Raw genomic sequence first — 54,934 nt, 5'->3', positions numbered from 1 at the left:
CGCATGTACGGTTTCGACAAGTCGGCGCCCGAACGCCTGTGGATCATGATCAAGAACTACGCCCGCCTGGACTTCGGCGAGAGCTTCTTCCGCGATGCCAAGGTCATCGATCTGATCGCCGAGAAGATGCCCGTGTCTATCTCCTTGGGGCTGTGGAGCACGCTGATCATGTACCTGGTGTCGATCCCGCTCGGGATCGCCAAGGCCGTGCGCCATGGCAGCCACTTCGATGTCTGGACCAGTTCGGCAATCATCGTCGGCTACGCCATCCCCGCCTTCCTGTTCGCCATCCTGCTGATCGTGCTGTTCGCCGGCGGCAGCTACTTCGACTGGTTCCCCCTGCGCGGACTGACCTCTAACAACTTCGACGAGCTCTCCACCAGCGGCAAGATCCTCGATTACTTCTGGCACCTGGTGCTACCGATCACCGCGCTGGTCATCGGCAACTTCGCCACCATGACCCTGCTGACCAAGAACAGCTTCCTCGACGAGATCAACAAGCAATACGTGGTCACCGCCAAGGCCAAGGGCCTGAGCCGCTCGCGGGTGCTGTACGGTCATGTGTTCCGCAACGCCATGCTGCTGGTGATCGCCGGCTTCCCCTCGGCGTTCATCGGCATCTTCTTCACAGGTTCTCTGCTCATCGAGGTGATCTTCTCCCTCGACGGCCTGGGCCTGATGAGCTTCGAGGCAGCGATCAACCGCGACTACCCGGTGGTCTTCGGCACCCTGTTCATCTTCACCCTGCTGGGGCTGGTGGTGAAACTGATCGGCGACCTGACCTACACCCTGGTCGACCCCCGCATCGACTTCGCCAGCCGGGAGCATTGACATGGCACTCTCCCCTCTCAATCGCCGGCGCTTCGAGCGCTTCAAGGCCAACCGCCGCGGCTGGTGGTCGCTGTGGATCTTCATCGTGCTGTTCGGCCTGAGCCTGGGCGCCGAACTGATCGCCAACGACAAACCCATCGCCGTACGCTACGAAGGCCAGTGGTACTTCCCCGCCTTCAAGCGTTACCCGGAGACCACCTTCGGCGGCGAATTCCCCCTGGAGGCGAACTACAAGAGCCCCTACATTCGCGAACTGCTCGCGGCCAAGGACAGCTGGGTGCTGTGGGCGCCCATCCCGTTCAGCTACCAGAGCATCAACTACGACCTCAAGGTCCCGGCCCCGGCACCGCCCTCGGCGGACAACTGGCTGGGCACCGACGATCAGGGCCGCGACGTTATGGCCCGGGTCATCTACGGCTTCCGCGTCTCGGTGCTGTTCGCCCTGACGCTGACCGTGCTCAGCTCCATCGTCGGCGTCATCGCCGGCGCCCTGCAGGGTTTCTATGGCGGCTGGGTGGACCTGGCCGGCCAGCGTTTCCTGGAGATCTGGTCGGGCTTGCCGGTGCTGTACCTGTTGATCATCCTCGCCAGCTTCGTACAGCCCAACTTCTGGTGGCTGCTGGGCATCATGCTGCTGTTCTCGTGGATGAGCCTGGTGGACGTGGTGCGCGCCGAGTTCCTACGCGGGCGCAACTTGGAATACGTGCGCGCCGCCCGTGCCCTGGGGATGCGCGACGGCCCGATCATGTTCCGGCACATCCTGCCCAACGCCATGATCTCCACCATGACCTTCATGCCGTTCATCCTCACAGGTGCCATCGGCACCCTCACTGCCCTGGACTTCCTCGGCTTCGGCCTGCCACCGGGCGCCCCCTCGCTCGGCGAGCTGGTGGCCCAAGGCAAGTCCAACCTGCAGGCACCGTGGCTTGGCATCAGCGCCTTCGCCGTGCTGGCGATCATGCTGAGCCTTCTGGTGTTCATCGGCGAATCCGCCCGCGATGCCTTCGACCCGAGGAAATGACATGAGCGAACACAACCTGATCGAAGTGCGCGACCTCTCGGTGGAGTTCGTCACCGGTGAACACGTGCATCGCGTGGTCGATGGCATCAGTTTCGACATCCGCAAGGGCGAGACCCTGGCCCTGGTCGGCGAAAGCGGCTCGGGCAAGTCCGTCACCGCGCATTCCATCCTGCGCCTGTTGCCCTACCCCCTGGCGCGCCACCCCAGCGGCAGCATCCGCTACAACGACCAGGACCTGCTGCAGCTCGGTGAAAAGCCCATGCGCCGCATCCGCGGGGACCGCATCGCGATGATCTTCCAAGAGCCGATGACCTCGCTGAATCCGCTGCACACCATCGAAAAGCAGGTCAACGAAATCCTCCTGCTGCACAAAGGCCTCACCGGCAAGCAGGCCACTGCCCGCACCCTGGAGCTGCTGGAGATGGTCGGCATCCCCGACCCGCACAAGCGCCTCAAGGCCCTGCCCCACGAGCTGTCCGGCGGCCAGCGCCAACGCGTGATGATCGCCATGGCCCTGGCCAACGAGCCCGAGCTGCTGATTGCCGACGAGCCCACCACCGCGCTCGACGTCACCGTGCAATTGAAGATCCTCGACCTGCTCAAGGAGCTGCAGGCCCGCCTGGGCATGGCCCTGCTGCTGATCAGTCACGACCTGAACCTCGTGCGACGCATCGCCCACCGCGTGTGCGTGATGCAGTGTGGCAAGATCGTCGAACAGGCCGACTGCACCACCCTATTCAAAGCCCCGCAGCACCCCTACACCCAAATGCTGATCAACGCCGAACCCAGCGGCGCCCCCGCCCACAACCCCGTGGGCGACCCCTTGCTGGAAGTCGAAGACCTGCGCGTGTGGTTTCCCATCAAGAAAGGCCTGCTGCGCCGCACCGTCGACCACGTCAAAGCCGTGGACGGCATAGACTTCAGCCTGCCTCAGGGCCAGACCCTCGGCATCGTGGGTGAAAGCGGCTCCGGCAAATCCACCCTGGGCCTGGCCATCTTGAGGTTGATCGCCAGCCGCGGCGGCATCCGCTTCCACGGCCAGAACCTCGAAGGCCTCAGCCAGAAAGACGTGCGCCCCCTGCGACGGGAAATGCAGGTCGTGTTCCAAGACCCCTTCGGCAGCCTCAGCCCCCGCATGTGCGTGGCCGACATCGTCGGCGAAGGCCTGCGCATTCACCGCATCGGCTCCCCTGCAGAACAGGAAGCGGCGATCATTGCCGCGCTGGAGGAAGTCGGCCTGGACCCCCGCACCCGACACCGCTACCCACACGAATTCTCCGGCGGCCAACGCCAACGCATCGCCATCGCCCGCGCGCTGGTGTTGAAGCCTGCGTTGATTCTGCTGGATGAACCCACCTCCGCGCTGGACCGCACGGTACAGCGGCAGGTGGTGGAGTTGCTGAGGAATCTGCAGCACAAGTACAACCTGACGTACCTGTTCATCAGTCATGACCTGGCGGTGGTGAAGGCGTTGAGTCATCAGTTGATGGTGATCAAACATGGGCATGTGGTTGAACAGGGGGATGCGCAGACGATTTTTCATGCGCCGCAGCATGCGTATACGAAGCAGTTGCTGGAGGCGGCGTTTTTGGAGGTTTAGGGGCCAGGACGGACCTGTTACGCGCGTTTTAATGGCTAAGTGCAGGAGAGGTCTCGCCTGCACCTGGCTTTTGAAAGAGCCCCACGCGCAAAACGTACGTAAACCTCACCAGCATCCGTCAGGCGCACCGTCCTGAACGGCATCTCTATATCCTATCGAGCCAGATAACGTTGTATAAGCGCTTGTAAATCAAGCATATTTTATTTTTCTTTGAAACTGCTGTAGCGAGGGTATTGACCATGGAGAACGATCGTTCTACCATTGCCGACATGAACAGCGAAAGTAGTAACGACACCAAAGAGCGGCTATTGAAGATCGGGGAAGACTTGATCTATCGCGGCGGAATTGCTGCAACCGGAATGGATCTTTTAGTAAAGACATCTGGTGTCGCTCGCAAGAGTATCTACCGCTATTTCGGCACTAAGGAAGCGCTCGTAATAGAAATTTTAAAGCGCCGCGACAGAAACTGGATGCGATGGTTCGAGTCGGAAGTAAATAAAGCCGATTCAGCAGCAGACAAGCTGCTACGCATGTTTGATGTGCTTTGCGACTGGTTCGCCTCTGAAAATTTCAGAGGATGCGCATTCATTAATACCGCCGGTGAAACAGGCGACCCAGAAGATCCAGTACGACGTGTGGATAAAGAGCACAAAGAAAACGTAAAAGCGTTTGTGCTCTCTCTCTGTAAAGAATATGGCTTCGATGATCCAGAGGCGCGTGCGCGCCAATTTCTGATTCTGATCGACGGCGCCATCACCGTTGCCCATTTACTTGGTGACAGCCGATCAGCAGTTGATGCAAAAGCCATTGCACAGCAACTGCTGAATCGTTAATGGCTCTTCGCATTTAAGGGTGTAGAAAAAATCTGACCGGCTGGAAAAGGAGTCGAGGATCTTAGAAAATGTAAGCTCTCACACCAACAAAAACTAAGCCCCCGACGTGAACAATCTTACCTTTTCTAGCCCTGATCTTTCCAGCTTTTGCCAACTGAATAACCTCGGCCTGACTGCCACTGGACAACATCTTTGTGCAGAGCGCGCCGTCATCGAATGTCGTTTAACCAAAGCACCCGAGCCATGCCCCAAGTGCGGGGCTGCTGGTGTTTCACGCGGTACTGTCGATAGGCATCTTGCTCACACACCTTACGGACAACGACCAACCAGATTGCTGCTGCGTATCCGTCGCTGGCGTTGTGCTTGCGGCTGTTTCTGGCATGAAGATACAAACAGTGCAGCACCTCCACGTTCAAAGCTTTCATATGGGGCGATACGCTGGGCATTAGCTGCCATCGTGCTGGATCATCTGTCGGTATCTCGTGTTGCGAGCCAGCTTGATGTTGCATGGCACACCGCTAATAATGCCATTATCAACGAAGGACGGCGCCTGCTTTTTAATGACTCGACACGTTTTGACGGTGTGACCGTGCTGGGCGTGGATGAGCATGTTTGGCGACATACACGCTGTGGTGACAAGTACGTCACCATCGTGGTTGACCTTACGCCCGTGCGTAACAAAAACGGGCCGGCCCGCTTGCTCGATGTGCTGGAAGGCCGCTCCAAACAAGCCTTTAAGCAATGGCTACAGAGTCGCCCCAAATCGTGGCGTGACCAGATCGAAAGCATTGCCATGGACGGTTTTACGGGGTTTAAATCTGCAGCGCAAGAAGCCCTGCCTCAAGCCCAAACCGTGCTGGATCCTTTCCATGTCGTGCGCTGGGCAAGCAACATGCTGGATGAATGCCGCCGGCGTGTGCAACACGACATCCTGGGCCGCAGAGGGCGTAAAAATGACCCGCTCTACAAAAGCCGTCGAACGCTACTGACTCGGATCAGCTACCTGTCTGACGCCAACAAAAAGCAACTGTTCCAGCTGTTTGCAGATGAGCACCACCTCGAAGTGGATTGCACCTGGAGCATGTACCAACGGGTGGTCAGCGCCTACAACGAGCCGGATCGAAAACGTGGTAAAAAACTCATGGAAGAGGTCATAAATATCATTACAGCCAGCGACTTGCCCAAAGCGCTCATCGAGGTGAAAGGCTTGGGGGAAACGCTGAAAAAATACGCTGAGAGCATCCTTGCCTACTTCGACCGGCCAGGAACCAGCAACGGTCCAACAGAAGCTATCAACGGGCGACTTGAGCACTTACGAGGTACCGCCTTGGGCTTTAGAAATTTAACCAATTACATAGCCAGGTGCTTGCTGAAGTCAGGAGGGTTTAGAAATCAGCTACACCCTTAAATGCGAAGAGCCTCGTTAATCGCCAGTAGGCGGGCGATACCAGCCCAGTAAGCGAGGAATTAAAATGTCCGCTCATAACGAAGTACGCCCGCCCGTACCGCCATTCACACGTGAAACCGCCATTCTCAAAGTACGTCTGGCCGAAGATGGTTGGAATAGCCGCGACCCAGAAAAAGTCTCTCTGGCTTACTCCCTTGATACCCAATGGCGTAACCGCGCTGAATTTGCATTTAACCGTGAGCAAGCAAAGAATTTCCTGACTCGTAAATGGGCCAAAGAACATGAGTACCGTTTGATCAAGGAGCTGTGGGCATTCACCGAGAACCGCCTGGCCGTTCGCTATGCTTATGAATGGCACGACGATTCTGGTAACTGGTTCCGCTCGTACGGTAACGAAAACTGGGAGTTCGGTGATGACGGTCTGATGATCAACCGCTATGCCTGCATCAATGACATGCCCATTAAGGAATCCGAGCGCAAGTTCCATTGGCCTCAGGGCCGTCGTCCAGACGATCACCCAAGCTTGTCCGATCTGGGCTTGTAAACGTTTCCCGTGTACACGGAAGTTCACCCTATTTTCTCTATGTTCTCTCACTCTGTAATTGGCGTGGCGCCCGATGGGTTCCCAGAGGGTAAGCCACGCCTTTAAATGCTTTTGAAGCATGGCGCTGATACGCCGCTCTCCTTCCCTTCTGCTGCATGCTCGCTAGCGCGCTCTGCGTGGCTGACAGGCGGCCCTCGGTACTGACCACCAACGCCATCCGGCGGTCATTTCTGCCTGACTGCGGGACGCTTTCACACCGTGGGTTGGGTGATGCGATTGTTCAATGAGAACAATAGCGCAAATATATTTTGCGCGCTAACTATTCAGGCGCAAAATAAACCCACGCAGCAAGCAGTCGCTGATCCCAATATCCACGCTCACGGAGAATCATCATGACTTTTAGCAAAGCACTCGCCATCGCCACCCTGACCTTTGGCACCAGCGTCGGCGCCTTTGCCCAGAGCGCCACCCCCTACCACTACGGCATGAACTTGGACATCGCTCGAGTGATCGCTGTAGACGCGCCGGCCAACACCGCCAGCTACGCCAGCACCGCCACCCTCACCTACCGCGACAGCCACGGCAAGCTGCAGAAAATCAGTTACCTGCGCCCCACCACCTCCGCCAACCAGAACTAATGACTCCAGCGTCCCAGGAACTTGACCATGAAAATGTCCCGCACCCTCACCGCCGGCCTGCTCGCCCTCGCCGTCAATAGCGCCTTCGCCGCTGGTAGCCCCGGTGTTGAAACCACCACTCAAGGCTTCCTGCAGGCCCTAGCCGCGGGTGGCGGTAAACCGTTGGAAACCCTGTCCCCGAAAGATGCCCGCGGCGTGCTCACTGGCGCCCAGGCCAGCGTGAAAGTGGATGTCTCCGGTGTCCAAATCGAGCGCCGCAGCATTCAGGTCGACAGCCAGGCGCTGGAGATCCGCGTGATACGGCCACAAGGCGCGAAAGGCGAACTGCCTGTGTTCATGTTCTTCCACGGAGGTGGCTGGGTGTTGGGTGACTACCCGACGCACGAGCGCCTGATCCGCGACCTGGTGGTCGGCTCCGGTGCAGCAGCGGTCTATGTCGACTACACCCCGTCGCCGGAAGCCCAATTCCCCACGGCCATTAACCAGGCTTACGCCGCCACCCGCTGGGTTGCCGAGAATGGCAAACATATTGGTGTCGATGGCAGCCGCCTGGCGGTGGTAGGCAACAGTGTCGGTGGCAACATGGCGGCGGTGGTCGCGATCAAAGCCAAGGAGGCCGGCACGCCCAAGCTGCGGTTCCAAGCCTTGTTGTGGCCGGTGACTGACGCCAACTTCAACAACGGCTCGTATAACCAGTTCGCTGAAGGTCACTTCCTGACCCGCAATATGATGCAGTGGTTCTGGGACAGCTATACCACCGATCCGAGGCAGCGTAACGACATCCATGCATCGCCACTGCGCGCCAGCCTGGATCAGTTGAAAGGCTTACCGCCAGCATTGGTGCAGACCGCCGAGATGGACGTGCTGCGCGACGAAGGCGAAGCCTATGCCCGCAAGCTGGAGGCTGCCGGTGTACCGGTGACCGCCGTGCGTTACAACGGCATGATCCACGACTTCGGCCTGCTCAACGTACTCAGCCAGGTGCCTGGAACCCGCAGTGCATTGGACCAGGCTGCCCAGGCGATCAAGCAACACCTGAAGTAATCGAGAGGGACCGAACCGGGGCGGCAACGCCCCGGTCGTGCTTGTAGGCTCATCGGCACCTTGTGCCGGCCAGCCCACCGATCGGCATACCGTTCCCTGCGCGAAACGGTGCAAAGCCTTGAGCAGCCTCGGCTCTATTCGTTCACCAACTGGATTATCGTCTTGCCCTTGCCACGCCCTTGCGCGACTTGGCGAAATGCGTCGTTGACAGTGTCCAATCCAAAGCGTTGCTGATCCACCCGGACCGTCAGTTGCCCAGCATCAGCCAGGGCAGCTGCCTGGCGCAGGATGGCCCCGTGGTGTTCGCGGCCCATGCCGGTAAGTAAGGGTGTCAGGGTGAACACGCCCGAATACGTGGCGCTTCTGAACGACAGCGGCGCGAGGCTATGCTGCCCCCAGCCGAGGCAACTCAGAACGTGCCCTGTGTAAGGCTTCACGGCCTTGAATGATGCATCCAGCGTGCTGCCACCAACGGTGTCGTAGACGATGTCGAAACCTGCTCCGGCGGTATGTTCCTCGACATAGGCCTCCACACTTTGCGCCTGGTAGTCGATCGCTATCGCCCCCAGTGAGCGTATGAAGTCGAGGCTCGCCGCCGAACCTGTGGCGTAAACTTTGGCTCCACTGGCCTTGGCCAGCTGGACAGCCGCTTGGCCAACGCCACCTGCGCCACCATGAATCAACACCTGCTGCCCACTGCGGACGTTGGCGCGATCCACCAAGCCTTCCCAAGCGGTGATGAATGCCAGGGGCAAAGCAGCTGCCTCGCCCATGCCTAGCGCGTGCGGCTTCGGGGCAATAAGCCGGGCGTCAACAGCGATGTATTCGGCCATGGCGCCCTGAGCGCCACCGACTCCGCCGGCCATACCGAAGACCTCCTGGCCAAGTGTGAAGCCCTCGACCGCCTCACCCAGCTCGACGACCGTACCGGCCAAGTCCAGACCGAGCACCGCCGGTAGCGCCTGCCGGGCGTGTGCTGCTGCGCCAGTTGCGATCTTAGTGTCGAGTGGGTTGACCCCTGCGGCGTGAACGCTGACAAGGACCTCTCCCTTACCGGGAACCGGGCGAGCGATACGCCGCACAGCCAAGGGTGCCTGAGCGGATTCAGCGATGGCGGCAAGCATGGTCTGATTCATGATGGAAACCTCTGATTAAGTGTGACGAGTGACAGGTTGCTCCTCCTCTTTCATTCCGATAAGAGTCTAAAGTTGCATATCATTTATTCCCTAAAGAGGGCTAATGGCGGTGGACCTATTTCACACCATGCACATCTTCGTACGCGTCGTGGAGCGTGGGTCCTTCTCGGCAGTCGCTCGCGAGCTGAACATGGGACAGCCGGCGGTAAGCAAGCAGATCCGCGCACTGGAGCAGCATCTGGGCGGCCCCGTGTTCACTCGCAGCACCCGGCACCTGGCATTGACCGACCAGGGACAACGCTTCTACAGCCATTGCCAGGAAATTCTCGGACACCTCGAAACCGCTAAGCGCAGCTTTGCCAGCGGCCAGGAACAGGTTGCCGGGCCGCTGCGCGTTGCCGCGCCGGTCAGCTACGGAAGGTTGTGCATTGCACCAGTTATCGGCCGTTTTCTGCAGCGCTACCCGGATGTGCAGATCGACTTGCGGCTAAACGATCACAATGAAGACTTGCTCATGGAAAACATCGACCTGGCGATCAGGATCGGCGTGGTGGAGAGCGAGGGCCTGGTAGCCGTGCCCCTTGGCAGCAGTACCCGGCGAGTGTACGCCTCACACGCCTACCTGCAACGCCACGGCCTGCCACTGGAGCCGAGTGATCTGGCGAGTCACAACTGCATCGGCTTCACCTTGCTCACGCATTACGACCGTTGGCGCTTCATCCGTGACGGTGAGCCGCTCGATATCGTCATCAGAGGCAACGTCACCAGCAACAGCAGCGAGGCCATTCGTGAGATGGTCCTCAGTGGCTTGGGTATTTCCCTCTCGCCCGAATGGCTGTTCGCAGAAGAGGTCAAACAAGGCTTCGTGCGTACGTTGCTCGATGATTATCCGACCACTGCCCTGCCTGTGAGCGCCGTATTCAGCCATGAACGACGACGTTCAGCACGGACAAAGGCGTTCATCGATTTTATGCGAGAGCACTTGCGCACTGCCCCACACGGAGCGTAAACCGCGCTGGACTGCCACAACCGATACGGCACGCGACCACGTATCATGCCGTGGTCTGCTGCAACCACTGCTTCGGACTTGCCCCCACCTTGCGGCGAAAAGTACGGGCCAACGCTGACGGGCTTTCATAGCCGACCTCATCGGCAATCAGGGCAATGGGGCGGCCTTCCCGGAGACGTTTTTGCGTCAGACTGATTCGCCAGTTCGTCAGGTAATCCGCCGGGGTGACACCCACGGTCTGGCGAAAGTGCGCAGCAAAGCTTGCGCGCGACATCCCTGAGCGATCAGCCAGCTGCGCCACGGACCAATTGCGCTGTGGCTCGTTGTGGATACCCACGAGTGCACGGGACAGCTGAGCGTTGGCCAATCCGGCCATCATTCCCGAGGCGATGCTGCGGCTGGCGATGAGATGGCGAAGTAGCTGAATCACCATCAGCTCGAACAACCGATTGAGGATGACATCCCGTCCGCATTCATCGCCGACGGCTTCTTCGAATAACCAGTCGAGGGTGCCATCAAGGCCCTGCAATTCGCGCAACGGCTTGATGATGAAATCCGGCAAAGCCAGGGTCAGCGGATTATTGGCACCGCCATCGAACTGCAAGGTGGCGCAAACCAACTCTGCGTTATCTGCTTCGCTGGCCAGCAGCTGATGCGTCTGCGGGCGCACCGCCAGAATCAGGCTGGGCTCCGTCAGTTCGGCGGGCTGGCCGCGTTTGTCCTTGAAGGCCAGGCGTCCTGATCGCAGCAAATGCACATGCCCGAACCTTTGCTGCCCATCGAAATGGGTCACTCCACAAAACCCACCCTGGTGAAAGGTGGACGCATGCAGGTTGAAGTGCTTGAGCAGTGTCGATAATCGGTCCATGGCGCACTCCAGATTTAGACGATCTGTTGCATAGATTTGACGATCAGAAGCCAAGAAGATAGCCCACGTCTCTAGGATTGATTCCAAGCTTGATCGACAAGCTCGTTAATCAACCTACTGGAGAACCACCATGACTCGTATCGCTGCTCTCTCGCTGGACCAAGCTCCTGCTGGCTCGCGCACTGCCCTCGAAGGCATTCAAAAAGGTCTCGGCTTCATTCCCAACGCCTTCAAGACCCTGGCTCACTCCCCGGCCGCGCTCAATGGCTATCTGGGCCTCGCCCAAGCCTTGGGCAAGAGTTCGCTGAACGCCGCCGAGCGTGAAGTCGTTGCGCTTGCCACGTCGCAAATCAACGGTTGCGACTATTGTCTCGCCGCGCACGCCTTCTTCGGTGCCAAGGCTGGCCTGAGCGATGAGGCCATCGGCCAGGCCCGCAATGGCACACTCAACGCGGTCGCCACGCTGGCGCGTCAGATTACCGAAAGCCGCGGGCAATTGAGCGATGGTCAAATCGCAGCAGCACGTGAAGCAGGCCTCACCGATGGCAAGATCGTGGAAGTGGTGGCTCAGGTCACGCTGTTGACCCTGACCAACTACCTGAACAATGTCGCCACGACCGATATCGACTTTCCACCATCGGCGCACTAAGGGGTAACTACCATGAGCCATGTGACGATCTACACCACTCAGCACTGCCCTTACTGCATTAGTGCCAAGCGGCTGTTGGCACAAAAAGGGGTCAGTGCCGTGGAAATCGACATCGAAGCATCGCCGAACCATCTGGCGCAAATGCTGCAGCGATCCCAGCGCAGGACCGTGCCGCAGATCTTTGTGGGTGAAGTTCATGTGGGAGGCTTTGATGACCTCAAACGCCTCGATCACAAAGGCGATCTCGACGCGTTGCTCCGTGCCTGAGGCACAACAGTGCTCCGGATGGCGCCGCCTCAAAGTGGACATCCATCCAGAGCACTTGGCCATTTTCGGACGATGCTATGGGTCGAAAGAAGGTCTCATCTGGCCGCTTTCGATCTATAGCGGCTATGCAGGCGCGGCGGCTCTGGACTCAACGAGCGTCATCAGAATGGCGTTAGCCAAGGCAAGCCGCGCTCACCCGAGCGATCGAAGCTTTGCGATATCTCGGCTCGGTGGAGCACCAAACAGTCGGCTGTACTCACGGCTGAACTGTGACGGGCTTTCATAGCCCACCTTGAACCCAGCCGTAGAAACATCAAGCCCCTCTGAGATCATCAACCTGCGTGCGTGTTGCAGGCGAAGTTGTTTCTGATACTGCAAAGGACTCATGGCGGTGACAGCCTTGAATCGATGATGAAGCGTGGAGTTACTTAAATTGACGTAACTTGCGAGCTCATCGATGTGCAACGGCTGCGCATAGTTGTTGTTCAGCCATTCAATGGCCCGAGTGACGCGGTGGGTCTGGCAATCGGTGATGGCGATCTCATGTAAACGCTGGCCCTGCTGGCCTTTGAGCAGCCGGTAGAATATTTCCCTCAGCGCTAGCGGTGCCAATGCCGGGATGTCAGATGGCGCATCCAACAGGCGTACCAGTCGCAACATCGCATCCAGCAGCGAGCTATCGACCTTGTCCAGGTACAGCCCGCGGTGGGGCTGTTGGCTCGGCACGCCGATAGGGCTGACGTCTGCTATCAGCTGAGCGATGACTGCGGGATCGATATCCAGGCGGATGCAGAAATAGGGCTGTTCTGGGGATGCCTCGGTCACTTGACCCGCTAGAGGCAGCGTGACGGAGACGACCAGGTAGTTCAGTGGATCGTAGGTATAGCTCTCGTCCCACAACTGCACTTGTTTCCGGCCCTGCACAATGATGCATAGCCCAGGTTTATGCACGGTATGCATCACATCGGTTGGGGTGTCGCTGCGTATGAAATGCAGCGGATCAATCGCCGTCTGATACACGCCGTATGTCGGAGCGAAACGTTGCATGGTAGATGCCAGTTCGGCCCTTAGGCGTTTCAGGTCTTCGTCCCGATCACTCACCACCCTTACCTCCCGTTAGGCTGTACCGATTGCAGAGGATAGGTGGGTCAGTCACCTTTTGGGTAGATGCTAGATCGACATATTTCATATGCAAAAGCCCGGCGGGCCGGGCTCTTGGTTGGGTGGATATGGGCGTCAGGCATAGAAGGCACGCTGCGCATCGTTTTTAGCCACCCGACGGCTATTGAGTCGGTCCGCGCCGCCCTCAGCCACACGATGGGTATTGAGCCGGTCCGCGCCGTCCTCAACCACGCGGCGGTCATTGAGTCGGTCCGCGCCGTCCTCGGCCACGCGGCGGTCGTTGAGTCGGTCCGCACCGCCCTCAGCCACACGACGGGTATTGAGTCGGTCCGCGCCGTCCTCAACCACGCGGCGGTCATTGAGTCGGTCCGCACCGCCCTCAGCCACACGACGGGTATTGAGCCGGTCCGCGCCGTCCTCGGCCACGCGGCGGTCATTGAGTCGGTCCGCACCGCCCTCAGCCACAAGTGGAACCATCACTTCTTTACAGGGCTGATTACTCCAAATGCCGATTTCTTTGGCTGGCAGCGCCATAGAACCTGCGCTGACAACAGACAAGGCGATTCCGATCATCATTTTGTTAACAGTTTTCATGACAGCGACTCCGTAATTAGCAATGGATTCGTTGCCGGTTGTCAGTGCAGAGCGTGACGTTGACTCCTGTTTACTGCAGGCTCGGTCGCTCTGATGGCCGGCGGCAGAAGCGGTCTCGCTTTCTGCTTGGGCTCAGATTAAGGCGGCGCTGATTTGGCCGTTATTGGGTTCCTGCGAGGCTTTTGCACATTCCTGCGCCGGGCCGCCTTACAAAGATTCACTCGCGCGCAGGGCCGGTAGAGAAATTTTGTCGGCGGATTGGATGCGCTGATCGGCAAGACCATTGCCGCATAGTGTTCATGCAGGATCGTGCATGTCGTGCGTAGGAATCGCATAACCCTGCCCACCCCTGCCCTCTTACGCTTGCTTCACCACCTGCCTATCGGCGGGTGCCTCTTAAGCAATAGACAGGAGTGGGAAAATGCACGGCATCGAACAAAAAGTCATCGTGATCACTGGCGCCAGCAGTGGTATCGGCGAAGCAACAGCCCGCCTGCTTGCCAGCAAAGGCGCTCGCGTGGTTCTAGGTGCCCGCCGCACCGATCGCTTGGAAGCACTCGCCAAGGAGATTCGTTCGACAGGCGGTATAGCTGATGTGCTTGCGCTGGACGTCACCCGCCTGGACGACATGCAATCCTTTATCGACTTCGCTATCGAATTGCATGGACGTGTCGACGTTCTCATCAACAACGCCGGCGTCATGCCGCTTTCGAAGCTCGAAGCGCTCAAGGTCGACGAGTGGAACCGGATGATTGATGTCAACATTCGCGGCGTCCTGCACGGCATTGCCGCAACGCTGCCGCTCATGCAACAACAGCGCGCCGGCCAAATCATCAATATTGCCTCCATTGGAGCCTACGCTGTGAGCCCGACAGCTGCGGTGTACTGCGCCACCAAATATGCCGTACGGGCCATTTCAAAGGGTTTGCGCCAAGAGGTGGGTGGTGATATCCGGGTCACGGTCATTGCACCAGGCGTTACCGAATCCGAACTGGCCGAAAGCATTTCCGATGAAGGCGGACGGACGGCGATGCGCGAGTTCCGCAAGATCGCCATTCCTGCCTCGGCCATTGCCCGGGCAATTGCCTATGCGGTAGAGCAGCCTGCGGATGTGGATGTCAGCGAACTGATCGTGCGTCCAACTGCAAGTCCATTCTGAGTGACCTGACGAGAGCGAGGAAGAAAATGGGCAAGCCATATGGAGACCAAGACAAATACGTTGGCATGTGGGTGACGGCCGACGGCCGCATTCGCCATGAACTCCTGCCTGGCGGCCGCTATGACGAAGCCCGCGCAGGGCAACAAAGCGCGTACCAAGGTCGGTACTGGCTGGAGGGTGATCACATCGAGTATGTGGATGACACAGGGTTCACTGCTGACGGAGAGTTTCGCGGCAACGTGTTGTATCACGCTGGGATGATTCTCTATCCCGAACGTTGAAGCGCAGGCCGGAATGGAGACATTCCGGCTTTTTTTCGACCATTCCTCTTCAGGCCCCACACCCAGCGCGAGGTTTCTGAATTATCCCTCCGGGAACGCTAACGAGCTTTACTGGCCCAATCTCTTGGGCTTGAAATGCGAGCCCACCCTGTGAGACCAATGCCCGAAATGGCTCGTTCGAGCCGGCTTACTGAATGAGGCGACAATTCCCATGGATGTTATAGAGCGGACTTCAGCCCATGGTTTGGAGGCGTATATCCGCGGTGAGCGGCTTGCCGCTTCAGACGTTCTAGCCGATCGAGACATGTTGGTGCAGATCTTTAACCGAGCGCGTGAAGAAGAAAGCTTCATCGTCCCTGCGGTAGCCGAGCCTTTACTGGTGTGGATCATTTCAGGGAATGCCGCCGTGCAGGAGCGTGAGCTTGACGGCGATTGGCAATGCAGCCACGTCGCTAAAGGTGATTTCTTTTTAACGACCTCGGCACAGCCGTACGAGATGCGTTGGAAAGTGGACGGCGCAGAACCCTTCGAGGTGATGCACATCTACCTTGGCATTCCGCTGTTGGATAAAGCCATTCATGAGGTTTTGGGCGGCTGCGTCGAAGCGGTTCGCCTACGTGAAGTGTCGGGCGGGCGTGACGATGGGTTGTCCGTTCTACTGGAACAGGTTCGGCTGGAGCTGACAGGACACAGGGCTAGCCCTCTTTATCTGCAAGGGCTGGCCCAGTGCATCGCCATTCACCTTGCCCGCAGCTACCTGGACAGCTCAGCGAACGATATCGTACGCCGCAACGCGTTGCCCGCTTACAAGTTGCGCCGCGTGCTGTCGGCAATGGAGGCGAATCTGGCCGGGGAATTTCATCTCGGGCACTTGGCCGAAATAGCAGGGATGAGCGAATACCACTTCAGCCGGCTGTTCAAGAAGGCCGCTGGTTACTCGCCGTCACAGTTCTTCATCAGGCTAAGGATGGCAAGAGCCCGGCAGCTCCTGGTCGAAACGGATCAGAGCGTGATTGATATAGGCTTGGAGGTCGGGTACAGCAGCCCAAGCCATTTTTCTCAGGTGTTCAAACGTGAGGTTGGCGTTACGCCCACTCAATACCGCAAATAGCGAGTGGGCACGCCATTCAGAGATTCTGGGGACGGAATCGCCGGTGAAAGTCCAGGGCTTCCCCCGCCACCATGAATTGACCGCGCCCTCTGTAGTGCAGCGTTCTCGGCTGCTTCACTGATCGGTCGACATGCGCTTTAACGACTTCCCAGACAAACAGACCGTATTCGCCAATGAGCTTCGAGTCGTACAACTGGCATTCGAAACTGGCATAACACTCTGCAATCAGGAGCGCTTCAACCCGAGTCGCCGGCGTCGCGGTGAGACCGAATTGGCCAAACTTTTCCACGTCACTGCCCGTACTACTGCCCACCGCGACCACTTGGTCAGCCAGCTCCAAGGTGGGGCACATTGATCACGCATTGCTGGCTATTGCGGATCAGCTCATAGCTGTGGTTTCCCGACCAGATGTAGCAGCCGAAAAGAGCAGGGTCGAATTGCATCATCATGTGCCAGCCCATGGTCATGATGTTGGTTTCGCCGTTCCAGGCTGAGGTCACGAGCACGATGGGCCCGGTTTCCAGATGCTGGCGAACGTCGATGAGAGGGAAGTCGGATTTTCGAAGTGCGGTCATGACGCCTCCGTTGAGTGGGGTCTGGTAGCAAGAGAACGCGTTGTGCCGGCCGTGCAGCACAACGCGTTCGAAGGCCAAGGATCAACCCACAGGGACACTCATGCCGCCATCGGCCATGACCACCGAGCCGACGATGAAACTGGCGCGTTCGGAAGCCAGGAAGGAGACGATCTCGGCGATCTCTTGCGGTGCTGCAGCTCGGCCGATCGGCGCGGATTTGCCATGCTCCTGCAGGAACCCGCGACCGTCCTCCATGAAGTGGTTCAAGAGGTTGGTAACGACATCTCCTACGCCGATGGCATTGACCCGAATGCCATGCTCGATCGCTTCGAGCGCCTGAGTACGCGTCAATTGCGCCAGCGCCCCCTTGGACGCGGTATAGGCCGCGATACCGGGGAAGGCGAAGTAGGACGCGTAGGAAGCGATGTTCACGATCGCGCCGCTCTTGTTCTTCATCATTTCCTTCATTGCCTCTCGGGAGTGAAGAAACGCACCCGTCACGTTGGTTTGCATCTGCCATTCCCAATCTTCGCGGGTCATCTCGATCAGGGGTTTGTACAGAATGCGACCGGCGTTGTTGACCAAGACGTCCAGTTTGCCGAACTGCTCGACAGCCAGCGCCACTGCCTGCTCGGCAGAGCCATCGACAGTGATGTCTGCGACAAAGGGAACCAGGCCAGGACGCTCAAGCGCGTTGACTGCAGGGTCGATGTCCTCGGCGATGATTTTCGCACCGCGAGCGTGAAGAAGCTCGGCGATGGCCTTACCGATGCCGCTAGCCGCCCCGGTCACCAGCACTACTTTGCCTGCCACTTCGTTTGGGGTTGGGGTGAAGTCAGTCATGTCATGCCTCCAAGTCAGGAATTGGTTGTCGCTTTCGACGGTGCCAATTTCTCCCTTTTCGACATTCCACTCCTTGGTGGCCTTGCTCTGCCTATCGGAGTTTTGCTTCTTTCGTTTCAACGTCCGCCAGGCGTGCTAGGGCATGTACGAGATGTGGTTGCACAAAGCGTACGTCCTTGCTCTTCAAAGAAGGTCAATCACCAAGCCGCCACTCAAGGATCGGAAGACTTCGGGCCTCGCCATCGATCGGGCGCGATACATCGCCCACATGCCGGGCCCCGAGCCGCTCGTAAAAGGCCCTGGCGGAAGGATCCGACTCAACCGCAAGAATGGTTACGCCCAACCCGCGTGCTACAGCCAGGGCGTGGTCTACCAGGCGCCGTCCGTGCCCTCTTCCCATGGCCGAGGGATCAACCCAGCAATGCTCCAGTTGCCAGCCATCCTCGCCGTGCTCCAGCCCATAGAAGCCCAACAATGCACCATCCGCTGCGGTCAGCACCGCATAATGGCCGTTCAGTTGCGTAGAGTGGATGGTCAGCGCGCCCTCCCACGCATTCATCCAAGCTTCGGGATAACCCCAATGAGCCTTGCTGCGCCGGGCCAAGGCGCTCAGAGCCTGCGCATCCGCCTCACGTGCCGGACGCAGCGTTGGGGTGTCGTCCATCAGCATCGCTAGCGCCGCCGGGTCGGTAGCCAGCAGACTGAACTGGTGCAGGCTGAGGAAGCGCCCGCCCTTGTACTCCACATCTCGCAACGTTCCCTCCAGCACAAAGCCGAGGCGCTCCAGCAAGCGAGTACTGGCGGAGTTTTCAGGCTCGACATCTGCATGGATGCGGTGCACGCCGAGGGTATCGAAGGCGAAGCGGAGGATGGCGAGCAGGCAATCCTGCATCAGCCCCTGGCCCCAGTTTTCAGGCATCAGCCAATAGCCGATATCCACGCTGCGATCGGCTTTAGACCAATCATTGAAGCCACAAGCACCTATCAGTTCGTCTTGACCCGGTAAGGCGATACCCCACCAGATGCCTCGATCCTCCTCCAGCAGCGCGTCGTACCAATGCATTTGCTCGTGGGTCGCCTCGATGCTATCGAAAGACACACCATAGTGAGCAATAACTTGCGGGTGGGAAAGTCCGGTAAAAATCGCCGCTACATCGCCGCAATGTATCCGGCGCAGTGTGCAACGCGGGAGCAAGAATTCGGGAAACTCGACAGAAAAGTCCATCATTATCAAATTCACAGGCCTGGATCACCGGAAAATCTTCTCAACAAAGGACGCGGGTCTACAAGGACTGTCAGGAGAGGGATGGCAGAACAGAAAAATAGGGCGATTGCGTGGTGTCGCCATCAAGCGGTTTGGGACGGCAGTTGCTGAAAGCGACTGGCAGGTATGGGTCGAAAGCAGCCGGTCACGACTGACCGTTATCGACCCAAAGCTGACGTTCAGGTAGGTGAACCTAAGTCATCTCGTGGATGGCATCTCCAAGGACTTTGCGATTCGGTCTAGAATGGCCATGCACTTTTCAGAAACAACAAGCGGTGGTTCGTCAATCATGTAAAGCAGATGCTCGAACGCTAACCCAGCCTCGTGGTGATTGACATAGTCAAGAACGATTTCACCCCCGTTCTCCAAGCCTGCTTGAGCTAATGCATGGTCTTGCGGTACTGGGCCAAGCTGTTCGTATGCCATGGACATCAGCGTCGAGATCTCCTTAAGTGCTTCAACGAAATCGGCCTTCAAGTCGTTGCCAAGGTGGCTCATCACAAATATTCCTTCGATCAAGGTGATCTGGGTTCCGTTCTTGCCTGGTCGACGGTGCCCAAAACCAAGTCTTTGTGCAGGCACTTGGAGAGCTAAGTTCGACTGCCTGCTCTTGGGTTACGCTCCTCGTACGAGGCATCGACGAACGTGATGTGTTCGCCCAAAGCAGACGCGACAAAAAGAGGCGGTCTCATCCATCCGCCAATTCACATCTCAGACGCAGCTTTGACAGCGCGTGCATACGGGGCTGAGCTGAAGCTAAATGGGCCAAGATCAGGGATCACGCGAGGCTCTTCATATCCATTTTCGTACGCAAATGCCTCCCAAATAATCTCGGTACTCAGCCTGCGAATCTGCACTGAGTAGGCTCCGCACCCGATGTCGCCGCACTCTGGGCAGATGTAAATGAGCACTCGATAAGGTTCCACTTCAGGCTGCTCGCATCGGAGCAGGCTATTGGCGAACCGGAGATTCTGTTCTGAAAAACCCGATACGAAACCGCTCATGAAGTCAGAGTGCCCCCCACCAGCGGTCGCCAAAATTTCCAGTAAGGAACGCCCGTCGATTCGAAAATCGGAAAAGCAGCGCTCAACGGTGGTACAGCCGTTTGACGAGGTTCCGGGGCGAACAGTGTTCTGAAAGGTCAGTGTGCTGCGATGCATGCTGTGCTCTTTGCGTAAAAACGATCACGATTACACACATCGGGCGTGAATCAGGCAAGCCTGCAGCTTCCAGCGATTGTCCGCTTCTGGCCGTTTGCTGCTTTGCACGAACGTCCGCTATGGGTCGAGAGCGGCCACTCGTGATTGGAGATTTCGTCCCAAAGCGGACGCTAAATCTTGCTGCTTTGTAGCAGCCTATCGCCGGCAAGCGCGTCTCAAGGTTTACAATCGAATGCCGTATTCAGGAAAAGCCGATGCTATACACCATCGCCCCAGAGGAGTGCCAGAGCTTTGTACGAAAGCTGGCACGGAAAATCGACATTACAAGTGACCTTCCGGCGCATATTTTCCTTGATCAGAACCTTTGTTATTGGTTCTTTGAGCGGTCACTTCTTTCTGACTTGGACCTGCTTGAAAGTCTGTTGATCGAAAGCCATCGGCAATTCTCAAGCGGGATGGGAGTGCTGTTTTCATGGGGCACCCGCGATTGCGTGGGCAGGTTCTTCGATGGCCGAAATACAGAGGAGAGTGTGCTTGAGCTTCAGCGCCAATCATTCCTATCAGACACGCCGCTGGAAATGCCGCACTTAGTATTCAGCCCGACCTATGAATGGCTTGCCTATGAAAGTGCTTTCGAAGAGTGGGGCGTGTTGGCAATGGACCGCTCCCTGATAAACACTGATTTTGCAGGGTATCTTAATCGTGAATTCATCAGCATCGGGGAAGCGTGGAGGCTCAGCAAGCTGGAGGACTTCAATGGCATGTTGGCTAGGGCTTTCCTCCACAATTACGCCTGCGTTTGAGGATTGATCAGTAATCTACCGGCATTATTCGCTGGGAAACTAACGCCGTGTATTGCCCACTTCCAAGGGCTGCTCTGGGTCGATAGCTGCCGGTCGTGGATGACCGCTATCAACCCATTGCAGCCATTCGAGATAGGGCTATTCATTCCCGCCAGAAGTGGACGCTCGATCCACACCCGTTTTCAGCCAAAAAGAAAAGCTGGATCTCTCCGCAGGCCTGCACTGCTAAAGTTTCCGGCTCACCAGCCGACAGTTGTTTATCCCATTTCACGGATGATTTGAATGTTCCGCTCTCTTTTCGCCGGCGTTGCTTTGCTCGCCTCCGGCGCAGCCTGCGCTACTCCCGTGCAGGCCGTCACCACGCCCGATCAACTGTTGACTGAATTCTCTCGTTGCGATGCGCATTTCTTCGAGCGGCTGCGCGATGCGCGTCTGCCAGCAGGAACCTTGCGTCTGAGTGATTACGGCTCGGTCAAGGCTCCGACCATTTTGAATCCGTTACAGGAAGGGGGCACTTACCAACACTTCGAAACGCCTCTAATGGTCAATGGCGTGGCTCTTATTGGCTATTACAACCACGCCGAAACTATAAAGAACGTCGGCAATTTCCTGTTCTGGGGTTTCGTAGCCGACGGTTCGCCTAAAGAGGTGGCAGCGAAACTCAAGCCGCTGATCGTTGACAACGCACGCTTTGTCGGGCAAGGCAAAGCCATTGCTCGCGCTGAAATCCGCCGCGTCGGAGACCCGATCGGCCAATGGCGAACCGAAGGACTAACCGGTCCTGGCGTCGCCACGCCGTTTGGTTTCGTAGACCGCGTGCTGATCGTCGACACTGGCGACACGGTACCGCCGCTGGCGGGCCACACCACTGTGTTCTGCTCGCTTCAAGGCACTGTGACCGCGCCGCTCCTGCAGGTCTATCGCCCTGATCTCAATGCACATCTGCTCGACTGACAAGGATGCCTAACGTGAATGCTCGCTGGCCCATTATCATCGCCTGCACCGTCATCCTCACAGGTTGTGCTGGGATGCAAAACCCGAAAAACCCCAACCTGATCCACTGCACTAATCAGTTCAAAGCGCACAAAGTCGCAAACTACCCTCTGGCGTTGCAGGAGGGTGATCTATGCCTGCAAAAGAATACGCTGTCCGCTTCGCTGCAAAGTTTGGTTTACGCGGTGCAGGCGGATGCGTATAGCAACCTCAAGCGCTTCCCCGAAGCCGTGGTCGCCAAGGAAAAATCCATGCAGCTCGACGGTAAGCCTAGCCCACGCGACAACCTGGATTTGAGCGCCATGTATCGTGACGCTGGCAATCCGAAAAAGGCGCTCGAACTCGTCCAGTACAACCTTGATAACGGAATCGGAGAGGCAGGCAAAGGCACCGGCTTTCACATGCCGACCTATTATCATTTGGGCCTCGCTCTGACAGATCTTGGGCAATACCGGGAGGCCGCCGAAGCCTTCAGCACGGGCCTTCAGCGCCAGCCAGACTACGCATGGGCCTATTATGCGCGTGGAATAGCGTACGACCATTTGGAGAGTCAAGATGATGCCAAAGCCGACTTCATGAAGTTCTCGCAGATGGTCAACAAGAGTTACGTGAAAAATGAGCACAAGGCCAAGCTCGCAGAGTACGGGATTTCGCTGCCCTGATAGGTCAGTGAGTCGCGAGGGACTGTTATCGACCCATAGTGGCCGTGGCTCTTCGAAGTTGCAGGGGCGCCACGGCGCCCCTGTCTAGGATCACGTAGACATCCGTCGCATGATCAACTCACCATCAATGACTTCACCGGTCTCGACGAAGCCTTCGGATGCATAGAGACGTCGCGCGCCGACGTTTTCGGGGTCAACACCAAGGGCGACGCTTGGTCCCCCAGGCAAGGAGTGGAGATGAGCCATGAGCGCTCGCAGGGCCGCACGCCCGTAACCACGGCCTTGGTGGTTGCGATCAATCATCAGGCGGTAGATCCACCGGCTGTTCTCATCCGGATCGAGGGCGTGCATTAGGAAACCTACTAGCTCACCAGTCTGCACGGCCTTTTCCAAATGCTCCGAAACCGTAGAAAAAATCAGATTCCCCCTCTTCCTCGTAGTTCATTTCCCAAACACACTCCCGCCACCTTTTTTCCGTTGCGGGTGCTCTGGCAGGGCTCTAGTCTCGGCGAGCCGTTGCACGTCAACGACGCGGCTTTGACAGGCCGCAACGGAACGCAGGGGCATAGCTTGGCCTTCAATGGCGGCTGTGTGTGGGGCACGTTCGCGTGCGCCGGTCTTCCTGTATTCCACCGGTCTGTCAACCCATACGCAGCTGCCACCCACCTGTTTGACAGCAGGTCGTGTGCAGCACTATCGGGAATACAGGAGTTGCCATGCTGAAAAACGATCTTCGATCCATCTCGCTATCCCTTTCTCAAAGCACGATCCCCAGCCTCAACGCAAATTCAATCCATTCGGATCGTAGCTCACCATCCAATCCCGCTACTCCCACTTTCGATTCAGGTTTTGGGCTTGCGTGTCCAACCCTAAGACGCTGCATTTAAGCCTTTAACCATGTGCTATCTGCGCCGGCCCATTCGCGAGTGAATCCGCACCCACAGAGGTTTTGCGTTGTCGTTGGGGCAGCGGTGTGCCTGCGGGGCGGCGCTGATCATTTCAGGGAGATCGAACAATGACCACGAAGGACATCGAGCCGAGGACGGTGGGCAGGACGAAGTTCTACCAGGGCGAGGGCATGACCGCGCCGCTGTTTTGCATCGAGCCTGGTATCTCGTGCCAGCACGCACGCGAGCAGGCTTCGGAGTTGATGGGGTATGTGCGGGACATGACCCTAACAGGCGTGATGGACGACAAGCCGCAGTTGGTATGGGCGTCGCACTATCTGGCGGCGTTAGCGAAGGCGCTGATGGATGATGCGGAGTTGGGGATGATGGGCTGAGGTCAAGGTGCTTGCTTTGCAGCCCTTGCGCCGCGTTGGGGCGCGAAGCGGCACCGGTCAGGGCCCCGGGGCAACCAGGCGATAGCCTACGCCGGCTTCGGTGATGATGAACCGCGGCGCAGTCGGATCATCCCCCAACTTCTGCCGCACGTGGGCGACGACGATGCGCAGGTAATGGGTGTCATCGACATGCGTCGGCCCCCAGATGTCCTTGAGCAGTTGCTGCTGGGTGATGACGCGGCCGGGGTGGCCGGCGAGCTGGGCGAGCAATGCGTACTCTTTGCGGGTCAGGGCTACTTCCGCACCGTCGAGGGTCACCTTGCGAAACGCAAAGTCCACCACCAAGGGGCCGAAGCTTACGCTCGACTGGACAGCGTCGGCCTGGGACGTCTGGCGCAGCAAGGCGCGGATGCGGGCAAGGAATTCCTGGATGCCGAACGGTTTGGTCACGTAGTCGTTGGCGCCGCCATCGAGTGCGTCGACTTTCTGTACTTCACTCGCGCGCACCGAGAGCACCAGCACTGGCACGGTGCTCCATTCACGCAGCTCGCGCAGCACCTGTTGGCCGTCCATGTCGGGTAGGCCAAGGTCGAGCACCACCATGTCCGGCTTGCTCAGCGCGGCCTGGGCGAGGCCTTCGGCGCCGGTGGCGGCTTCGATGACTTTGTAGCCTTGTGAGGCGAGGCTGATGCGCAGGAACTTGCGGATCTGCGGTTCATCGTCGATGACCAGCAGGGTGGCGGACTGACTCATGGGGCTTCGCTTTCAGGCTCAGGTTGTGGAGGTAACGGCAAGCATAGAGTGATGCAGGTGCCCTGACCATCGATGCCGTCGCCGACGAGGATCTGCCCGCCGTGGGCGCCGATCATGCCTTGGCAGATGGCAAGGCCAAGGCCGGTGCCCTGCCCTCCCCGGTCGCCGCGGGCTGCGGTGTAGAACATGTCGAAAATCTTCTCGCGCTCACTCACCGGAATGCCCGGGCCTTGGTCGCTGACGGCGAAGTGCAGTTGCTCGTTCTGCTCAGAGACTTGCAACGCCAGGCGCCCGTTGACCGGCGAGAAACGGGCCGCGTTTTCCAGCACGTTGACCAGCGCCTGTTCGATCAGCGCCGCATGCACGAACAGCAGCGGCAGCTCGGGCGGCACATCGGTGTGCACACGCAGCGGAGCCAGGACCACGCGCAGGCGGTTGAGGGCGCTGCCGACGATGTCGGCCGGGGCGACCCAGTCGCGGGCGAGCTTGAGGCCGCCGTGGCCGAGACGAGTCATGTCCAAGAGGTTCTGGATATAGCGGTCCAGGCGTTCGGCTTCGTTGCGGGTGCCTTCGAGCAGCTCTTGGCGATCGGCCGGGGGGATGGCGTCGCCCAGGGCCAGCAGGCTGTCGATACTGCCGCGCATGGCGGTCAGGGGGGTGCGCAGGTCGTGGGAAACAGAGGCCAGCAGTGCACTGCGCAGTTGTTCGGTCTCGCCATGCAGGCGCGCGGCCTCCAGTTGCTCGCCCAGGCGGGCGCGAGCCAGGGCCTGGGCCAGGGGTTGGCCGAGAGACATCAACAGGCGTCGGCGTTGGGGGCTTAAGGTCTCCCCTGTGCGTGGGCGCACGCCAAGCAGGGCCAGGGGTTGATCGTCCACCGCGAGCGGCCACCACCACCAACGCCCATCAGGCAGGGTGTCGCTGCCGTGCCCGGCGGCCTGGCCGTGCTGCCAGGCCCATTCGGCGGCAGCGCGTTCGTTGTCGGTCAGTTGCGGTTCGTGGCTGCTGGTGGCTTGCAATAGGCCCTCAGCATTGCGCTCGAGCAGGCAGGCCTGCATGTCCTGCCAGGCGCCCAGGTGCTGGCCGGCGGCGTTGAACACAGCCTGGCGGTCCGTGGCCACGGTGAGACGACGTGAGAGGTCCAGCAGTTGCGTGGTCTCGGCCTGGGTTTCGCGCAGGGCCTGCAACTGACGGCGCTGGCGGGCGGCGAGGTTGCCGGTGAGGCCCGCCATGAGCAGGAAGAACACCAGGGTGAGCACGTCTTCTTCGCGCTGGATGGCGAAGGAGAAGTTCGGCGGGATGAACAGAAAGTCATAGGTGAGAAACGACAGCGCCGCGCAGGCCAGCGCCGGCCCCAGACTGCTGCGCACCGCCACCAGCAGCACGGCAGCGAGGAACACCAAGGAAATATTGGGCAGCGCCAGCACACTGGATACCGCCCACGACAACCCTGCTGCCAGCACGGTGGCCACCAATGCCAGCAGGTAATGGCGCCAGACCCACACGCGCTGCACCGCCGAGGGTGCTGTGCGGGGTTGGGTGTCGCGGTCGAGGACGTTGATTTCCAGGCCGTGGCTTTCTCGCAGCAGGCGCGCGGCCACGCCTGCGCCGAACAAGCGACGGCGCAGCCGATCGCGGGACTGGCCTACCAGTACCAGGCTGGCCCGGCGTTCGCTGGCGTGCTGGATCAGGGTGCGGGCCACTTCGCCGGCACGCAGCACGACCACTTCGCCGCCCAGACGCTCGGCCAGTTGCTGGGCGGCCTGCAGGCGCTGGCGGGCGGTCTCGTCGCGCAGGCGGCCGTTGTCCACGTGCACCAGGCTCCAAGGCAAGTGGCGGCGCTGGGCAACGCGACTGGCATGGCGCACCAGGCGTTCGGCCTGCTCGTCACCGTCCACGCCCACCAGCAGGCGCCCGCGCAGGGCCGGGGCCTCCTGACCGCGCTGGCGGTAGCCGTGGGCGAGGTCGGCATCGACCTGAGCGGCGGCGGTCTGCATGGCCAGCTCGCGAAGGGCGGTGAGGTTGGTCTGGGAGAAGTAGGCGTCGATGGCCGCCCTCGCCTGCTCCGGCACATAGACCTTGCCCTCGCGCAGGCGCATCAGCAGCTCACGCGGTGGGAGGTCGATCAGCACCAGCTCGAAGGCTTCCTGCAGGACCCAGTCCGGCAGGGTCTCGCGGACCTGAACGCCGGTGATGTCGCGGACTTTGTCGTTGAGGCTTTCCAGGTGCTGGACGTTGACGGTGGTGTAGACATCGATGCCGGCAGCGAGCAGTTCCTGCACGTCCTGCCAGCGCTTGGTGTGGCGGCTGCCGGGGGCATTGGTGTGGGCCAGTTCGTCCACCAGGGCCAAGGTGGGGGCGGCCTTGAGCAAGCCGTCGAGGTCCATCTCCTCGAGGGTCACGCCGCGGTAGTCGGTACGCAACAAGGGCTGCTGGGCCAGGCCGCCGAGCAGCGCCTCGGTTTCGGCGCGGCCGTGGGTTTCGACGATCCCGGCCAGCACTTGCACGCCCAGACGTTGCTGGGCGTGGGCGGCCTGGAGCATGGCGTAGGTCTTGCCCACGCCGGGGGCGGCGCCGAGAAATACCTTGAGCTTGCCACGACCTTCGCGCGGCAGGCCCGCCAGGAGCGCATCGGCGCGGGCGGAGTCACTCATGTTTCATCCTTCGATTTCAGAGAGCCTGGAGCCTGCTGTGCAGGCCGCAGGCTTCGCCAGCTCCGATAAGGCTCAGGAGCCGGAGGGCATCGGGGCCAGGCGCTCCAGCGCCTGGTTCAGCGCCAGCACGTTGACCACAGGCGGGCCGATCAATGGGTGGAGGGTGGACGCTTCCACCAACGCTTGCAAGCGCTGCACCGGCACTTGCCGCGCCGACGCCACACGGGGCAGTTGATAGGCCACGGCATCGGGCGGCAGGTGCGGGTCCAGGCCGCTGCCGGAGGTGGTCAGCAAGGCCAGGGGTACAGGGCCTTGCTGGGGTTGATAGAGCGCAGAGGCCTCGGCCTTGACCCGCTCGGCCAGGACCGGATTGCTCGGCGAGAGGTTGCTGGCGCTGCTGGCGACGGTGGCGTAGGCGCCGGCCGACGGGCGCGAGTGGAACCAGGCATCGCCAGTGAAGTCCTGGGCGATCAAGGCCGAGCCGCGCACCCGCCCCTGCTCGTCACGTACCAAGCTGCCATTGGCCTGCTCGGGGAAGGCGACCTGGGCGATGCCGGTCACCGCCAGGGGATACAGCGCGCCGGTGACCAGGGTCATCAGCAGGGCCAGGCTCAGGGCCGGGCGCAGGTAAGTGGTCATGTCCATCTCCTTCAAACCAGGTGCAAAGCGTTGAGCAAGAGGTCGATCGCCTTGATCCCGGCAAACGGCACGATGATGCCGCCCACACCGTAGATCAGCAGGTTGCGTCGCAGCAGGTGGGCCGCGCTCGCCGCCTGGACGCGCACGCCGCGCAGTGCGAGCGGGATCAGCACGACGATGATCAGCGCGTTGAACACGATGGCCGAGAGGATCGCGCTCTGCGGGCTCTGCAGTTGCATGAGGTTGAGCACGCCCAACTGCGGGTAGATCGCGGCGAACAGCGCCGGCAGGATGGCAAAGTACTTCGCCACGTCGTTGGCGATGGAGAACGTGGTCAGCGCACCGCGGGTGACCAGCAGCTCCTTGCCCACCTGGACCACGTCCAGCAACTTGGTCGGGTCGCTGTCCAGATCGACCATGTTGGCCGCCTCGCGCGCGGCCTGGGTGCCATCGTTCATGGCCATGCCGACATCGGCCTGGGCCAGGGCGGGGGCATCGTTGGCGCCGTCCCCGCACATGGCCACCAGACGGCCGTCGTTCTGTTCCTGGCGGATGCGCGCCAGCTTCTTCTCCGGCGTGGCCTCGGCCAGCACATCGTCGACCCCCGCTTCGGCGGCAATGGCAGCGGCGGTCAGCGGGTTGTCGCCCGTCACCATCACCGTACGGATCCCCAGCTTGCGCAGCTCGGCGAAACGCTCGCGAATGCCGGGCTTGACCACATCCTTGAGGTGGATCACTCCCAGCAAACGTTTGTCGATGCACACCAGCAGCGGTGTGCCACCGCTCTGGGCGATACGCTCGACTTCACGGGCCAGCGGCGTGGGCATCTCCAGGCGTTGCAGGCCGACGAAGGCCAACACCGCATCGACCGCGCCCTTGCGATAGCGGCGTTGCTGGAAGTCGATACCCGAGAGCCGCGTCTCGGCACTGAAGGCAATGGCTTCGAACTGGTTGGCCGAAGGTTCGATGAACGCCTGTTGCTGACGTAGGTATTCGACAATCGATTTGCCCTCGGCAGTGTCGTCGGCAAGCGAGGCGAACAACGCGCCCTCCCCCAGTTCCCGCGCGGTGATGCCGGGCGCGGCATGCAGTGCACTGCAACGACGGTTGCCGAAGGTGATGGTGCCGGTCTTGTCGAGCATCAGCGTGTGCACGTCACCCGCCGCCTCCACCGCACGGCCGGAGCGGGCGATGACGTTAAGGCGCACCAGGCGGTCCATGCCGGCGATGCCGATGGCCGAGAGCAGGCCACCGATGGTGGTGGGGATGAGCGTGACCAACAGCGCAGCAAGGAAGATCAGCGGCAGGCTGCCACCCGAGAAATGGGCGAACGGCTGTAACGTCACCACCACGATCAGGAAGATCAACGTCAGGCCGATCAGCAGGATATCCAGGGCGATTTCGTTGGGGGTCTTCTGGCGTTTGGCGCCTTCGACCAAGGCGATCATGCGATCCAGGGTCGACTCGCCGGGGTTGCTGGTGATGCGGATCAACAGCCAGTCCGAAACCAGGCGGGTGTTGCCGGTCACCGCCGAGCGGTCGCCGCCGGACTCACGGATCACAGGGGCCGACTCGCCGGTGATGGCCGCCTCGTTGACCGCAGCGATGCCTTCGAGCACCTCGCCGTCACCGGGAATCAACTCGCCGGCAACGACCTTGACCACATCGTCCTTGCGCAGCTGGGTGGCGGGCACGGTCTCGAAGCGGCCATCGACGGTGCGACGCTGGGCGGTCAGGCCCTGACTGCCGGCCTTGAGGCTGTCGGCACGGGCCTTGCCACGGCCTTCGGCCAAGGCTTCGGCGAAGTTGGCGAACAGCACGGTGAACCACAGCCACAGGGCGATCTGCAGGGCTACGCCGGTCCCCACGCCACTGCCGGGGACGAAGCACAGCAGCGTGGTCAGCAGCGCGGTCAGGGCGACCACCAACATCACCGGAGAGCGTTTGAGTTGGCGGGGGTCGAGCTTGACGAAAGCCTGGACCAGGGCCGGACGCCAGAGCGCGGCGAAGCGGGTCTGGTCCACGGCGGTGCGGTTGGCTTTGACATTAGGAATAGGCATGTTCATGGGAGGTCCTCAGAAGCCCAGGCTCAGGTGTTCGGCAATCGGCCCGAGGGCCAAGGTCGGCAGGAAAGTCAGGCCACCGACCAGCACAATGGTCACCAGCAGCAGGACCACGAACAGCGGGCCATGGGTGGGGAAGCTGTTCAGCCCCTGGGGCGCGCTCTTCTTCGCTGCCAGGCTGCCAGCCAGGGCGAGCACCGGCAGGATGTAGCCGAAGCGGCCGATAAGCATGGCCAGGCCGATCATCAGGTTGTGGTACGGCGTGTTGGCACCGAAACCGGCGAACGCCGAACCGTTGTTGGCGGTGCCGGAGGTATAGGCATAAAGCAGTTGGCTGAAGCCGTGGGCACCGGGATTGGTCACGGCACTGGCAGGCCCGGGGAGGCTCGCGGTGATGGCGCCGAGCACCAGCACACCCACCGGCATCACCAGCAAGGTCGCCACCAGCAGTTGCACCTCCCGCGCCTGGAGCTTCTTGCCCAAGTACTCTGGCGTGCGACCGATCATCAGGCCCGCCAGGAACACGGCGATCAGCACGAACAGCAACATGCCGTAAAGGCCTGCGCCGACGCCGCCGAAGATCACCTCGCCGACCATCATATTGACCATGGCCACCATGCCCGTGAGCGGGTTGAGGCTGTCATGCATGGCATTGACCGAACCGTTCGAGGCGGCGGTGGTGGTCACGCTCCATAGCACCGAGGCGGTGGTGCCGAAGCGGCTTTCCTTGCCTTCGAGCGGCGCGGTCTGTTGTACCTGGGCGCTTTCCAAGGCAGGGTTGGGCTGTTGCTCGGACCATAGCGCCGTAGCGCCGCCGATCAGGAACAGGCCCAGCATGCAGGCGAGGATCGCCCGGCTCTGGCGCAAGTCTTTGACGTAATGGCCGAAGGTGAACACCAGCGCTGCCGGAATGAGGATGATCGATGCCACCTCGAACAGATTGCTCCAGGCTGTGGGGTTCTCGAACGGGTGCGCCGAGTTGACGCCGAAAAAGCCGCCGCCGTTGGTGCCCAGTTGCTTGATGGCGATCTGGCTGGCGGCCGGGCCAAGGGGAAGTGCCTGGTCGCTGCCTTGCAAGGTCAGTGCGTGGGCGTAGTCGGCGAAGGTTTGCGGCACGCCCTGCCACACCAGCAGTAGTGCCAGCACCAGGCACAGTGGCAGCAGCACGTAGAGGGTGGCGCGGGTCAAGTCGACCCAGAAATTGCCTAACGTGGTGGTGGAGCGACGGGCAATCCCTCGGCACAGGGCGACCAGCACGGCAAGACCGGTGGCGGCGCTCACGAAGTTCTGCACAGTCAGGCCGATCATCTGGCTCAGGTAGCTGACCGACGCTTCACCGCTGTAGGCCTGCCAGTTGGTGTTGGTCATGAAACTGACTGCAGTGTTGAACGCCAGCGTCCATTCCTGCCCCGGCAGCTGCTGCGGGTTCAGCGGCAGATACCCCTGGAGCAGGAGCACGGTGAACAGCAATACGAAGCCGACCAGGTTGAAGGCCAGCAAGGCCAGGGTGTATTGCTTCCAGTTCTGCTCCTGCTCGGCGCGTACACCGGCCAGGCGGTAGCAACCGTGCTCCAGCGGGCCGAGCACCGGTGTCAGCCAGGTGCGCTGCCCTTCCATCACCTTGAAGCAAAAGCGCCCGAGCCAAGGTGCTGGCAGCAGCACGATGGCGAAGAACGCCAACAGCAATAGGTAGTCGTAACTGTGCATGGCCGCCCCTTAACTGCGATCGGCGCGCAGCAGCGCCACCAGCAGGTACATCGCCAACGCCACTGCCAGCAGCAGTGACACCCCGTCCAGCATGTTCATGTGCGCATCTCCCTTGGTACGGCGCATGGGCCGCTTTAGGGAAATTGTCCGAGGGAGGGGCGTAAAGGGACGAGATGGGGGGTGGGGTCAGGGCATAAAGAGTGCGTAAAGATCAGCCTTTTCGGCAGCCGCCATCGTCGCGGGTACCCCGCAAGGATGGCGGCATGGAGAGCCTTGGCCTGACTACCGCTGGGGTGTCTGCTGCCCCGCGTTACGGCTCCAGTCCAGCAGCAGGCTATAGCCCACCGCCAGCAAGGTCGGCCCGATGAACAGGCCGATGAAGCCAAAGGCGATCAGCCCGCCGAACACCCCGAGCAGCACGATCACCAACGGCAGGTTGCCACCGCGGCTGATCAAGTACGGCTTGAGGACGTTGTCGACGCCGCTGATGATGAAGGTGCCCCACAGGCCGAGGAACACCGCCATGCCGTACTCACCCTTCCACACCAGCCAGCCGGTGGCAGGTATCCAGGCCAGCGGCGGCCCCATGGGAATCAGGCTGAGCATGAAGGTCACCAGCCCCAGCACGATGGCGCCCGGCACACCGGCGATCAGGAAGCCGATCAAAGCCAGCAAGCCTTGGGCCGCGGCAGTGCCGATCACGCCGTTGACCACGCGCTGCACGGTGCCAGCCACCAGGTCCAGGTAATACTCGGCGCGTTCCCCCATCAACCGCTGCAACAGGCGCAGCACGAAGGCCGCCAGGCGCGGCCCGTCACGGTAGAAGAAGAACACGAACACCAGGCTCAGGGTCAGCTCCAACGCGCCGCTGCCAATCTGCGCACTGCGCGCCAGAAGCCAGTTGCCGACCTGCCCCAGGTGCGGCTTGACCGAGGCCAGCAAGGCCGCGCCCTGTTGATCCATGGAATCCCACCAGCGCACCAGTCGCTCCCCCACCAGGGGGATGCTGCCCAGCCAGTCGGGGGCGTCGGGCAAGCCGTCGACCTGCACGTCCCGGATGAACGCGGTGGCATCACGGATGTGGTCGGCCAGATTGAAGCCGAGCCACACCAGCGGCAAGGCCACCACCAGGATCCACACGGCGGTCAGTAGGCTCGCGGCGAGCGTTTCGCGCCCGCCCAGCACGCGGGTGAGCAAGCGCATCAGCGGCCAACTGGCGAAGGCCAGGATGGCGCCCCAGAGCAATGCCGAAATGAAAGGCGCCATCACCCACAACCCGGCCCCGAGCAGGGCCAGCAGCAGGATCTGGATCAGCAGGCGGTCATTGTTGGGCATGGAGGGACTCATTCAACGGATCAGCTCAAGGTGCAGGCCATCGGTGGGTGCCGTCCCGACTTCCAGGCGGGTACTGCGCACGCCGGCGTTTACCAGTTGCTCGCGCCAGGCTTCGGCCTGGGCGCCGCTGAGGCTGGCGCGCAGGGTGCTGTCCAGGTTCAGGCTGCGCCCGAGCAAGGCCACCCAGGTGGGCTGCGGTGCGGCAAGGTCAGGGTAGTCCAGCTTGCCGGTGTCGCGCAGTTCGCGCAGCACCGTGGCTGGTGTCGGCAACAGCTCGCCCAGAGGCTGGTCGGCCACGAACTCCTCGACATGCAGGTAGGCGCGGCGATTGCCACGGGTGACGCTGTAGAGCGAGACCAAGGTGTCGGCCTCTTCGGCGGAGCGGCGCAGGAGGATGAACGCCTGTTGCTCGTCACCACCATTGAGGCGGGCATTGGCGAATACTTCGTTGGCCCACAGGCTGGCTTCGCCGCAATCGCGGCCCTGGCACCAGAACAGCGGATAGCCCCCCTCGCGCTGCAAGGCCTCGCGGGCACTGGTGAAGGCCTCGCGGGCAGTCCGTTCGACAGGGAGCTCATAGGTGACGGAACTGACCTGACCGCGGCTTTCGACTTTTTCGTCCACCCTCAGGCGGCCGCTGATCTTGCGTAAAGGGCCCATGGGATAGACCCGCTCCTGCTCCACGGCCGGACGCTGGTCGACCACTTTGGCATCCACCGGCACGGGCAGGCTGCCGGCCCACGACAAGGGGCTGGCCAAGCCCAGGCAAACGGCGATCAGTGTGCGCGTGATCATCGGCCACCTGTCACGCACAGGGCGCCGATGGGGTAATCCAGGATGTCTGGCATGTGCATGGTTGTCTCCGTGTTCAACCCGCCAAGCCTCGACACTTGTCCTGTGCAAGTCAAGAAAAGCCGAAGAAGCGATTGAAACAGTCTGCAACAAGGGTTGCGCCCGGTTCGTCATTCAAATGCAGGTGATGGCCACCGGGCAGCGTGACCTGCTCAAAGGGTAGCTGCTCCAGCAAGGCTGTGTGCTGCGCGAGCATGCCATCGGCCGCCACCACCAGGCAGGCCGGGCACGCGACCCGATGCACGAAGGCCATGGCCTGCGCCTCGTTCAGGCGTATCGGTGATGGCAAGGTCAGGCGGCTGTCGCTGCGCCAGCTGTAGCCGCCCGGCACCGGCATCAGGCCACGCTGGGCCAGCAGCTCGGCGGCTTCGCGGCTGACCGCGACCATGCCTTTCATGCGCGCCTGCACGCCATCTTCAAGGGTCGCGTACACCGACTTGTGCTTGCCATCCAAGCGCAGTTGCGCCTGCAGCGCCATGCCCAGGCGTTCGGCGGCGTCCTGCTCGCGGGCCGTGGGCGGGATCACGCCGTCGATCAACGCCAGGTGGCTGATGCGATCGGGCAAGGCTCCCGCCAGCTGCACGCTGATGATTGCGCCCAACGAGTGTCCGAGCAGACCAAAGCGCTTCCAGCCCAGTTGCTCGGCCACCCGCAGCACATCGTGGGCGTAGTCGGCCAAAGCGTAGCCGGCGCCGACAGGGCGATGCTCGGAATAGCCATGCCCGGCCAGGTCCAGGGCGACTACGCGCAGCCCGTCGAGGCGCGGCGCCAGGCGGGCGAAGCTGTTGGCGTTGTCTAGCCAGCCATGCAAGGCGATCACCGGCAGACCGTCATCCGGCCCGAACAGGTGCGCCGCCAGCTCGATATGGCCGAGGCTCAGACGGATCTCTTCGACATGCGTGCTCATGCTCGACTCCAGCGATCGAACAGGCCCTTGATCAAGTGCGCTGTATCCCCCGGCCGCTCCAGCGGGAACATGTGCCCACCGGGCAGGCTGTGGTATTCGCCCCGGGGAATGCCGCGCACCGCCAGGGCATGGTGGCGGCGGATCACCCGGCTCTGGTCGCCACGCACCACCGCCAGCGGTACCTGCAGCTGGCGCGCTGGCGCCGGGCTGACGTGGGGGATACTGCGGTAGATGTCGATCTCGGTCGTGGGGTCGAAGCGCAGGCGCAAGCCCTCCTGGGTGGCTTGCAGGCCGTGCTCCAGATACGCCTCCAGGCAATCGGGGTCGAAGTGGCGGAACAACGTCTTGCCGGCGAAGTAGGCCCGTGCGCTGTCACGGTCGGGGAATGCCTCGCGACGCCCCAGGGTTCGCCCGGCCGGGGTGATGCGGTCGATGAAGCCCAGGCGCTTGGCCGCGCGGATCATCCACTGGTCGGCGCGGGTCAGCACAGGCGAATCGAGCATTACCACGCCTCGGTAGTACTGCGGGCAACGTAGCGCGGCATGCAGGTGCAGAAGGCCACCCAGGGAATGGCCGACGCCCCAGACCGGCTGCCCCTGCTGGGCCAGGTGGTGAAGCAACTCATCGACCAGGTTCTGCCAGTTGTCGTTGACCGGGAATCGCGGGTCGTGGGCATGTTGCGCCAGGTGCTGGACCTGGTAGTCCGGCGCCAGGGCGGCGAACAACTTGCCGTAGGTGGCCGAAGGGAAGCCATTGGCGTGGGCGAAGAAGATCTGCTGCGACATGGCGGCCTGGTCTGAATGGGAAGTGATGGCCCATTGTCGGCATGGCGTGCTGGGGCGGCAACGTTCGGAAAGGTCATCGCTGAGGGCGATCCGGACATGCCTGGCATGTGTGTCGCCTTCTTCGCGCGTGAACCCGCGAAGAAGGCACCGTCAACAGCCAGGGTCAGCCGGCGTGATACAGCCCCTGCAAGGTCATCAACCCAGCCAGCGGCCAGTCCCCTTCCAGCTCAGCCAGGCTCGCTGTGCTCAGCGGCGCCGGTTGTTGGCCATGGCCGTGTTCGAGCATGCCTACCAAGGTGCCGACCAAGGGTTGGTGACTCACCAGCAGCACGTGCTCCAGGCCCAGTTGGTCCAGCTCGCCGATCACCTGCCCGACATCGCTGTCGGGGGTGAGCCAAGGCACGGTACGCACCGGCTCATCCAAGCCCAAGGCGTCGTGCACCAGAGCGGCTGTCTGCTGGGCTCGAACGTACGGGCTGGCGATGATCGCCTGCAGCGGTTGGCCCAACAGGCGCGCGGCACTACGCAGCACCTGCTCGCGACCATGGTTGGTCAGGCGCCGCTCGGCGTCGGTGTTGGCGCGTGGCTCGGCCTCGCCGTGGCGCAGCACCCAGACCTTCACAGCTTGGGCTCCTGATCACGCACCGGATGAGGCGCCGAGGCAACTTCGTGAGGCACTTCGCCTTCAGGGGCGCGAGGGGTCGGCCAGTCGGCGAACGGCCAGGGCTTCTGGTCGCTGTGGAAGGTGCCAAAGCGGCCGATCTGCGCCAGGAACTGGCTCAGGCTGTCGCCGAAATTCATCAGGCTACCGCTGGGCGCGCCATAGACCAGGCGGTAGATCAGCTGGACCAGCACCAGGCCACCCAGCAACAGTTGCGCCATGTGCCAGACCAAGAGGAACACCAGCATCCACAGTACCCGCAGGATGATCGATTCGCGCTGGGCGCGGTTGGCTGTGTCGTTCATGCATGTGCTCCGGGATCAATTGAAACCGCTGATGGAAATGAAATCGACGTCGGTCTTGGGCTCGGCGCGCATCAGGTGCTCGATCACCTGGTTCAGCGTACGCCCCTCGAAGAGGATCGCGTGCAGGCCAGCCACCAGCGGCATGTACACCTGTACCTCCTGGGCCTTGGCCTTGAGTACCTTGAGGGTGTTGACCCCTTCGGCCACCTCGCCCAGGCGACTCACCGCCTGCTCCAGGCTCAGACCCTGGCCCAGGGCATGGCCGACCTGATAGTTGCGGCTCTTGGGCGAGGAGCAGGTGACGATCAAGTCGCCAACCCCGGCCAGGCCCAGGAAAGTCATGGGGTTGGCGCCCTGGCTCACGGCGAAGCGGGTCATCTCGGCCAGCGCGCGGGTGATCAGCATGCTCTTGGTGTTCTCGCCCATGCCCAGGGCGACGGCCATGCCGGCAATGATGGCGTAGACGTTCTTCAACGCGCCGCCGAGTTCGACGCCGAAGCGGTCGGCGCTGGCGTAGACGCGGAAGGTGCGGCCATGCAACACCGCCTGCACACGTTGGCAGAGGGCTTCGTCCTCACTGGCGACCACGGTGGCGGTCAGGGCGTGTTCGGCGATCTCGCGGGCCAGGTTCGGCCCCGACAGCACGCCGATGCGGGCCTCGGGCGCGATCTCTTCGAGGATCTGGCTCATCAGCTTGAAACTTTGCGCCTCGATGCCCTTGGTCAGGCTGACCAGACCCTTGCCGCGCAACAGTTCGGCATGGGGCGCCAGCACGCTGCGCAAGGCGCTGGAAGGTAGCGCGACGAAGATCAGGTCGCAGGCCTGCAACGTGGCCAGCAGGTCGTTGACAGGTTCCACCCCGTCCTGCAGGCGAATGCCTTTGAGGTAGCGAGGATTCTCGCGATTGACGCGCATGGCCTCGGCCTGCTCGGGGTCACGCATCCATTGCCGGACCGGCACGCCGTTTTCGGCCAGCAAGTTCGCCACGGCGGTGCCGAAGCTGCCGCCCCCAAGAACTGCAACAGGTTGCTGTTCAGTCATATCCAATCCGTTAAAGCCAATAAGTTAAGTTGGCGACCGGGGCATTATACGGCGCGCATGCGACAGAGCCAGTGGCAGTGCCCAGCCCTGCGTATGGATATCAAATCGCACTGGCAAAACCCAAGCGGTCAGTTAACATGCCTGTTTCATCTCTGAAACAAGGCCGTACCGTGTTCCCTGGCACGCCACCTTACCCTCGCCTGCTGTTGCTGACTGCCCTCTTGGGCGGCCCGGCCCTGGCCGATGACATGTTCCTCGACAACCAGGACCTGCCGCAGGTTCTGACCGCGACACGCCTGAAACAATCCCCGGCCGCCGTACCTGGCAGCATGACGGTGCTCGACAGCGAACTGATCCGCGCCAGCGGCGCACGCGACATTCCCGAGCTGATGCGCCTGGTACCCGGCATGATGGTGGGCTACGTCGCCGGCAACCAGCCGACCGTCAACTACCATGGCAGCAACGTCAACGACGCGCGGCGCATGCAAGTGCTGATCGATGGCCGCTCGGTGTATCGCGCAGGCCTTGCCACGGTGGACTGGAGCGACATCCCGCTGGCCATCGAGGACATCGACCGGATCGAGGTATTCCGCGGCCCCAACACCGTGAGTTACGGGGCCAACGCCTTGATGGCCGTGGTCAACATCCTCACCCGCAACCCCGCCGACAGCCATGGCACCCGCGTGAAGGTGACCCGCGGCCAGGACGGCATCAACGATTACTACGCCAGCCAGGGCTTCGGCTGGGAAGGCGGCGACATGCGCCTGTCGCTGTCCGGCATGCAGGATGATGGCTTCGACGAGGACCAGTTCGGCAACGACTACCGCGACAGCCGCCGCCTCAACCGCTTCAACCTCAGCGCCAGCCACAACCTGGCGGTCAACCAGACCCTTGAATGGCAACTGGCGGCCAAGGAAGGGAGCAATCAGCGGCCCTATACCTATCAGCCGGTGTTTCCCTTCGTGACCGCCCGAGGCGACAACGCCGACGTCAATGCCAAGGACTATGCGGGCTCGATGCGCTGGAACATCGATTTCAATCCCGAACACAGCCTGTATATCCAGGGCTCGGCCCAGCACTTCGACCGGCAACAGGTCTGGCTGGCCTGCGATGCGGCCATCGCCTTCAGCCCGGAGCTGACGCGGCTCTGGCAGATCAACCCGGACTATGCCGAGCAAGTGGCACGCAACGCCAACAACCCGCCCCCCAGCAGCGACCCCGTGCAGAACGCCCTGCGCGACCAGATCGCCAGCCAATGGGCCAATGGTGGTCGTGAAGTGGTTTGCGGCGATGTGGATCAAAGCACTCGGGAAACCCGCTTCGATCTCGAGGTCCAGGACACCCTGAGCCTGACCGACAACCTGCGTCTGCTCAGCGGAATGAACTACCGTTATGATCGCGCCGACTCGCAGACCTACTTCAACGGCAGCCTGGACGACCAGACCTGGCGCCTGTTCGGTCAACTGGAGTGGCGCGCCGACGAGCACTGGATTCTCCAGGGTGGCGCGATGTTCGAGGACTCGCGCCTGTCGGGCAGCTCGCTCACCCCGCGCATGGCGGTCAACTACCTGATCACCCCGCGTCACGGTTTGCGCGCGGTGTACTCCGAGGCGGTGCGCTCGCCGGACATGTTCGAGAACAACGTCAACTGGAGCTACACGGTCAACAACCTGACCCCCAACGTGTATGGGTTGCAGCACGGCGAATACTTCGTCAAGACCCGCGGCCCTGGCGACCTCGAACAAGAGCGCATGCGCTCGCGGGAGCTGGGCTACAACGGCAATTTCAGCGACATCGATTTGAACATGGATGTGAAGTTGTTCTATGACGAGATCACCGGAATGATCAGCGAGCCGTTGCGCAACAACCAGTACATCGCCAGCAACGCCAACAAGGCCCGCTTCAGCGGCAGCGAAGCGCAGCTGGACTGGCGCCCTACCCTGCGTGACCGACTGCGCCTGACCTACGCCTACGTCGATGCCTGGGCCAGCAACCCCAGCGACCGACGCCTGAGCGCGCGCAACAGTGGCTCGGCCGGCTGGATGCGCGAATGGGGCCAGGGCTGGTCCAGCGCCCTGTTCTACTACGGTGACGACGCACTCAACCAGTACCGCTACGAACGCCTCGACCTGCGCGTGGCCAAACGCTTTCGCATCCAGGGCAGCAATCTTGAGCTGGCCGCGCTCTGGCAGCAGCGCCTGGACGACGAGCCGGTCACCGTGCCGCAGAACCGCTACGACAGCCGTCACCGCTTGAGCGTGAGCGCGGAGCTGGAGTTCTGATGGCCTTGTTGCTGCGCCTGTTGCTGTTCTGCCTGTGGCCTTTGGGCGCGGTATCAGCCAGCGAGATTCTGTTGGTAGGCGCCAGCGACCAACCAGGCGTACGTAGCTTCGTCTCCGCCCTGGAAGCGCGCCGTCCCAACGACCAGGTGCATTTCAAGACCGTCGACGCCCTGCCCAAGCCAGGGCAGTTGAAGGCTGATGTGCGCCTGGTGCTGCTCGACAGCGCAGCATTCGAATGGCGCCTGGGCGAGGCCGCTGGCCCTCCGGCGCTGGCCTTGCGGGTCAGCCGGGTACAGGCGGAACAACGCCTGGGAAAGTCGCGTCCCGCCTACCTGTGCCTGTTGTGGAGCGATCCACCGCCTGGTCGGCAATTGCGCCTGACGCGCTACTTGTTGCCACAGGCGCGACGAATCGGTGTGCTGTACGGCGAACATAGCCGCTTCATGCTTGACGAACTGCGCCTGGCCGCCCGCCCGCTGGGCCTTGAGATCGTCGCACAGGACTGGCCGGACCCGCGCGACAGCCGCCCGCTGCAACACCTGCTGAGCAACAGCGATGTCCTGCTGGGGATCGACGACCCCGACCTGTACAACTCCAAGACCGCCAAGAACGTCCTGCTGAGCAGCTATGGCCGGCAGATGGCGCTGATCGGTCCCAACGCAGGTTTTGTCCGCGCCGGGGCGCTGGCCAGCACCTTCAGCGACCAGGACGACTGGCTAGCGGTGCTCGACCAATTGCTCGACCGCTCGCCCACCAGTTGGCCGCGCAGCCACTACCCCACGCACTATGGGGTCAGCGGCAACCAGCAAGTGGCTCGCGCCCTGGGGCTGGAGCCGATCGACCCCAAGGCCGCCGCCGTGGTCCTGGCCGAAGGAGAGCCCACCCCATGAGCAACCGCCTGAGCTGGGACATCCACACCCGCACCCAGATCATCAGCCTGGGCCCCGCCCTGTTGCTGACCCTGCTGCTGATCAGCTTCTTCACCTTCGTGCGTCTGCAGGACCTGCGCCAGGAGCTCAACCATACCGGGCAACTGATCGCCAACCAGTTGGCTCCCGCCTCCGAATATGGCGTGATTTCCGGCAACAATGAGGTACTCGAAAGCCTCATGCGCGCGACCCTGAGCATTCCGCACGTACGCTTTCTCGAGGTGCAGGACAGCCGCAACCACATCCTGGTGTACGTCGAGCAGAACGGCGAGAACGTCAACCGTGCCCAGCGCGTGGAAGTGTTCCAGGCGCCGATCCGCCTGCAGCAGATCCGCCTGGACAACGACTTCTTGCAACAGGGCAACGCGCCTGCTCCCAGCATTGGCGATGACTATCTGGGGCGGGTGATCGTGGGCATGTCCGACGATGCCTTCAGCCAGCGCCAGCAGGAAATCGTGATAAAGGCCGGCATCCTGGCCCTGTTCGCCTTGCTGTTCACCTTCCTGCTCGCCCGCCGCCTGGCCATGAGCCTGGCCAAGCCGATCAGCGACATGGGCCATGCGGTCAAGGCCATCCAGAAGGGCGAGTTCCAGACCCAAGTGCCGGAAGTCGACGACAGCGAGCTGGGGCACCTGGCCCGACACATCAACAACCTGGCTAGTGCCCTGGAGAAAGCCAGCACCGAGCAGAAGCAGGCCATGGCGCAGATGATTCAGGCGCGTGAGGAGGCCGAGCAAGCCAACCGGACCAAATCGGAGTTCCTGGCGATGATGAGCCATGAACTGCGCACCCCCATGAACGGTGTCCTGGGCATGCTGCAACTGCTCGAGACCACCCCGCTGACCAGCGAGCAGGCTGACTACACCGCCGTGGCCAGCGAATCCACCGGGCATCTGCTCAAGGTGATCAACGACATCCTTGACTTCTCGCGGATCGAGCGCACCACGCTGGAACTCGAACACATCGCCTTCAACCTGGGCGAGCTGATCAGCAGCAGCGTTCAGTCGTTCCAGCACAGCGCCCAGCAGCGCGGGCTGGGCCTGCATTTGCAGCTCCCCCAAGGCATCGACCAGTTGCAGGTCACAGGCGATCCGACACGGATCCGCCAGATATTGCTGAACCTGATCGGCAACGCCTTGAAATTCACCGAACACGGCCAAGTGGAAGTGGAGGCCCGCTGGCGGGCCCTGGATGCCCAACAGGTGTGGTTCACCTGCGCGGTGCGTGACACCGGCATCGGCATCGACAGCGACCGCCTGGAGATGATGTTCGTGGCCTTCCAGCAGGCCGACAGCTCGATTTCCCGTCGCTATGGCGGCACAGGCCTTGGCCTGGCGATCGCACGGACCCTCGCCGAGCGCATGGGCGGGCAGTTGCGCGGCGAAAGCCGCGAAGGGCTGGGCTCGACCTTCACCCTGGAAATGCCTTTGGCCCTGGCCAGCGCCACGGCGACCTTGCTGCCGGCCCAGGACGTCGAAGGCCAAGCGGCCTGGGAAGGCGGGCAGATCCTGCTGGTAGAAGACAACCCGGTCAACCAGAGCGTCATCGAGGCCATGCTGCGCAGCCTGGGCTTCGAAGTCGTCACCGCCCTCGATGGTCTTCAGGCCGTCGAGCAGGTGCGTGAACAACGCTTCGCCGCCGTGCTGATGGACTGCCGCCTGCCCGTTGTGGACGGCTACGAGGCCACTCGGCGCATCCGCCTGCTGCCCAACGGCGCGCAGGTGCCGATCATCGCCCTCACGGCCAACGCGCTGCAGGGCGATCGCGAGCGATGCCTGGCAGCGGGGATGAACGACTACCTGAGCAAGCCTTTCAAACGAACGGAACTGCAGCAGGTGCTGCAACGCTGGTTATCCGGACGGACAGCCGCGACTGGCGATTAACGCCGAAATGCGGCAGTCTAGGGAGATGGAGGCCAGAACGCGGCTTGTCCGGTGTCGGTGACGGGTCGCCCGACGACGCAAAGCAACCGAATTAACCGCCGTGGCCACTAGACAGGACCTGCATAGGCCCTGAAAATAAGCGTTTCAGTGCACACCTGTACTTCTTTGCCAGGTGCGCTGTGACTTTCACCACAACGCAATAGTCTACCTGTAGGCTGCCGTCTCGGACTCAACCGCCGAGCCGGCCGGGAAGATTCAGCCCCAGCCGCACGGGGATTATTGAGGAGCTCGCATGACCAAACAAAACGCCTTTACTCGGGAAGATTTGCTGCGCTGCAGTCGCGGTGAGCTGTTCGGCCCAGGTAATGCGCAACTGCCCGCCCCGAACATGCTGATGGTCGATCGCATCACCCATATCAGCGCCGAAGGCGGCAAGTACGGCAAAGGTGAATTGGTCGCCGAGCTGGATATCAATCCGGACCTGTGGTTCTTCGCCTGCCACTTCGAGGGCGACCCCGTCATGCCAGGCTGCCTGGGCCTGGATGCCATGTGGCAACTGGTCGGTTTCTTCCTTGGCTGGCAGGGTCTGCCAGGCCGCGGCCGCGCCTTGGGCTCGGGCGAAGTGAAATTCTTCGGCCAGGTACTGCCTTCGGCCCAGAAAGTCACCTACAACATTCATATCAAGCGCGTCCTGAAGGGCAAGCTGAACATGGCCATCGCCGATGGCTCGGTCAGCGTCGACGGCCGCGAGATCTACACCGCCGAAGGCCTGCGGGTCGGCGTGTTCACCTCCACTGACAATTTCTAAGGGTTATTCGCATGCGCCGCGTCGTTATCACTGGTCTGGGCATCGTATCGTGCCTGGGCAATGACAAAGCTACCGTCACCGAAAACCTGCGCAACAGCCGTCCGGGTATCCGTTACAACCCGGAATACAAGGAAATGGGGCTGCGTAGCCAGGTTTCCGGTTCCATCGACCTCAACCTCGAAGAGCTGATCGACCGCAAGGTCTACCGCTTCGTCGGCCATGCCGCTGCCTACGCCTACCTGGCCATGCAGGACGCGATCAAGGACGCCGGTCTGACCGAGGAGCAAGTCTCCAACCCGCGTACCGGCCTGGTTGCAGGTTCCGGCGGCGCCTCCACCCTGAACCAGATGGAAGCCCTGGATACCCTGCGCGAGAAAGGCGTCAAGCGCGTCGGCCCGTACCGCGTCACCCGCACCATGGGCAGCACGGTATCGGCGTGCCTGGCCACCCCGTTCAAGATCAAGGGCATCAACTACTCGATCTCGTCGGCATGCGCCACCTCCGCACACTGCATCGGCACCGCCCTGGAGCAGATCCAGTGGGGCAAGCAGGACATCGTCTTCGCCGGCGGCGGTGAAGAAGAGCACTGGAGCCAGTCGTTCCTGTTCGATGCCATGGGCGCCCTGTCGACCAAGCGCAACGAAACCCCTGAACTGGCCTCGCGAGCCTATGACGCTGACCGCGATGGCTTCGTCATCGCCGGTGGTGGCGGCATGGTCGTGGTCGAGGAGCTGGAACACGCCCTGGCCCGTGGCGCCAAGATCTATGCCGAAATCGTCGGCTACGGCGCAACTTCCGACGGCTACGACATGGTTGCCCCGAGCGGCGAAGGCGCGATCCGCTGCATGCAGCAGGCGCTGGCCACCGTCGACACCCCGATCGACTACCTCAACACCCACGGCACCTCGACTCCGGTCGGTGACGTCGCCGAGATCAAAGGTGTACGTGAAGTGTTCGGCGACAAGGCTCCGAAGATCAGCTCGACCAAGAGCCTGTCCGGCCACTCCCTGGGTGCCGCAGGCGTACACGAGGCGATCTACTGCCTGCTGATGATGGAAAACAACTTCATCGCCGGCTCCGCCAATATCGACGAGCTGGACCCGGAGGTCGCCGACCTGCCGATCCTGCGCCAGACCGAAGAAAACGCCAAGATCGACACGGTCATGAGCAACAGCTTCGGCTTCGGTGGCACCAACGCCACCCTGGTGCTCAAGCGCTGGACTGGCAAGTAACAGCCTGACCTCGCTGCAACGAAAACGCCCCGACTGGTTCGGGGCGTTTTCGTTTGGCTGCAAGAACAGAGCGAGGGCCTTGCCCTTGCTGGGCTACACCGAAAACCTGTGCACCAGTGCGTTCAGATCCACCGCCAGCTGCGACAAGGCCTGGCTCGCCGCCGAGGTCTGCTCGGCCCCCGCCGAGGACTGGTGCGCCAGGTCGCGGATGGTGGTCAGGTTGCGATCCACTTCTCGGGCCACCTGAGCCTGCTCTTCCGATGCACTGGCGATCACCAGGTTGCGTTCGTTGATCCGCGCTATGGCCGCCGTGATCGCCTCCAACGCCTCGCCCGCGGCATGGGCACCCTCGAGGGTCGAACGCGCCCGCTCATTGCTTTGTTGCATGCCGTGCACGGCACGTTCGGTGCCGGCCTGGATGGCAACGATCATCTGCTCGATCTCGCGGGTAGACGTCTGTGTGCGGTGGGCCAACGCCCTTACCTCATCAGCCACCACCGCAAAGCCACGCCCCGCCTCTCCCGCCCGCGCCGCCTCGATAGCGGCATTGAGCGCCAACAGGTTGGTCTGTTCAGCAATAGCACCTATCACATCCAGCACCTTGCTGATGTCCTGAACCTGCTGGGCCAGCTGCCCGACCTCATCGGCATTGTCGGCCACGCCCGCCGCCAGGGACTCGATGGCATGCACGGTCGCCTGCACCTGTTCACGCCCCTGGCGGGCGATACGGTCGGACTCGCGGGAGGCTTCTGACGTCGCTACCGCATTGCTCGCCACCTCCTCCACTGCCGAGGTCATCTGGTTGACGGCCGTCGCCGCCTGTTCGATTTCCTGGCTCTGTTGCTGCAACCCTCGGGTAGCGTCCTCGGTAACCGCACTGAGCTGCTCGGAAGCTGAAGCCAATTGTCCCGCCGAATCGGAAATTCGTCCGATGGTGTCACGCAGGCTCTGCTGCATGACCTTGAGCGCCGCCTGCAAGCGCGCAGGCTCGTCCTCGCCCTGCACAGTGATCTGCGGCGTCAGGTCGCCCTTGGCGACCGTCTCGGCCACCTGTAACGACTGCCCCAGCGGCCGCACGATACTGCGTGTCAGGGCCAGCGCCAGGACCACGGTCATGGTCACCGCCACCAGTAACAATCCCCACACCCAGACCTTGGCCCCTGCGTAGACCGCCTCGGCAAGATCCGTGGCGCGATCGGCATGGTGGATGTTCAGCTCGATCAGTTCGTTGAGGGTCGCGGTCATCTGGTCAGCGAACTGGTTCATCTCGCCGTTGACCAAGGTCGCGGCCGCATCGGTGCGCCCTTCGCCCGCCAGTTGCATTACCTGGCCCTGCAGGTCCAGGTATTGGCGTTCAAGCCCTTGGTAGCGAGTGAGCAGCGTGTGCTCTTCCGGCAACACGATCAGCGCCTTATAACGCTGCTGGACTTCGTTCAAGCCGGCTTTGAGTTCTTCGATACGCGCACGGTTCTGCTGTTGTGCCGCCGGCGCCGGGTCGATCAGCAGGCGCAAGGTCAGGGCGCGGATTCGCAACATGTCCTGAGTCATGCGCCCGACCGAAATGACACTGGGCAACCAGTTGTCGTCCACCTGCTCGGCTTGCTGGCGCATCTGTGTCATCTGTTGGAGAGAAAAGCCCCCGAGCAGGGCGACCAGCAAAGCCATCAGGCCAAAGCCAAGCCCCGCACGGGGGGCGATATTCAAACGTCTCAGACTCATGTACAGCTCCCTCTGCCACGTTGTCGTTGTTATAGACACTATCGGGGAGGGGCCGAATTTGCTTAAGACGAAAAGGCAATATCAAAGGGCCAGAATCAAGCGGCACGCATTATTTTGGTGCACCCGGTAGCACTGACAGAAAATTCGTGTGCGCCACACGGTTGGCCACTTCGACCGGCAGCGCATCGAGGAAGGCATCAAAACCGTGCATCTGCTCGCCGATTCCGGAAAAGCGCCCGACCACATCCGAACCGAGCATGAAACGCCCCGGGAACCGCTCGACCAGCTTGACCCATGCCTCGTGCGGCTTGCCCTGCCCGTCCAGCAAGTAAGGCTCGCGCATGCTCCAAGAGAGATCGATATACAGGTTCGGGTAGTCTTCGAGCAGCCGGGTGAGCACTGGCAGGAGGAAGTTCATCTGTGTCTGATGCCGATGGATTTCCGCGCTGGTACCGGCATGGGCCCAGATGAAGCGGGTGTGTGGATGGTTACGCAGTGGCTCTTCGATCTCCGCCAGGTAAAGCGGGTTGCGCTCGCGCTTGGAGGTGATGTTGGAATGGATGAGCACCGGCAAGTCACGCTCGGCCGCCAAGTGATAGATCCGCGTCATGGCCTCATTGTTGGCCCTGGGCGTATCGCCACTGGTGAGCGCAGTCAGATCGTCATGACGGGTGAACACCTCGCCAATGCCCTGCCAAAGCCCTGGGTACAGCTCAAGCATGCGCTCGATGTGGCTGACGGCATTCTTGTCCACCGGATTGAAGCCGCTGAGAAATGGATGCAAACGTCGGCGCTGCTGCGGCGGCAACTGCTGCACCGCGGCGGCGACGTAGACATCGGTGGCGCTGTACCAGTAGGCGTCCGCATCATCACCGGCGTAGTAGCGCGGGCGCTTGGGCTCATCTTCATGCCACTTCTTGGCCACGGGAATACCCGCGATCATGGACTGCTCGACCCCAGCCTCGTCCATGGCCTTGAACAGCGCAGCCATGCCCTCGCTCTCCTGGAAGAAGTCGACGTAATGCAGGTGGGCATCACTGTAGCGGTAATCCCGCGCCTGCACCGTCAGGCACAGGACGGTGGACAACAGCAGGCAGGCCAGCGCTCTGGCGATCATGGTGGTCTTTCCTCTGCGGCTTGGAGAAGAGTAGACCCGAGCCTGCGCAAGGCGGTTCAGCCCGCTTCGCTGAACCGCTATGCTTGAGGCATCCGTCGCCCGCCTGGAGCCCTGTCATGAGCCGCCCCTTGGTCATTCACCCGCGCGCCGAATCGGTAGAGGGCCAACCGATCCTGCGCCCACTGCCATCGGCCCAGTGTCGCAGCGTGGGTCCTTTCGTGTTCTTCGACCACATGCTCGATACACGCTATGCCCCCGGCAGCGGCATGGACATCCGCCAACACCCGCATATCGGCCTGTCGACCCTGACGTATTTGTTCGAAGGCGAAATCCTGCACAAGGACAGCCTGGGCTCCGAACAGCGCGTCCTGCCCGGCGATGTCAGCTGGATGACTGCAGGTAGCGGCGTCGCTCACGTCGAGCGCACTCCCGCCGATGCCTTGAGCAGGGGTTCGCGCCTGCATGGCCTACAGGTATGGCTGGCTTCGCCCCGCGAGAATGAGCAAGAGCCGCCCAGCTACAGCCATCATCCGGCCGATAGCCTGCCGGTCAGCGACAATCTGGGCGTAAGCATCCGCATGATCGCAGGCCAAGGGTTTTGTCTTGAATCCCCAGTGCCGGTGCTCTCCCCTACCCTGTATGCCCTGGTGCAAATGCAGGCGGCCACCACGCTCAACGTGCCCCTCGAACATGCTGAGCGTGCCCTCTACCTGCTCGATGGCGAGCTGCTGCTGGGCGAGGACGAGGTCGAGCCATGCAACCTGCTGGTACTGCCCGAAGGCGAAGAGGTGACGCTGTATGCACAAAGCGAGTGCCAGCTGGTGCTGATCGGTGGCGCGCCGCTGGATGGGCCACGGCGGATGAACTGGAACTTCGTGGCCAGCGATCCGGAACTGATCGAACAGGCCCGGGCGCGCTGGGCTGCGGGGGATTGGCCGACAGTGCCGGGGGAAACGTCGCGGATCGAATTGCCGCGTTGAGAGGGCCGCCATGTGGTCAACGCAGGCCTCGCAAGGACCCAAGGGGCTTGTGGCGTTGTAGCGCGGCAGATCCGTGGGCGCTGGCGTAGCCTGCGATGGGCTGCCGCGCAGCCCTTGCCCGGTCAGCGCTGGAACACTTCGTCCAGCAGATTGTGCATGGCACGGAACGCACGCTCGCTGGTACGGCGGTCGTATTGCATCTTGCCGGGCACGTTGGCGGACGGGTCGGTGAACGAGTGCACCGCACCGCCATAACTGAGCAATTGCCAGTCGACCTTGGCCGCGTTCATCTCCTCCTCGAACGCCGGCAACTGCTCCTTTGGCACCAGCGGGTCGGAAGCACCGTGCAACACCAGCACAGAGCCTTTGATGCGCTGGGCATCGGCCGGGTTCGGCGTATCCAGCGTCCCGTGGAACGACACTGCCGCCCGTAGGTCGGCGCCGGTACGGGCCAGCTCCAAGGCGCAACAACCACCGAAACAGAAGCCAAAGGTCGCCACCTTGCCCGGCTCCAGCAATGCCTTGGACTGCCCGAGCAATTGTGCCAAGGCTTCCTGCATGCGCTTGCGCAGTTCGCCACGGTCATTCTTGAGCGGCATCATCGCCGCGCCCGCCTCGTCGGCATTGGATGGACGAACCGATTGTCCGTAAAGGTCAGCGACCAGCACCACATACCCCTGGCTGGCCACTTCCTTGGCAATCCGTTCGGCGCCTTCGCCGACGCCCATCCAGTTCGGCGCCATCACCAGGCCCGGCTGGGGCAGCGCGCCCGGCTCATAGACCAGGCGGCTCTCGTAGGCCTTGCCCGCATGGTGATAGACCAGCGATTCGACGATTACCTTGCTCATCAAACTCCTCCTTGCACCATGAAAAAAGCCCGCCGAAGCGGGCTTTGCCTTCAACTCAAGCAGACAATTCGACCAACAGCTTGTTCAGGCGACGAACGTACGCCGCCGGATCCTTCAAGCTGTCACCTGCTGCCAGCGCAGCCTGGTCGAACAGGATGTGGGAAAGCTCCGCAAAGCGGTCCTCGCTCTGTTCGTTATCCAGCTTCTCGATCAGCGGGTGGCTCGGGTTGAATTCGAAGATCGGCTTGGAGTCCGGCACCTTCTGACCACTGGCCTCGAGGATCTGGCGCATCTGCAGGCCCAGGTCCTGCTCGCCGATGGCAAGGATCGCCGGCGAGTCGGTCAGACGGTGCGAGACACGCACTTCGGCGACACTCTCACCCAGGGCGGTCTTCAGGCGCTCGACCAGGCCTTCCTTCTCCTTGGCGACTTCTTCCTGGGCCTTCTTGTCTTCCTCGGAGTCCAGCTTGCCCAAGTCCAGGTCGCCACGGGCGACATCGACAAAGGCCTTGCCGTCGAACTCATTGAGGTAGCTCATCAGCCACTCGTCGATGCGGTCAGTCAGCAGCAGAACCTCGATGCCTTTCTTGCGGAAGACTTCCAAGTGCGGACTGTTCTTGACCTGTGCGTAGGACTCGCCGGTCAGGTAGTAGATCTTGTCCTGGCCTTCCTTGGCGCGGGCCAGGTAGTCCGCCAGCGCAACGCTCTGCTCGCCGCTTTCGTCGGCGGTCGAGGCAAAGCGCAGCAGGCCGGCAATCTTCTCCTTGTTGGCGAAGTCTTCGGCCGGGCCTTCCTTCATCACCTGACCGAAGTTCTTCCAGAAGCTCTTGTACTGTTCAGGCTCGTTCTTCGCCAGTTTCTCCAGCATGTCCAGCACGCGCTTGGTCAACGCCGACTTCATCGAGTCGATGATCGGGTCCTTCTGCAGGATCTCGCGCGAGACGTTCAGCGACAGGTCGTTGGAGTCGACCACGCCCTTGATAAAGCGCAGGTACAGCGGCAGGAACGACTCGGCCTGGTCCATGATGAATACGCGCTGCACATACAGCTTCAGGCCGCGCGGCGCTTCGCGCTGGTACAGGTCGAACGGTGCGCGGGCCGGCACGTACAGCAGCGAGTTGTACTCCAGCTTGCCTTCGACCTTGTTGTGGCTCCAGGCCAGCGGGTTCTCGAAGTCATGGCCGATGTGCTTGTAGAACTCCTGGTACTCCTCGTCCTTGATCTCGGTACGCGGACGGGTCCACAGGGCGCTTGCGCGGTTGACGGTTTCCCATTCCTGGGCAGGCTTTTCTTCGCCTTCGGCGGTCTCGACGTGCTGCTTGGGCAGTTCGATCGGCAGAGCAATATGGTCGGAGTATTTCTTGACGATGTTGCGCAGGCGCCAACCATCGGCGAACTCTTCTTCGCCCTTCTTCAAGTGCAGGACAATACGGGTACCGCGTTGCGGCTTGTCGAGCGTGGCGACTTCGAACTCGCCTTCACCCTTGGACGACCAGTGGACACCCTCGGCGGCAGGAAGACCTGCGCGACGGCTGTAGACATCGACCTTGTCGGCGACGATGAACGCCGAATAGAAGCCGACGCCGAACTGGCCGATCAGGTGCGAGTCCTTCTTCTGGTCACCGGTCAAGTTCTTCATGAAGTCGGCAGTGCCGGACTTGGCGATGGTGCCCAGGTGCATGATGACGTCTTCACGGCTCATGCCGATACCGTTGTCCTCGAGGGTCACGGTGCCGGCGTCCTTGTCGAAGCTAACGCGGATCTTCAGCTCGGCGTCGCCTTCGAGCAGCTCTGGCTTGGCCAGCGCTTCGAAACGCAGCTTGTCGGCGGCGTCGGAGGCGTTGGAAATCAGCTCACGCAGGAAGATCTCCTTGTTCGAATACAAGGAATGGATCATGAGGTGCAGCAGTTGCTTTACCTCGGTCTGGAAGCCCAGGGTTTCTTTTTGAGTTTCCACACTCATGGTCTTCAAAACTCCGATCTGTTGGCGGTGGCCGCCTGGCGCCCCTCGAAGGGCTGCGTTGGCGACGGATGTCCAGCAGATGGGGGCTGGCCTGACTATTTCAAGGGCTTTTCCGGTTCAATCTTGAAATGAGCACGCGCGGTAGCGATCGGTGAGTCGGGGTCGGCCTGCCAGGCGGTGATGGCGACGTTGGTCACCCGACGCCCCTGGCGCCAGAGCTGACAACGCGCGAACGTGTCGCGATAGTGCCCAGCCCGCAGGTAATCGATGGAGAAATCGATGATCTTGGGAATGCTGGCGCTCTCACTGTAGATCAGTAGGTAAAGGGCCGCGGAGAGCTCCATGAAGCCTGCGATCACCCCGCCATGGATCGCGGGCAGCAAGGGATTGCCAATGTTGTCCTGGTTCGCCGGCAGACGAAACAGTAAGTCATCACCCTGGCGCTCGCACTCGATGCCGATGAGTCCGGCGTAGGGAATCAGCCTCAGCAAAGGCTGGTAATTGCCGACGGCGTGGGCTTCGTTGAGCTGGAGACGAACATCAGCAGGAATCATGACCTCTCCTCCTTGAGGCTGTTGCCGAAGCGGATGCCGCCCTTGACCTCCTGCCCCAGACGCATGAAGGTGCCGACCACATGACAAATCGGGCGTGACGGATCGTCCTGGTAGGCAGTGCCGCGGGTAAAGATCACGTCGCGAGTCACCCGGTAGCACTGCGCATGGCCGTGAATATCCTTGCCTGCCTCGGCCGGGTGCATGTAGTCGATGCGAAGGTCCAACGTCGGGCAGACCTCGAAGCGCGGCAGGGCGCACAAGGTGGCCATGCCACAGGTGGTGTCCATCAGCGTGGTCAGGGCTCCGCCGTGCACCGCGCCGGTCTGCGGATTGCCGACGATGGCCGCAGACCAAGGCAGCACCAGTGTCATGCCTTCGGCATCGGCGTGGTGGACTCGCATCCGCAATAACTGACAATGTTTCAATGCGGACAGAAAGCGTTCGGCCATGGCCCGCAGGTCTGTATCTGTCATGGGGCAACCTGTTTTTGTGAGGCTATTCACTCTGCACAAATCCGAGGAAAAGTCTATCTGGATCCACGCTATATATATCTGTAATCTTCGCGGAACTTATTCCACTTACTTGAGCTCGAATGGAACAAGTAAGTTATTCCACCAAGGAGAGACACCCCATGCGTAAACCTTTTGCTTTTGCCCTGATGCTGGCCGCTGCCATGGGCCTGGCCGCTTGCGACAAGGCGAGCGAAAACAAGGCTCCGGAAACCAAGACCGAGCAAGCCGCCCCTGAAGCTGCCCCCGCTACCCCGGCTCCAGAAGCCGCCCCTGCTACCCCAGCTCCGGAAGCCACTCCTGCTCCGGAAACCGCTCCAAGCGAAGAGCCGGCCAAGCAGTAAGCAGCACTTAAAAAAACCCGACACTGTCGGGTTTTTTTATGCCTGGCGTTCAGGGAAGGGGTCAGCTAGCCGGGCTGGCAGGCTCTTTGAGCCCCTCCCCGGCCACCGGCTCGGTGGGCGTGAATACCATTACCTCGAGCACATCGGAATGAAACTCCCGGCGATAGAGAATCAACACCACGCAGACACTGGTGACCATGAACAACCAAGGGCTGATGAACCAGGTCAGCATGGCCATTCCGAAGTAATACGAACGCAGCCCGAAGTTGAACTGGTTGGCTGCCAGTGATAATACCCGCGCCGCTCTAAATGCAAATGCCTTGCGCTCCAACTCACTGACTTGTCGCTCACCGATCATGGGCGCAGAACCCACCAGAACTGCGGCGAAGTTGTACTGGCGCATGCACCAACTAAAAGTGAAGAAGGCATAGACGAACACCATTGCCAGCCCCAGCAGCTTGATTTCCGACATGCCTTGGGACGCCTGCTGCACCAGAGGCAGGTCGGCCAGCAACGACAGCGCGCGGTCCGATGCCCCGAGCACGGTGAGGATACCGGCAAGGATGATCAGCGTACTGGAGGCGAAGAACGAGGCGTTGCGCTCCAGATTGCCGATCACGCTGGCATCGGCGATGCGGTTGTCACGCAACAACATGCGGCGCATCCAGTCCTCCCGGTACAAGTGCAGCACGCTGGCCAGGCACGCGGTGTCGCGCCCTTTCCAGATCGCATAACGGGTGTAGCCACCCCAACAGAGGGCGAACCAGCAGGCCGCAACCCAGTGGCTCAGATTGCTTTGAATGAAGCTCATGCAGGCTCCTGATCGTTCAAGTCCTGAGAATATTGAAGTCCGCTTTTCGACGCACGGCGGCCAGAAAAGACACGCTCTGGAAACAAAACGTAGCAACAAAAAACCCCGTATCCGAATGGACACGGGGTTGGCGTTTTGACCATCGGCTGGCGCCCTTTGGCTTGTGGCCGGCGCCAGCGCTCTGGCTTCAACGTATCAGGCCAGCGCCTCGCGGGGCTTGCCCAGCATGCGATCGCATGCAACGGCCAAGCCCAGGGTGATGACCGACGGCACCAGCCAGGCCAGGCCCTGATCGCTCAGCGGCAGATGGGCCATGGCGTCCGGCAGCATGTGCGCCAGGTTGCTGCCTTTGATGGCATCGACCATGCCGAACAGCAGCGACACCAGCATTACCGGCGCCAGGATGCGCACCGGCGAGTTCCAAAGCTCTTTGACGAAGCTCAGGCCCACCACAACGATGCAGGGCGGGTAGATGGCGGTCAGCACCGGGATCGAGAACAGGATCAGCTTGGTCAGGCCGAGGTTGGAGATCAGCAGCGAGAAGCCGGCCAGGATCACTACCAGTGCACGGTAGGACAGCGGCAGGATCTGGCTGAAGTACTCGGCACAGGCGCAGGTCAGGCCCACGGCGGTCACCAGGCATGCCAGTGCGATCAGCACCGCGAGGAAGCCACTGCCCAGCGAGCCGAAGGTGTGCTGCACGTAGGCATGCAGGACCGCAGCGCCGTTGGTCGCACCCATGGCGATGTCATGGCTGCCGGCACCCAATCGGAACAGGCTGATGTACACGAGCGCCAGGCCCACACCAGCGATCAGGCCAGCGATGATGGCGTAACGGGTGATCAGTTTCGGCGACTCCACACCGCGCGAACGGATGGCATTGACGATGACGATACCGAAGACCAGCGCACCCAGGGTGTCCATGGTCAGATAGCCATTGATGAAGCCCTGGGAGAACGGCGCGGCCACGTAGGCCGGCTGCGCCTCACCGATGGTGCCGGCCGGCAGCGCGAAGGCAGCGATGCCCAGCACGGCCAGGGCGATGATCTTCAACGGGGCCAGGAACCGGCCGACGGTATCGAGCAGCTTGCCCGGATACATCGACACGGCCAGCACCACGATGAAGTAGATCAGGCTATAGATGAACAGCGCCAGCGGGCTCTCACCCGTCAGCGGTGCCACACCGACCTCGAACGAGACCGTAGCTGTACGCGGGGTGGCGAACAACGGGCCCACCGACAGGTAGCACACGGCCGCCAGCAGGCCGCCGAAGAACTTGCCGATCGGGCTGCTCAGGGCGTCCATGCCGCCGCCGACCTTGGCCAGGGCAACCACGGTGATGACCGGCAGACCCACAGCGGTGACGAGGAAGCCAAGGGCTGCCATCCAGACATGTGGACCGGATTGCAAACCAACGATAGGCGGGAAGATGATGTTGCCCGCGCCGACGAAAAGCGCAAACGTCATAAAGCCAAGCGCCAGGATATCCTGGCCTTTCAACACTTTCATTTAGGGTAGTACCACACTGCTGAAATCGGGGTTCGAGAAGGGATTTCCCC

General features: G+C 61.4%; 57 protein-coding genes (1 of these 57 cut by a window edge). 25 read left to right on the top strand and 32 right to left on the bottom strand.

The features are described 5' to 3' along the window. The 8 genes from J5X93_RS08605 to J5X93_RS08570 all read left to right on the top strand — a co-directional run. Positions 1 to 831: the 3' portion of a microcin C ABC transporter permease YejB gene (locus J5X93_RS08605; RefSeq protein ID WP_043214147.1), read on the top strand. 243 nt of this gene lie to the left of the window's left edge; 831 of the gene's 1,074 nt are visible here — the last part of the coding sequence; the start codon falls outside the window, past its left edge; it ends in the stop codon at positions 829 to 831. A 1-nt stretch (position 832) separates the two neighbouring features. Then, on the top strand, positions 833 to 1,852 hold the full coding sequence (locus J5X93_RS08600) for an ABC transporter permease (RefSeq protein ID WP_043214149.1): 1,020 nt from the start codon (positions 833 to 835) through the stop codon (positions 1,850 to 1,852). 1 nt (position 1,853) lies between these two features. Then, on the top strand, positions 1,854 to 3,452 hold the full coding sequence (locus J5X93_RS08595) for an ABC transporter ATP-binding protein (RefSeq protein WP_102081777.1): 1,599 nt from the start codon (positions 1,854 to 1,856) through the stop codon (positions 3,450 to 3,452). Positions 3,453 to 3,721: 269 nt separating this feature from the next. Next, positions 3,722 to 4,285, top strand: a complete 564-nt coding sequence (locus J5X93_RS08590) for a TetR/AcrR family transcriptional regulator (RefSeq protein ID WP_182943347.1) — start codon at positions 3,722 to 3,724, stop codon at positions 4,283 to 4,285. A gap of 106 nt (positions 4,286 to 4,391) precedes the next feature. Beyond that, a complete protein-coding gene (locus J5X93_RS08585) occupies positions 4,392 to 5,693 on the top strand; it encodes an ISL3-like element IS1411 family transposase (protein WP_011920678.1) in 1,302 nt (433 codons plus the stop codon). Between the two features lie 64 nt (positions 5,694 to 5,757). Then, a complete protein-coding gene (locus tag J5X93_RS08580) occupies positions 5,758 to 6,237 on the top strand; it encodes a nuclear transport factor 2 family protein (RefSeq protein ID WP_043214154.1) in 480 nt (159 codons plus the stop codon). Positions 6,238 to 6,629: 392 nt separating this feature from the next. Next, positions 6,630 to 6,875, top strand: a complete 246-nt coding sequence (locus J5X93_RS08575) for a DUF2790 domain-containing protein (RefSeq protein ID WP_043214157.1) — start codon at positions 6,630 to 6,632, stop codon at positions 6,873 to 6,875. Positions 6,876 to 6,902: 27 nt separating this feature from the next. Beyond that, the gene (locus J5X93_RS08570; protein ID WP_090345857.1) at positions 6,903 to 7,919 is read left to right on the top strand and encodes an alpha/beta hydrolase; all 1,017 of its coding nucleotides are present in this window, start codon (positions 6,903 to 6,905) and stop codon (positions 7,917 to 7,919) included. 134 nt (positions 7,920 to 8,053) lie between these two features. On the opposite strand, the gene J5X93_RS08565 is transcribed toward J5X93_RS08570, so the two are convergent. Next, the gene (locus tag J5X93_RS08565) at positions 8,054 to 9,055 is read right to left on the bottom strand and encodes a zinc-dependent alcohol dehydrogenase family protein (protein WP_182941386.1); all 1,002 of its coding nucleotides are present in this window, start codon (positions 9,053 to 9,055) and stop codon (positions 8,054 to 8,056) included. 109 nt (positions 9,056 to 9,164) lie between these two features. On the opposite strand from J5X93_RS08565, the gene J5X93_RS08560 reads away from it, so the two are divergent. After that, entirely contained in the window at positions 9,165 to 10,064 is a 900-nt protein-coding gene (locus J5X93_RS08560) for a LysR family transcriptional regulator (RefSeq protein ID WP_043214170.1), read from the top strand. Positions 10,065 to 10,107: 43 nt separating this feature from the next. On the opposite strand, the gene J5X93_RS08555 is transcribed toward J5X93_RS08560, so the two are convergent. Beyond that, entirely contained in the window at positions 10,108 to 10,932 is an 825-nt protein-coding gene (locus J5X93_RS08555) for an AraC family transcriptional regulator (protein WP_182943349.1), read from the bottom strand. A gap of 130 nt (positions 10,933 to 11,062) precedes the next feature. On the opposite strand from J5X93_RS08555, the gene J5X93_RS08550 reads away from it, so the two are divergent. Then, on the top strand, positions 11,063 to 11,581 hold the full coding sequence (locus tag J5X93_RS08550; RefSeq protein ID WP_043214166.1) for a carboxymuconolactone decarboxylase family protein: 519 nt from the start codon (positions 11,063 to 11,065) through the stop codon (positions 11,579 to 11,581). 12 nt (positions 11,582 to 11,593) lie between these two features. Beyond that, entirely contained in the window at positions 11,594 to 11,848 is a 255-nt protein-coding gene (gene grxC, locus J5X93_RS08545) for a glutaredoxin 3 (RefSeq protein ID WP_182941388.1), read from the top strand. Between the two features lie 192 nt (positions 11,849 to 12,040). Here grxC and J5X93_RS08540 read toward each other — a convergent pair whose 3' ends face one another. Both J5X93_RS08540 and J5X93_RS08535 read right to left on the bottom strand, forming a co-directional pair. Then, positions 12,041 to 12,949, bottom strand: a complete 909-nt coding sequence (locus J5X93_RS08540) for an AraC family transcriptional regulator (protein ID WP_182941390.1) — start codon at positions 12,947 to 12,949, stop codon at positions 12,041 to 12,043. A gap of 135 nt (positions 12,950 to 13,084) precedes the next feature. Further along, positions 13,085 to 13,564 (bottom strand): hypothetical protein, encoded by a 480-nt coding sequence (locus tag J5X93_RS08535; RefSeq protein ID WP_182941392.1) that lies wholly within the window; start codon positions 13,562 to 13,564, stop codon positions 13,085 to 13,087. A 421-nt stretch (positions 13,565 to 13,985) separates the two neighbouring features. On the opposite strand from J5X93_RS08535, the gene J5X93_RS08530 reads away from it, so the two are divergent. The 3 genes from J5X93_RS08530 (at position 13,986) to J5X93_RS08520 (ending at position 16,115) form a co-directional block, all read left to right on the top strand. Beyond that, on the top strand, positions 13,986 to 14,723 hold the full coding sequence (locus tag J5X93_RS08530) for an SDR family oxidoreductase (protein ID WP_182941394.1): 738 nt from the start codon (positions 13,986 to 13,988) through the stop codon (positions 14,721 to 14,723). A 26-nt stretch (positions 14,724 to 14,749) separates the two neighbouring features. Then, positions 14,750 to 15,004 carry an Atu4866 domain-containing protein gene (locus tag J5X93_RS08525; protein WP_043215694.1) on the top strand — a complete coding sequence of 85 codons (255 nt, stop codon included), beginning with the start codon at positions 14,750 to 14,752 and terminating at the stop codon, positions 15,002 to 15,004. A gap of 211 nt (positions 15,005 to 15,215) precedes the next feature. Then, complete coding sequence (locus tag J5X93_RS08520) at positions 15,216 to 16,115, top strand: helix-turn-helix domain-containing protein (RefSeq protein WP_182941397.1); 900 nt, start codon at positions 15,216 to 15,218, stop codon at positions 16,113 to 16,115. Between the two features lie 16 nt (positions 16,116 to 16,131). Here the strand turns inward: J5X93_RS08520 and J5X93_RS08515 are convergent, their stop codons facing one another. The 6 genes from J5X93_RS08515 to J5X93_RS08495 all read right to left on the bottom strand — a co-directional run bounded on the left by J5X93_RS08515 (position 16,132) and on the right by J5X93_RS08495 (position 19,957). After that, complete coding sequence (locus J5X93_RS08515; RefSeq protein ID WP_269475607.1) at positions 16,132 to 16,455, bottom strand: flavin reductase family protein; 324 nt, start codon at positions 16,453 to 16,455, stop codon at positions 16,132 to 16,134. Next, positions 16,442 to 16,690, bottom strand: a complete 249-nt coding sequence (locus tag J5X93_RS28295; protein WP_269475608.1) for a flavin reductase family protein — start codon at positions 16,688 to 16,690, stop codon at positions 16,442 to 16,444. The genes J5X93_RS08515 and J5X93_RS28295 overlap by 14 nt, the downstream gene beginning before the upstream one ends. An 81-nt stretch (positions 16,691 to 16,771) precedes the next feature. After that, positions 16,772 to 17,533 (bottom strand): SDR family NAD(P)-dependent oxidoreductase, encoded by a 762-nt coding sequence (locus tag J5X93_RS08510; protein ID WP_043215701.1) that lies wholly within the window; start codon positions 17,531 to 17,533, stop codon positions 16,772 to 16,774. Between the two features lie 193 nt (positions 17,534 to 17,726). Further along, positions 17,727 to 18,761 carry a GNAT family N-acetyltransferase gene (locus J5X93_RS08505; protein WP_197971506.1) on the bottom strand — a complete coding sequence of 345 codons (1,035 nt, stop codon included), beginning with the start codon at positions 18,759 to 18,761 and terminating at the stop codon, positions 17,727 to 17,729. 234 nt (positions 18,762 to 18,995) lie between these two features. Beyond that, the gene (locus J5X93_RS08500) at positions 18,996 to 19,295 is read right to left on the bottom strand and encodes a hypothetical protein (RefSeq protein WP_250034618.1); all 300 of its coding nucleotides are present in this window, start codon (positions 19,293 to 19,295) and stop codon (positions 18,996 to 18,998) included. Between the two features lie 206 nt (positions 19,296 to 19,501). Continuing rightward, positions 19,502 to 19,957, bottom strand: a complete 456-nt coding sequence (locus J5X93_RS08495) for a hypothetical protein (RefSeq protein WP_052352525.1) — start codon at positions 19,955 to 19,957, stop codon at positions 19,502 to 19,504. 254 nt (positions 19,958 to 20,211) lie between these two features. On the opposite strand from J5X93_RS08495, the gene J5X93_RS08490 reads away from it, so the two are divergent. From J5X93_RS08490 to J5X93_RS08480, 3 genes are all read left to right on the top strand, one after another. Further along, positions 20,212 to 20,760: a hypothetical protein gene (locus tag J5X93_RS08490; RefSeq protein ID WP_090345862.1), complete on the top strand. Its 549-nt coding sequence runs from the start codon at positions 20,212 to 20,214 to the stop codon at positions 20,758 to 20,760. A 282-nt stretch (positions 20,761 to 21,042) separates the two neighbouring features. Continuing rightward, entirely contained in the window at positions 21,043 to 21,714 is a 672-nt protein-coding gene (locus J5X93_RS08485) for a hypothetical protein (protein ID WP_232092046.1), read from the top strand. A gap of 5 nt (positions 21,715 to 21,719) precedes the next feature. Then, positions 21,720 to 22,415 carry a tetratricopeptide repeat protein gene (locus tag J5X93_RS08480; protein ID WP_090345868.1) on the top strand — a complete coding sequence of 232 codons (696 nt, stop codon included), beginning with the start codon at positions 21,720 to 21,722 and terminating at the stop codon, positions 22,413 to 22,415. A 90-nt stretch (positions 22,416 to 22,505) separates the two neighbouring features. On the opposite strand, the gene J5X93_RS08475 is transcribed toward J5X93_RS08480, so the two are convergent. Beyond that, complete coding sequence (locus J5X93_RS08475; RefSeq protein WP_502942733.1) at positions 22,506 to 22,808, bottom strand: GNAT family N-acetyltransferase; 303 nt, start codon at positions 22,806 to 22,808, stop codon at positions 22,506 to 22,508. Positions 22,809 to 23,430: 622 nt separating this feature from the next. Here J5X93_RS08475 and J5X93_RS08470 point away from each other — a divergent pair. Further along, entirely contained in the window at positions 23,431 to 23,697 is a 267-nt protein-coding gene (locus J5X93_RS08470) for a DUF3077 domain-containing protein (RefSeq protein ID WP_043215707.1), read from the top strand. Between the two features lie 57 nt (positions 23,698 to 23,754). Here the strand turns inward: J5X93_RS08470 and J5X93_RS08465 are convergent, their stop codons facing one another. The 13 genes from J5X93_RS08465 to J5X93_RS08405 all read right to left on the bottom strand — a co-directional run bounded on the left by J5X93_RS08465 (position 23,755) and on the right by J5X93_RS08405 (position 37,396). Then, positions 23,755 to 24,450 carry a response regulator gene (locus tag J5X93_RS08465; RefSeq protein WP_182941400.1) on the bottom strand — a complete coding sequence of 232 codons (696 nt, stop codon included), beginning with the start codon at positions 24,448 to 24,450 and terminating at the stop codon, positions 23,755 to 23,757. Further along, positions 24,447 to 27,101 (bottom strand): DUF4118 domain-containing protein, encoded by a 2,655-nt coding sequence (locus J5X93_RS08460; protein WP_182941401.1) that lies wholly within the window; start codon positions 27,099 to 27,101, stop codon positions 24,447 to 24,449. Before J5X93_RS08460 ends, J5X93_RS08465 begins: the two co-directional genes overlap by 4 nt. A gap of 72 nt (positions 27,102 to 27,173) precedes the next feature. Continuing rightward, positions 27,174 to 27,740, bottom strand: coding sequence for a potassium-transporting ATPase subunit KdpC (kdpC, locus tag J5X93_RS08455; RefSeq protein ID WP_182941402.1), 567 nt, complete (start codon positions 27,738 to 27,740; stop codon positions 27,174 to 27,176). Between the two features lie 11 nt (positions 27,741 to 27,751). Then, positions 27,752 to 29,806, bottom strand: a complete 2,055-nt coding sequence (gene kdpB, locus J5X93_RS08450; protein ID WP_182941403.1) for a potassium-transporting ATPase subunit KdpB — start codon at positions 29,804 to 29,806, stop codon at positions 27,752 to 27,754. A 9-nt stretch (positions 29,807 to 29,815) separates the two neighbouring features. Further along, complete coding sequence (kdpA, locus tag J5X93_RS08445) at positions 29,816 to 31,510, bottom strand: potassium-transporting ATPase subunit KdpA (RefSeq protein WP_102081767.1); 1,695 nt, start codon at positions 31,508 to 31,510, stop codon at positions 29,816 to 29,818. Between the two features lie 9 nt (positions 31,511 to 31,519). Next, positions 31,520 to 31,609 (bottom strand): K(+)-transporting ATPase subunit F, encoded by a 90-nt coding sequence (gene kdpF / locus J5X93_RS08440; RefSeq protein ID WP_043211358.1) that lies wholly within the window; start codon positions 31,607 to 31,609, stop codon positions 31,520 to 31,522. 183 nt (positions 31,610 to 31,792) lie between these two features. Continuing rightward, entirely contained in the window at positions 31,793 to 32,845 is a 1,053-nt protein-coding gene (locus J5X93_RS08435; protein WP_070574169.1) for an AI-2E family transporter, read from the bottom strand. A 12-nt stretch (positions 32,846 to 32,857) separates the two neighbouring features. Further along, positions 32,858 to 33,640, bottom strand: coding sequence for a DUF4892 domain-containing protein (locus J5X93_RS08430; RefSeq protein ID WP_043211363.1), 783 nt, complete (start codon positions 33,638 to 33,640; stop codon positions 32,858 to 32,860). Positions 33,641 to 33,749: 109 nt separating this feature from the next. Then, entirely contained in the window at positions 33,750 to 34,604 is an 855-nt protein-coding gene (locus J5X93_RS08425; protein ID WP_182941404.1) for an alpha/beta fold hydrolase, read from the bottom strand. Further along, complete coding sequence (locus J5X93_RS08420; RefSeq protein WP_043211368.1) at positions 34,601 to 35,389, bottom strand: alpha/beta fold hydrolase; 789 nt, start codon at positions 35,387 to 35,389, stop codon at positions 34,601 to 34,603. Before J5X93_RS08420 ends, J5X93_RS08425 begins: the two co-directional genes overlap by 4 nt. Before the next feature lie 163 nt (positions 35,390 to 35,552). Then, a complete protein-coding gene (gene sixA / locus J5X93_RS08415) occupies positions 35,553 to 36,011 on the bottom strand; it encodes a phosphohistidine phosphatase SixA (protein WP_090345899.1) in 459 nt (152 codons plus the stop codon). Further along, positions 36,008 to 36,355 carry a DUF4389 domain-containing protein gene (locus tag J5X93_RS08410; RefSeq protein ID WP_043211372.1) on the bottom strand — a complete coding sequence of 116 codons (348 nt, stop codon included), beginning with the start codon at positions 36,353 to 36,355 and terminating at the stop codon, positions 36,008 to 36,010. Before J5X93_RS08410 ends, sixA begins: the two co-directional genes overlap by 4 nt. Positions 36,356 to 36,370: 15 nt before the next feature. Then, positions 36,371 to 37,396: an NAD(P)H-dependent glycerol-3-phosphate dehydrogenase gene (locus tag J5X93_RS08405; protein ID WP_043211374.1), complete on the bottom strand. Its 1,026-nt coding sequence runs from the start codon at positions 37,394 to 37,396 to the stop codon at positions 36,371 to 36,373. 137 nt (positions 37,397 to 37,533) lie between these two features. Here J5X93_RS08405 and J5X93_RS08400 point away from each other — a divergent pair, with 137 nt between their 5' ends. From J5X93_RS08400 to fabB, 5 genes are all read left to right on the top strand, one after another. Next, positions 37,534 to 39,678, top strand: coding sequence for a TonB-dependent receptor plug domain-containing protein (locus J5X93_RS08400; RefSeq protein ID WP_182941405.1), 2,145 nt, complete (start codon positions 37,534 to 37,536; stop codon positions 39,676 to 39,678). Then, positions 39,678 to 40,568 carry an ABC transporter substrate-binding protein gene (locus J5X93_RS08395; RefSeq protein WP_102081765.1) on the top strand — a complete coding sequence of 297 codons (891 nt, stop codon included), beginning with the start codon at positions 39,678 to 39,680 and terminating at the stop codon, positions 40,566 to 40,568. Before J5X93_RS08400 ends, J5X93_RS08395 begins: the two co-directional genes overlap by 1 nt. Then, positions 40,565 to 42,490 carry an ATP-binding protein gene (locus J5X93_RS08390; protein WP_182941407.1) on the top strand — a complete coding sequence of 642 codons (1,926 nt, stop codon included), beginning with the start codon at positions 40,565 to 40,567 and terminating at the stop codon, positions 42,488 to 42,490. Before J5X93_RS08395 ends, J5X93_RS08390 begins: the two co-directional genes overlap by 4 nt. 292 nt (positions 42,491 to 42,782) lie before the next feature. After that, positions 42,783 to 43,298, top strand: coding sequence for a 3-hydroxyacyl-[acyl-carrier-protein] dehydratase FabA (fabA, locus tag J5X93_RS08385; protein ID WP_043211383.1), 516 nt, complete (start codon positions 42,783 to 42,785; stop codon positions 43,296 to 43,298). Positions 43,299 to 43,309: 11 nt separating this feature from the next. Continuing rightward, the gene (gene fabB / locus J5X93_RS08380; RefSeq protein WP_043211385.1) at positions 43,310 to 44,530 is read left to right on the top strand and encodes a beta-ketoacyl-ACP synthase I; all 1,221 of its coding nucleotides are present in this window, start codon (positions 43,310 to 43,312) and stop codon (positions 44,528 to 44,530) included. A 93-nt stretch (positions 44,531 to 44,623) separates the two neighbouring features. Here fabB and J5X93_RS08375 read toward each other — a convergent pair whose 3' ends face one another. Further along, the gene (locus J5X93_RS08375; protein WP_182818386.1) at positions 44,624 to 46,249 is read right to left on the bottom strand and encodes a methyl-accepting chemotaxis protein; all 1,626 of its coding nucleotides are present in this window, start codon (positions 46,247 to 46,249) and stop codon (positions 44,624 to 44,626) included. 109 nt (positions 46,250 to 46,358) lie between these two features. Beyond that, positions 46,359 to 47,366 (bottom strand): amidohydrolase family protein, encoded by a 1,008-nt coding sequence (locus tag J5X93_RS08370; RefSeq protein ID WP_043211390.1) that lies wholly within the window; start codon positions 47,364 to 47,366, stop codon positions 46,359 to 46,361. 116 nt (positions 47,367 to 47,482) lie between these two features. Between J5X93_RS08370 and J5X93_RS08365 the strand changes: the two genes are divergently transcribed. Beyond that, on the top strand, positions 47,483 to 48,346 hold the full coding sequence (locus J5X93_RS08365; protein WP_182941409.1) for a pirin family protein: 864 nt from the start codon (positions 47,483 to 47,485) through the stop codon (positions 48,344 to 48,346). Positions 48,347 to 48,468: 122 nt separating this feature from the next. On the opposite strand, the gene J5X93_RS08360 is transcribed toward J5X93_RS08365, so the two are convergent. From J5X93_RS08360 to J5X93_RS08345, 4 genes are all read right to left on the bottom strand, one after another. Further along, positions 48,469 to 49,194, bottom strand: a complete 726-nt coding sequence (locus J5X93_RS08360) for a dienelactone hydrolase family protein (RefSeq protein ID WP_043211395.1) — start codon at positions 49,192 to 49,194, stop codon at positions 48,469 to 48,471. Between the two features lie 55 nt (positions 49,195 to 49,249). After that, positions 49,250 to 51,157 (bottom strand): molecular chaperone HtpG, encoded by a 1,908-nt coding sequence (gene htpG / locus J5X93_RS08355; protein WP_182941411.1) that lies wholly within the window; start codon positions 51,155 to 51,157, stop codon positions 49,250 to 49,252. Between the two features lie 95 nt (positions 51,158 to 51,252). Continuing rightward, positions 51,253 to 51,711 (bottom strand): PaaI family thioesterase, encoded by a 459-nt coding sequence (locus J5X93_RS08350; protein WP_090345916.1) that lies wholly within the window; start codon positions 51,709 to 51,711, stop codon positions 51,253 to 51,255. After that, positions 51,708 to 52,184: a PaaI family thioesterase gene (locus tag J5X93_RS08345; protein ID WP_043211400.1), complete on the bottom strand. Its 477-nt coding sequence runs from the start codon at positions 52,182 to 52,184 to the stop codon at positions 51,708 to 51,710. The genes J5X93_RS08350 and J5X93_RS08345 overlap by 4 nt, the downstream gene beginning before the upstream one ends. A 158-nt stretch (positions 52,185 to 52,342) precedes the next feature. On the opposite strand from J5X93_RS08345, the gene J5X93_RS08340 reads away from it, so the two are divergent. Continuing rightward, positions 52,343 to 52,564 carry a hypothetical protein gene (locus J5X93_RS08340; protein WP_043211402.1) on the top strand — a complete coding sequence of 74 codons (222 nt, stop codon included), beginning with the start codon at positions 52,343 to 52,345 and terminating at the stop codon, positions 52,562 to 52,564. Between the two features lie 61 nt (positions 52,565 to 52,625). Here the strand turns inward: J5X93_RS08340 and J5X93_RS08335 are convergent, their stop codons facing one another. Further along, positions 52,626 to 53,375, bottom strand: coding sequence for a DUF599 domain-containing protein (locus J5X93_RS08335; protein ID WP_182941413.1), 750 nt, complete (start codon positions 53,373 to 53,375; stop codon positions 52,626 to 52,628). Between the two features lie 195 nt (positions 53,376 to 53,570). Beyond that, on the bottom strand, positions 53,571 to 54,884 hold the full coding sequence (gene brnQ / locus J5X93_RS08330; protein WP_043211407.1) for a branched-chain amino acid transport system II carrier protein: 1,314 nt from the start codon (positions 54,882 to 54,884) through the stop codon (positions 53,571 to 53,573). Positions 54,885 to 54,934: the final 50 nt, after the last annotated feature.

This window comes from Pseudomonas sp. BYT-1, assembly GCF_023611805.1.
GTDB classification, from domain to species: Bacteria; Pseudomonadota; Gammaproteobacteria; order Pseudomonadales; family Pseudomonadaceae; genus Aquipseudomonas; species Aquipseudomonas guariconensis.
The sequence above is the reverse complement of the archived record's forward strand: the minus strand, read 5'-3'. Positions and strand labels throughout refer to the sequence as shown.

What these genes read in the sequence shown, in the direction of transcription:
- J5X93_RS08600 (WP_043214149.1), top strand. Translation starts at nt 833, where the DNA reads ATGGCACTCTCCCCTCTCAATCGCCGGCGCTTCGAGCGCTTCAAGGCC.
- J5X93_RS08595 (WP_102081777.1), top strand. Translation starts at nt 1,854, where the DNA reads ATGAGCGAACACAACCTGATCGAAGTGCGCGACCTCTCGGTGGAGTTC.
- J5X93_RS08590 (WP_182943347.1), top strand. Translation starts at nt 3,722, where the DNA reads ATGAACAGCGAAAGTAGTAACGACACCAAAGAGCGGCTATTGAAGATC.
- J5X93_RS08580 (WP_043214154.1), top strand. Translation starts at nt 5,758, where the DNA reads ATGTCCGCTCATAACGAAGTACGCCCGCCCGTACCGCCATTCACACGT.
- J5X93_RS08575 (WP_043214157.1), top strand. Translation starts at nt 6,630, where the DNA reads ATGACTTTTAGCAAAGCACTCGCCATCGCCACCCTGACCTTTGGCACC.
- J5X93_RS08570 (WP_090345857.1), top strand. Translation starts at nt 6,903, where the DNA reads ATGAAAATGTCCCGCACCCTCACCGCCGGCCTGCTCGCCCTCGCCGTC.
- J5X93_RS08565 (WP_182941386.1), bottom strand. Translation starts at nt 9,055, where the DNA reads ATGAATCAGACCATGCTTGCCGCCATCGCTGAATCCGCTCAGGCACCC.
- J5X93_RS08555 (WP_182943349.1), bottom strand. Translation starts at nt 10,932, where the DNA reads ATGGACCGATTATCGACACTGCTCAAGCACTTCAACCTGCATGCGTCC.
- J5X93_RS08550 (WP_043214166.1), top strand. Translation starts at nt 11,063, where the DNA reads ATGACTCGTATCGCTGCTCTCTCGCTGGACCAAGCTCCTGCTGGCTCG.
- grxC (WP_182941388.1), top strand. Translation starts at nt 11,594, where the DNA reads ATGAGCCATGTGACGATCTACACCACTCAGCACTGCCCTTACTGCATT.
- J5X93_RS08535 (WP_182941392.1), bottom strand. Translation starts at nt 13,564, where the DNA reads ATGAAAACTGTTAACAAAATGATGATCGGAATCGCCTTGTCTGTTGTC.
- J5X93_RS08530 (WP_182941394.1), top strand. Translation starts at nt 13,986, where the DNA reads ATGCACGGCATCGAACAAAAAGTCATCGTGATCACTGGCGCCAGCAGT.
- J5X93_RS08525 (WP_043215694.1), top strand. Translation starts at nt 14,750, where the DNA reads ATGGGCAAGCCATATGGAGACCAAGACAAATACGTTGGCATGTGGGTG.
- J5X93_RS08520 (WP_182941397.1), top strand. Translation starts at nt 15,216, where the DNA reads ATGGATGTTATAGAGCGGACTTCAGCCCATGGTTTGGAGGCGTATATC.
- J5X93_RS28295 (WP_269475608.1), bottom strand. Translation starts at nt 16,690, where the DNA reads ATGACCGCACTTCGAAAATCCGACTTCCCTCTCATCGACGTTCGCCAG.
- J5X93_RS08510 (WP_043215701.1), bottom strand. Translation starts at nt 17,533, where the DNA reads ATGACTGACTTCACCCCAACCCCAAACGAAGTGGCAGGCAAAGTAGTG.
- J5X93_RS08505 (WP_197971506.1), bottom strand. Translation starts at nt 18,761, where the DNA reads ATGATGGACTTTTCTGTCGAGTTTCCCGAATTCTTGCTCCCGCGTTGC.
- J5X93_RS08500 (WP_250034618.1), bottom strand. Translation starts at nt 19,295, where the DNA reads ATGAGCCACCTTGGCAACGACTTGAAGGCCGATTTCGTTGAAGCACTT.
- J5X93_RS08495 (WP_052352525.1), bottom strand. Translation starts at nt 19,957, where the DNA reads ATGCATCGCAGCACACTGACCTTTCAGAACACTGTTCGCCCCGGAACC.
- J5X93_RS08490 (WP_090345862.1), top strand. Translation starts at nt 20,212, where the DNA reads ATGCTATACACCATCGCCCCAGAGGAGTGCCAGAGCTTTGTACGAAAG.
- J5X93_RS08485 (WP_232092046.1), top strand. Translation starts at nt 21,043, where the DNA reads ATGTTCCGCTCTCTTTTCGCCGGCGTTGCTTTGCTCGCCTCCGGCGCA.
- J5X93_RS08480 (WP_090345868.1), top strand. Translation starts at nt 21,720, where the DNA reads ATGCCTAACGTGAATGCTCGCTGGCCCATTATCATCGCCTGCACCGTC.
- J5X93_RS08470 (WP_043215707.1), top strand. Translation starts at nt 23,431, where the DNA reads ATGACCACGAAGGACATCGAGCCGAGGACGGTGGGCAGGACGAAGTTC.
- J5X93_RS08465 (WP_182941400.1), bottom strand. Translation starts at nt 24,450, where the DNA reads ATGAGTCAGTCCGCCACCCTGCTGGTCATCGACGATGAACCGCAGATC.
- J5X93_RS08460 (WP_182941401.1), bottom strand. Translation starts at nt 27,101, where the DNA reads ATGAGTGACTCCGCCCGCGCCGATGCGCTCCTGGCGGGCCTGCCGCGC.
- kdpC (WP_182941402.1), bottom strand. Translation starts at nt 27,740, where the DNA reads ATGACCACTTACCTGCGCCCGGCCCTGAGCCTGGCCCTGCTGATGACC.
- kdpB (WP_182941403.1), bottom strand. Translation starts at nt 29,806, where the DNA reads ATGAACATGCCTATTCCTAATGTCAAAGCCAACCGCACCGCCGTGGAC.
- kdpA (WP_102081767.1), bottom strand. Translation starts at nt 31,510, where the DNA reads ATGCACAGTTACGACTACCTATTGCTGTTGGCGTTCTTCGCCATCGTG.
- kdpF (WP_043211358.1), bottom strand. Translation starts at nt 31,609, where the DNA reads ATGAACATGCTGGACGGGGTGTCACTGCTGCTGGCAGTGGCGTTGGCG.
- J5X93_RS08435 (WP_070574169.1), bottom strand. Translation starts at nt 32,845, where the DNA reads ATGCCCAACAATGACCGCCTGCTGATCCAGATCCTGCTGCTGGCCCTG.
- J5X93_RS08430 (WP_043211363.1), bottom strand. Translation starts at nt 33,640, where the DNA reads ATGATCACGCGCACACTGATCGCCGTTTGCCTGGGCTTGGCCAGCCCC.
- J5X93_RS08425 (WP_182941404.1), bottom strand. Translation starts at nt 34,604, where the DNA reads ATGAGCACGCATGTCGAAGAGATCCGTCTGAGCCTCGGCCATATCGAG.
- J5X93_RS08420 (WP_043211368.1), bottom strand. Translation starts at nt 35,389, where the DNA reads ATGTCGCAGCAGATCTTCTTCGCCCACGCCAATGGCTTCCCTTCGGCC.
- J5X93_RS08410 (WP_043211372.1), bottom strand. Translation starts at nt 36,355, where the DNA reads ATGAACGACACAGCCAACCGCGCCCAGCGCGAATCGATCATCCTGCGG.
- J5X93_RS08405 (WP_043211374.1), bottom strand. Translation starts at nt 37,396, where the DNA reads ATGACTGAACAGCAACCTGTTGCAGTTCTTGGGGGCGGCAGCTTCGGC.
- J5X93_RS08400 (WP_182941405.1), top strand. Translation starts at nt 37,534, where the DNA reads ATGCCTGTTTCATCTCTGAAACAAGGCCGTACCGTGTTCCCTGGCACG.
- J5X93_RS08395 (WP_102081765.1), top strand. Translation starts at nt 39,678, where the DNA reads ATGGCCTTGTTGCTGCGCCTGTTGCTGTTCTGCCTGTGGCCTTTGGGC.
- J5X93_RS08390 (WP_182941407.1), top strand. Translation starts at nt 40,565, where the DNA reads ATGAGCAACCGCCTGAGCTGGGACATCCACACCCGCACCCAGATCATC.
- fabA (WP_043211383.1), top strand. Translation starts at nt 42,783, where the DNA reads ATGACCAAACAAAACGCCTTTACTCGGGAAGATTTGCTGCGCTGCAGT.
- fabB (WP_043211385.1), top strand. Translation starts at nt 43,310, where the DNA reads ATGCGCCGCGTCGTTATCACTGGTCTGGGCATCGTATCGTGCCTGGGC.
- J5X93_RS08375 (WP_182818386.1), bottom strand. Translation starts at nt 46,249, where the DNA reads ATGAGTCTGAGACGTTTGAATATCGCCCCCCGTGCGGGGCTTGGCTTT.
- J5X93_RS08370 (WP_043211390.1), bottom strand. Translation starts at nt 47,366, where the DNA reads ATGATCGCCAGAGCGCTGGCCTGCCTGCTGTTGTCCACCGTCCTGTGC.
- J5X93_RS08365 (WP_182941409.1), top strand. Translation starts at nt 47,483, where the DNA reads ATGAGCCGCCCCTTGGTCATTCACCCGCGCGCCGAATCGGTAGAGGGC.
- J5X93_RS08360 (WP_043211395.1), bottom strand. Translation starts at nt 49,194, where the DNA reads ATGAGCAAGGTAATCGTCGAATCGCTGGTCTATCACCATGCGGGCAAG.
- htpG (WP_182941411.1), bottom strand. Translation starts at nt 51,157, where the DNA reads ATGAGTGTGGAAACTCAAAAAGAAACCCTGGGCTTCCAGACCGAGGTA.
- J5X93_RS08350 (WP_090345916.1), bottom strand. Translation starts at nt 51,711, where the DNA reads ATGATTCCTGCTGATGTTCGTCTCCAGCTCAACGAAGCCCACGCCGTC.
- J5X93_RS08345 (WP_043211400.1), bottom strand. Translation starts at nt 52,184, where the DNA reads ATGACAGATACAGACCTGCGGGCCATGGCCGAACGCTTTCTGTCCGCA.
- J5X93_RS08340 (WP_043211402.1), top strand. Translation starts at nt 52,343, where the DNA reads ATGCGTAAACCTTTTGCTTTTGCCCTGATGCTGGCCGCTGCCATGGGC.
- J5X93_RS08335 (WP_182941413.1), bottom strand. Translation starts at nt 53,375, where the DNA reads ATGAGCTTCATTCAAAGCAATCTGAGCCACTGGGTTGCGGCCTGCTGG.
- brnQ (WP_043211407.1), bottom strand. Translation starts at nt 54,884, where the DNA reads ATGAAAGTGTTGAAAGGCCAGGATATCCTGGCGCTTGGCTTTATGACG.